The organism is Streptomyces sp. NPDC048142, assembly GCF_043202835.1.
Taxonomy (GTDB): domain Bacteria; phylum Actinomycetota; class Actinomycetes; order Streptomycetales; family Streptomycetaceae; genus Streptomyces.
The window spans coordinates 229,039-273,172 of record NZ_JBIDBC010000007.1; the positions used below are offsets into that span (position 1 = coordinate 229,039).

41 protein-coding genes, 2 pseudogenes and 1 riboswitch are annotated in these 44,134 nt (G+C 71.6%); of the genes and pseudogenes, 24 read left to right on the forward strand and 19 right to left on the reverse strand.

Features of this window, described 5'->3' with window-relative positions; genetic code table 11:
- Positions 1–336 precede the first annotated feature (336 nt).
- The 6 genes from ACGF2Y_RS12535 to ACGF2Y_RS12560 all read left to right on the forward strand — a co-directional run bounded on the left by ACGF2Y_RS12535 (position 337) and on the right by ACGF2Y_RS12560 (position 7,155).
- Positions 337–1,305 carry an alpha/beta hydrolase gene (locus ACGF2Y_RS12535; protein ID WP_392945688.1) on the forward strand — a complete coding sequence of 323 codons (969 nt, stop codon included), beginning with the start codon at positions 337–339 and terminating at the stop codon, positions 1,303–1,305.
- The gene (locus ACGF2Y_RS12540; protein ID WP_392945689.1) at positions 1,298–2,470 is read left to right on the forward strand and encodes an acyltransferase; all 1,173 of its coding nucleotides are present in this window, start codon (positions 1,298–1,300) and stop codon (positions 2,468–2,470) included. Before ACGF2Y_RS12535 ends, ACGF2Y_RS12540 begins: the two co-directional genes overlap by 8 nt.
- Positions 2,471–2,498: 28 nt before the next feature.
- Positions 2,499–3,869 (forward strand): sensor histidine kinase, encoded by a 1,371-nt coding sequence (locus tag ACGF2Y_RS12545; RefSeq protein WP_392945770.1) that lies wholly within the window; start codon positions 2,499–2,501, stop codon positions 3,867–3,869.
- Positions 3,866–4,540, forward strand: a complete 675-nt coding sequence (locus ACGF2Y_RS12550; RefSeq protein WP_392945691.1) for a response regulator — start codon at positions 3,866–3,868, stop codon at positions 4,538–4,540. Before ACGF2Y_RS12545 ends, ACGF2Y_RS12550 begins: the two co-directional genes overlap by 4 nt.
- A 318-nt stretch (positions 4,541–4,858) precedes the next feature.
- Positions 4,859–5,980: a DUF1266 domain-containing protein gene (locus ACGF2Y_RS12555; protein ID WP_392945772.1), complete on the forward strand. Its 1,122-nt coding sequence runs from the start codon at positions 4,859–4,861 to the stop codon at positions 5,978–5,980.
- Positions 5,977–7,155, forward strand: a complete 1,179-nt coding sequence (locus ACGF2Y_RS12560) for a DUF1266 domain-containing protein (protein ID WP_392945693.1) — start codon at positions 5,977–5,979, stop codon at positions 7,153–7,155. Before ACGF2Y_RS12555 ends, ACGF2Y_RS12560 begins: the two co-directional genes overlap by 4 nt.
- Before the next feature lie 15 nt (positions 7,156–7,170).
- Here the strand turns inward: ACGF2Y_RS12560 and ACGF2Y_RS12565 are convergent, their stop codons facing one another.
- The 5 genes from ACGF2Y_RS12565 to ACGF2Y_RS12585 form a co-directional block, all read right to left on the reverse strand.
- Positions 7,171–8,052, reverse strand: a complete 882-nt coding sequence (locus tag ACGF2Y_RS12565) for an SDR family oxidoreductase (RefSeq protein ID WP_392945695.1) — start codon at positions 8,050–8,052, stop codon at positions 7,171–7,173.
- Positions 8,049–8,429: a DUF952 domain-containing protein gene (locus ACGF2Y_RS12570; protein ID WP_392945697.1), complete on the reverse strand. Its 381-nt coding sequence runs from the start codon at positions 8,427–8,429 to the stop codon at positions 8,049–8,051. The genes ACGF2Y_RS12565 and ACGF2Y_RS12570 overlap by 4 nt, the downstream gene beginning before the upstream one ends.
- Positions 8,430–8,462: 33 nt before the next feature.
- On the reverse strand, positions 8,463–9,962 hold the full coding sequence (locus tag ACGF2Y_RS12575) for a choice-of-anchor A family protein (RefSeq protein WP_392945699.1): 1,500 nt from the start codon (positions 9,960–9,962) through the stop codon (positions 8,463–8,465).
- 115 nt (positions 9,963–10,077) lie between these two features.
- The gene (locus ACGF2Y_RS12580; protein WP_392945701.1) at positions 10,078–11,076 is read right to left on the reverse strand and encodes an NAD-dependent epimerase/dehydratase family protein; all 999 of its coding nucleotides are present in this window, start codon (positions 11,074–11,076) and stop codon (positions 10,078–10,080) included.
- 93 nt (positions 11,077–11,169) lie between these two features.
- The gene (locus ACGF2Y_RS12585) at positions 11,170–12,123 is read right to left on the reverse strand and encodes a LysR family transcriptional regulator (RefSeq protein ID WP_392945703.1); all 954 of its coding nucleotides are present in this window, start codon (positions 12,121–12,123) and stop codon (positions 11,170–11,172) included.
- Between the two features lie 259 nt (positions 12,124–12,382).
- Here ACGF2Y_RS12585 and snpA point away from each other — a divergent pair, with 259 nt between their 5' ends.
- Positions 12,383–13,036: a snapalysin gene (snpA, locus tag ACGF2Y_RS12590; protein ID WP_392945705.1), complete on the forward strand. Its 654-nt coding sequence runs from the start codon at positions 12,383–12,385 to the stop codon at positions 13,034–13,036.
- 164 nt (positions 13,037–13,200) lie between these two features.
- Here snpA and ACGF2Y_RS12595 read toward each other — a convergent pair whose 3' ends face one another.
- The 4 genes from ACGF2Y_RS12595 to ACGF2Y_RS12610 all read right to left on the reverse strand — a co-directional run bounded on the left by ACGF2Y_RS12595 (position 13,201) and on the right by ACGF2Y_RS12610 (position 17,152).
- Positions 13,201–13,869: a DUF6304 family protein gene (locus ACGF2Y_RS12595; RefSeq protein ID WP_392945707.1), complete on the reverse strand. Its 669-nt coding sequence runs from the start codon at positions 13,867–13,869 to the stop codon at positions 13,201–13,203.
- Complete coding sequence (locus ACGF2Y_RS12600; protein ID WP_392945709.1) at positions 13,866–14,522, reverse strand: GNAT family N-acetyltransferase; 657 nt, start codon at positions 14,520–14,522, stop codon at positions 13,866–13,868. Before ACGF2Y_RS12600 ends, ACGF2Y_RS12595 begins: the two co-directional genes overlap by 4 nt.
- A gap of 89 nt (positions 14,523–14,611) precedes the next feature.
- On the reverse strand, positions 14,612–15,655 hold the full coding sequence (locus ACGF2Y_RS12605) for a family 2 encapsulin nanocompartment cargo protein polyprenyl transferase (protein WP_392945711.1): 1,044 nt from the start codon (positions 15,653–15,655) through the stop codon (positions 14,612–14,614).
- A 90-nt stretch (positions 15,656–15,745) separates the two neighbouring features.
- Positions 15,746–17,152, reverse strand: a complete 1,407-nt coding sequence (locus ACGF2Y_RS12610; RefSeq protein WP_392945713.1) for a family 2B encapsulin nanocompartment shell protein — start codon at positions 17,150–17,152, stop codon at positions 15,746–15,748.
- A gap of 414 nt (positions 17,153–17,566) precedes the next feature.
- Here ACGF2Y_RS12610 and ACGF2Y_RS12615 point away from each other — a divergent pair, with 414 nt between their 5' ends.
- Positions 17,567–18,490, forward strand: coding sequence for a 1-aminocyclopropane-1-carboxylate deaminase/D-cysteine desulfhydrase (locus ACGF2Y_RS12615; protein WP_392945715.1), 924 nt, complete (start codon positions 17,567–17,569; stop codon positions 18,488–18,490).
- Here the strand turns inward: ACGF2Y_RS12615 and ACGF2Y_RS12620 are convergent.
- Positions 18,472–18,666 (reverse strand): hypothetical protein, encoded by a 195-nt coding sequence (locus ACGF2Y_RS12620; RefSeq protein ID WP_392945717.1) that lies wholly within the window; start codon positions 18,664–18,666, stop codon positions 18,472–18,474. The two genes, ACGF2Y_RS12615 and ACGF2Y_RS12620, sit on opposite strands and share 19 nt — an antisense overlap.
- A gap of 242 nt (positions 18,667–18,908) precedes the next feature.
- On the opposite strand from ACGF2Y_RS12620, the gene ACGF2Y_RS12625 reads away from it, so the two are divergent.
- The 3 genes from ACGF2Y_RS12625 (at position 18,909) to ACGF2Y_RS12635 (ending at position 20,720) form a co-directional block, all read left to right on the forward strand.
- On the forward strand, positions 18,909–19,091 hold the full coding sequence (locus tag ACGF2Y_RS12625) for a UBP-type zinc finger domain-containing protein (protein WP_392945719.1): 183 nt from the start codon (positions 18,909–18,911) through the stop codon (positions 19,089–19,091).
- 265 nt (positions 19,092–19,356) lie between these two features.
- Positions 19,357–19,770, forward strand: a complete 414-nt coding sequence (locus ACGF2Y_RS12630; RefSeq protein WP_003966375.1) for an anti-sigma regulatory factor — start codon at positions 19,357–19,359, stop codon at positions 19,768–19,770.
- 23 nt (positions 19,771–19,793) lie between these two features.
- Positions 19,794–20,720 carry an RNA polymerase sigma factor SigF gene (locus ACGF2Y_RS12635; protein ID WP_392945720.1) on the forward strand — a complete coding sequence of 309 codons (927 nt, stop codon included), beginning with the start codon at positions 19,794–19,796 and terminating at the stop codon, positions 20,718–20,720.
- A 221-nt stretch (positions 20,721–20,941) separates the two neighbouring features.
- Here the strand turns inward: ACGF2Y_RS12635 and ACGF2Y_RS12640 are convergent, their stop codons facing one another.
- A complete protein-coding gene (locus ACGF2Y_RS12640; protein ID WP_392945722.1) occupies positions 20,942–21,391 on the reverse strand; it encodes a hypothetical protein in 450 nt (149 codons plus the stop codon).
- A gap of 164 nt (positions 21,392–21,555) precedes the next feature.
- On the opposite strand from ACGF2Y_RS12640, the gene ACGF2Y_RS12645 reads away from it, so the two are divergent.
- Both ACGF2Y_RS12645 and ACGF2Y_RS12650 read left to right on the forward strand, forming a co-directional pair.
- Positions 21,556–22,524, forward strand: a complete 969-nt coding sequence (locus ACGF2Y_RS12645; RefSeq protein WP_392945724.1) for a diacylglycerol/lipid kinase family protein — start codon at positions 21,556–21,558, stop codon at positions 22,522–22,524.
- A 319-nt stretch (positions 22,525–22,843) separates the two neighbouring features.
- Positions 22,844–23,101, forward strand: coding sequence for a WhiB family transcriptional regulator (locus tag ACGF2Y_RS12650; protein ID WP_003953983.1), 258 nt, complete (start codon positions 22,844–22,846; stop codon positions 23,099–23,101).
- A 181-nt stretch (positions 23,102–23,282) separates the two neighbouring features.
- Here ACGF2Y_RS12650 and ACGF2Y_RS12655 read toward each other — a convergent pair whose 3' ends face one another.
- Both ACGF2Y_RS12655 and ACGF2Y_RS12660 read right to left on the reverse strand, forming a co-directional pair.
- Positions 23,283–24,749, reverse strand: a complete 1,467-nt coding sequence (locus tag ACGF2Y_RS12655; protein WP_392945774.1) for a sensor histidine kinase — start codon at positions 24,747–24,749, stop codon at positions 23,283–23,285.
- A 444-nt stretch (positions 24,750–25,193) separates the two neighbouring features.
- Positions 25,194–26,276 (reverse strand): SIS domain-containing protein, encoded by a 1,083-nt coding sequence (locus ACGF2Y_RS12660; protein WP_392945726.1) that lies wholly within the window; start codon positions 26,274–26,276, stop codon positions 25,194–25,196.
- A 234-nt stretch (positions 26,277–26,510) separates the two neighbouring features.
- Between ACGF2Y_RS12660 and nagB the strand changes: the two genes are divergently transcribed.
- Entirely contained in the window at positions 26,511–27,296 is a 786-nt protein-coding gene (gene nagB, locus ACGF2Y_RS12665) for a glucosamine-6-phosphate deaminase (RefSeq protein ID WP_392945728.1), read from the forward strand.
- A 209-nt stretch (positions 27,297–27,505) separates the two neighbouring features.
- On the opposite strand, the gene ACGF2Y_RS12670 is transcribed toward nagB, so the two are convergent.
- The 4 genes from ACGF2Y_RS12670 to ACGF2Y_RS12685 all read right to left on the reverse strand — a co-directional run bounded on the left by ACGF2Y_RS12670 (position 27,506) and on the right by ACGF2Y_RS12685 (position 32,321).
- Positions 27,506–29,035 carry a glycoside hydrolase family 3 protein gene (locus ACGF2Y_RS12670; RefSeq protein ID WP_392945730.1) on the reverse strand — a complete coding sequence of 510 codons (1,530 nt, stop codon included), beginning with the start codon at positions 29,033–29,035 and terminating at the stop codon, positions 27,506–27,508.
- 9 nt (positions 29,036–29,044) lie between these two features.
- Positions 29,045–29,905 (reverse strand): carbohydrate ABC transporter permease, encoded by an 861-nt coding sequence (locus tag ACGF2Y_RS12675; RefSeq protein ID WP_392945732.1) that lies wholly within the window; start codon positions 29,903–29,905, stop codon positions 29,045–29,047.
- Positions 29,902–30,909 (reverse strand): carbohydrate ABC transporter permease, encoded by a 1,008-nt coding sequence (locus tag ACGF2Y_RS12680; RefSeq protein ID WP_392945733.1) that lies wholly within the window; start codon positions 30,907–30,909, stop codon positions 29,902–29,904. The genes ACGF2Y_RS12675 and ACGF2Y_RS12680 overlap by 4 nt, the downstream gene beginning before the upstream one ends.
- Positions 30,910–31,022: 113 nt before the next feature.
- Positions 31,023–32,321, reverse strand: coding sequence for a sugar ABC transporter substrate-binding protein (locus tag ACGF2Y_RS12685; protein ID WP_392945735.1), 1,299 nt, complete (start codon positions 32,319–32,321; stop codon positions 31,023–31,025).
- 279 nt (positions 32,322–32,600) lie between these two features.
- Between ACGF2Y_RS12685 and ACGF2Y_RS12690 the strand changes: the two genes are divergently transcribed.
- The 8 genes and pseudogenes from ACGF2Y_RS12690 (at position 32,601) to ACGF2Y_RS12725 (ending at position 40,922) form a co-directional block, all read left to right on the forward strand.
- Complete coding sequence (locus ACGF2Y_RS12690) at positions 32,601–33,365, forward strand: GntR family transcriptional regulator (RefSeq protein ID WP_392945776.1); 765 nt, start codon at positions 32,601–32,603, stop codon at positions 33,363–33,365.
- 305 nt (positions 33,366–33,670) lie between these two features.
- Positions 33,671–33,925 (forward strand): DUF3311 domain-containing protein, encoded by a 255-nt coding sequence (locus ACGF2Y_RS12695; RefSeq protein ID WP_392945737.1) that lies wholly within the window; start codon positions 33,671–33,673, stop codon positions 33,923–33,925.
- Positions 33,922–35,565, forward strand: coding sequence for a monocarboxylate uptake permease MctP (mctP, locus tag ACGF2Y_RS12700; protein ID WP_392945739.1), 1,644 nt, complete (start codon positions 33,922–33,924; stop codon positions 35,563–35,565). The genes ACGF2Y_RS12695 and mctP overlap by 4 nt, the downstream gene beginning before the upstream one ends.
- Before the next feature lie 147 nt (positions 35,566–35,712).
- Entirely contained in the window at positions 35,713–36,420 is a 708-nt protein-coding gene (locus tag ACGF2Y_RS12705; RefSeq protein ID WP_392945741.1) for a hypothetical protein, read from the forward strand.
- Positions 36,420–36,539, forward strand: a pseudogene (locus tag ACGF2Y_RS12710) (GNAT family N-acetyltransferase); the annotation flags it as partial. The gene ACGF2Y_RS12705 and the pseudogene ACGF2Y_RS12710, both read left to right, overlap by 1 nt.
- 239 nt (positions 36,540–36,778) lie before the next feature.
- Positions 36,779–37,168, forward strand: a pseudogene (locus ACGF2Y_RS12715) (GNAT family N-acetyltransferase); the annotation flags it as partial.
- 52 nt (positions 37,169–37,220) lie between these two features.
- Positions 37,221–37,356: riboswitch (cobalamin riboswitch) on the forward strand.
- 135 nt (positions 37,357–37,491) lie between these two features.
- Positions 37,492–39,906 (forward strand): ribonucleoside-diphosphate reductase subunit alpha, encoded by a 2,415-nt coding sequence (locus ACGF2Y_RS12720; protein ID WP_392945743.1) that lies wholly within the window; start codon positions 37,492–37,494, stop codon positions 39,904–39,906.
- Positions 39,906–40,922, forward strand: a complete 1,017-nt coding sequence (locus ACGF2Y_RS12725; protein WP_392945745.1) for a ribonucleotide-diphosphate reductase subunit beta — start codon at positions 39,906–39,908, stop codon at positions 40,920–40,922. The genes ACGF2Y_RS12720 and ACGF2Y_RS12725 overlap by 1 nt, the downstream gene beginning before the upstream one ends.
- Before the next feature lie 161 nt (positions 40,923–41,083).
- On the opposite strand, the gene ACGF2Y_RS12730 is transcribed toward ACGF2Y_RS12725, so the two are convergent.
- Positions 41,084–41,962, reverse strand: a complete 879-nt coding sequence (locus ACGF2Y_RS12730; RefSeq protein WP_392945749.1) for a class I SAM-dependent methyltransferase — start codon at positions 41,960–41,962, stop codon at positions 41,084–41,086.
- A gap of 141 nt (positions 41,963–42,103) precedes the next feature.
- Between ACGF2Y_RS12730 and ACGF2Y_RS12735 the strand changes: the two genes are divergently transcribed.
- Positions 42,104–42,718, forward strand: coding sequence for a TetR/AcrR family transcriptional regulator (locus ACGF2Y_RS12735; protein ID WP_392945751.1), 615 nt, complete (start codon positions 42,104–42,106; stop codon positions 42,716–42,718).
- A 59-nt stretch (positions 42,719–42,777) separates the two neighbouring features.
- Here ACGF2Y_RS12735 and ACGF2Y_RS12740 read toward each other — a convergent pair whose 3' ends face one another.
- Positions 42,778–42,987 (reverse strand): hypothetical protein, encoded by a 210-nt coding sequence (locus ACGF2Y_RS12740; RefSeq protein ID WP_392945753.1) that lies wholly within the window; start codon positions 42,985–42,987, stop codon positions 42,778–42,780.
- Positions 42,988–43,068: 81 nt separating this feature from the next.
- Here ACGF2Y_RS12740 and ACGF2Y_RS12745 point away from each other — a divergent pair, with 81 nt between their 5' ends.
- Entirely contained in the window at positions 43,069–44,049 is a 981-nt protein-coding gene (locus ACGF2Y_RS12745; protein ID WP_392945755.1) for a GlxA family transcriptional regulator, read from the forward strand.
- Positions 44,050–44,134: the final 85 nt, after the last annotated feature.

Genomic DNA, 44,134 nt, shown 5'->3' on the forward strand with positions numbered 1-44,134 from the left:
ACGGGCGAGCCGCCCTTGACGGCGAGGATGCAGGACACCGAGGCGCCGCTTCCGCCGCCTCCTCCTGCGCCGCTGAGCGGCCCGCCGCCGTTGCCGACGCCACACCACGCCGAGCACACCGAGCACACCGGCCGAAGCCGACGGCCCTGCCCCGCGTCGCCGGGAGCCGGCCGCCCCGCCCCGCGTCGCGTCGCCGGAGTCAGCCGCCTGTCCTCCGCGTCATACCTGAGAGCCACCCCGCAGGTGCCCCCTCCAGCGGGACGCCGACTACCGTCCCCCGTCCATAACTTCTGTACCGGAAGCACCCGATGCCCCGGTACGGAAGGACCTCGCCCCATGCCCGACCGCCCGCGCAGACCCCGCCTGCGCCGCGCCCTGCTGGCCGCCCTCGTCACCTTCGCGGTGGCCGTGCCGGTGTCCGGAGCAGCCCGGCCCGCCGCCGTGCCCGCCCCCGCGCCGACCGCTCACGGGCCGCTGCGGGACGCGAGCCCGGCGGCGCTGGAGGAGCGGTACGCGGTGAGCCGGCGGGACATCCGGGCGGCCGGGCGCATGGCGGCGGGGCACGGGGACCTCAAGCGGGCGGCCTCCCTGCGGGCGATGGCCGCGCCGGGGCGGCAGTTCCTCGCCTTCGACGGGCGCGACGGCGGCCGGAGCACGGAGGTCGTCGGGGAGCTGGCCACGGCCCGGCGGATCGCGGTGCTGGTGCCCGGGGCGGGCGTCGGCCTGGACGCGTACTGGCGGCTGCGCCGTGATGCCAGGGCACTGCACCGGGAGTTGGGCGAGGCCGCGGCCGTCGTCGCCTGGCTCGGCTACCGCTCGCCCGCCACCGTCAGCCCGGCCGCCCTGACCACCGGGCGGGCCGACGCGGCCGCCCCGGGGCTGCGCGCGCTCGCGGACGGGCTGCGCGCGGTACGGCCCGCCGTCCGGATCAGCCTGCTCTGCCACTCCTACGGCTCGGTGATCTGCGCCCGGTCCGCGCCGGGGACCGCCGCCGACGCCCTCGTTCTCTACGGCAGCCCCGGGGTCGGCGCCCCGAATGCCGCCTCGCTGCGCACCGGCGCGCGGGTGTGGGCGGGCCGGAGCGACGGGGACTGGATCGCCCGGGTGCCCCATGTGCGGGTGCGGGTGCCGTTCGTCGCGACGGTCGGCTTCGGGGGCGATCCGGTGGCGGACGGCTTCGGGGCCGAGGTGTTCGACGCGGGCGACGGCGGCCACAGCGACTATCTGCGGCCCGGTTCGCGTTCCTTGACGAACCTGGCCCGGATCGCGGCGGGCGCCGAACCGCTGGGGGCCTCCCGTGACTAGTCTCGTCGCACGGATCGAGGCCGCCACCCCGCCCGGCCGCGACCGGGCGGTCGACGCCCTGCGGGCCCTGGCGATCCTCGGCGTCGTGGGCGGGCACTGGCTGGTGACCGCGCTGGTCACCGACAGCGGCACGGTACGCGGGGCGAGCCCACTGACGTACCTGCCCCAACTGACTCCGGTCTCCTGGGTGTTCCAGACCCTCGCGGTGTTCTTCCTGGTGGGCGGGCAGATGGCGGCCGGGAGTTGGGCCTCGGCCCGCAAGCGGGGCGTGCCGTACGGGCAGTGGGTGGGCGGCCGGCTGGCGCGGCTGTTCCGGCCGGTGGCGGCGGTGCTCGTGGTGTGGACGCTCGCGGCGGCCGCGATGCTGGTGGCCGGAGTGGGCGAGCCGACGGTCCGCGCGCTGGCCAAGCTGGTCTGGTCCCCGCTGTGGTTCCTGCTGGTCTTCGCCGCGCTGACCGCACTGACCCCGCTGGTCGCCCGGCTGCATCCGCTGTGGCCGCTCGTGGTGGTGCTGCACGTCGACCTCGTACGCCTGGGGATCGGCGGTCCGCGGGAACTGGGGTGGATCAACGTGGTCGCGGGCTGGCTGGTGCCCTACTGCCTGGGGGCGCTGGTGGCCCGGGGCGGGGTGCGCGGCCGGACGGGCCGCTGGGCGCTGCTGCTCGGTGGGGCAGCGGCGGCCGTCGCGCTCGTGCTGTGGGCCGGGTATCCGGCCGCCATGGTCGGCGTTCCGGGCGGCCGGATCTCCAACCTGGACCCGCCGAGCCTGGCCGCCGTGGCGTTCGGACTGGCGCAGTGCGGGGCGGCGCTGCTGCTGCTCGGGCCCCTGCGCCGGGCGCTGCGCAGGCCTGCGGTCTGGGCGGTGGTGGCGGTGGTGAACCTGTCGGCGATGACCCTCTTCCTGTGGCATCAGACCGCGATGATCGTCGTGACGGCGAGCGCGCTGCTGGTCACCGGTGGCCCGCTGCCGGGGCTGCACACCGTGCCCGACGGTCCCGGCTGGGTGCTCGCCCGGTTGCTCTGGCTGCCGGTGTTCGCGCTGGCCCTGCTGGTGTGCCGGTCCGCGTTCCGGGGTTACGAGCAGGGCGGGCGGCGCGGCTCCGGGGGCTCCGTCGTCGTACGGGAGTCCGCCCCCGGAGGGAAGCGGAAGGTGCGTCGTGCTTAGTCTGAGGGCGAGTGGAGCCGAGGGGGCGGTGGGGGCGGTGACGTCATCGAGGGCGGTGCGCCTGCGGGCTGCGGTGCGCCGGGCGCCGCGCGCCCTGTACGAGGAGTTGTGGGCTGCGCCCGCCGACCGGGTGCCGCGCATGGGAGAGCCCGGATCGCCGGTGTGGCGGCCGGTGTTCCTGGTGCTTCTGGTGATCATCGCGATCGGCTTCACGGTGGTCCGTACCGTCGAACTCACCCCGCACGGAGCCGCGGTCAGCGGCTTGGCGGTGCTGGTGGCCGTCGCACAGTCCGCGGCGCTGGTGGCCGGAATGATCCGTCCGGTGGGTGCCTGGTGGGCGGCGACGGCGCTGGCGATCGTGGCGGTGCTGGTCACCGTGGCCGCCGCTCCCCCGGACCACCTGTACCCGTGGCTCAAGGGTCTCCCCGTGAGTCCCGAGGCCCTGTATCCCGCCCCCTTCGCAGGAGCGGCGCTGCAGGGCGGCGCCCTGTTCCTGCTGGCGCTGCGGGTCCGGCCCCGCCGGGCGGTGGCGGCGCTGGGTCTCTCGCTGGCGGCGGCGCTGTTCGTCGCCCTGCGCACGCCGCCGCTGCCGCATGTGACCCCGGCCGCGGCCGCGCTCGTGTTCACCACCGCCCTGGTCCTCGGCGCCGCGCTCCGCAGCCTGCGCCTGGCCCGTAAGGACCTCGTCGTCCAGGCCGGGCTGACCGCCGAGGAGCGGGCCCGGCGCACCCTGCTGGAGGAGCGCAACCGGATCGCCCGGGAACTGCACGACGTGGTCGCCCATCACATGTCGGTGATCTCCATCCAGGCACAGGTCGCCCCGCACCTGGTCGAGCACCCCACCGATGAGCTGCGGGAGAATCTCATCGGCATCCGCCAGAACGCCCTCGAAGCCCTCGCCGAGCTGCGCCGGGTGCTGGGCGTCCTGCGCTCGGAGGACGCGCCCGCGCAGAGTGCGCGGCACGCCCCGCAGCCCGGTCTCGACCGGCTCGACGAGCTGGTCGCCACCGTGCGCTCCGCCGGTCTCGCCGTCACCGTCGCCACCACCGGCGAACCCCGCCCGCTGTCGCCGGGCGTCGAGCTGTCGGCGTACCGCATCGTGCAGGAGGCGCTGAGCAACGTGATGCGGCACGCGCCCGGTACGAGCGCCGAGGTGACGGTCGGCCACCGGTCCGCCGGGGTGACCGTCCGGGTCGTCAACACCCCGCCGGACCGCCCGCCCTCCCCCTCCCCCTCCCCCGGCGCCCGCCACGGCCTCCTCGGGATGCGCGAGCGCACCACGACGCTCGGCGGTGAACTCGCCACCGGCCCCACCCCCGACGGCGGCTGGGAGGTCACCGCGATCCTGCCCGCCACCGTCCCCGCCCCCACGACCGCCGCCACCGAGGACGCCCCATGACACCGCCCATCCGCGCCGTGATCGCCGACGACCAGATGATGGTCCGCCAGGGCTTCACGGTCCTGCTGAACGCCGAGCCGGACATCGAGGTCGTCGGGCAGGCCGTCAACGGGCTCGACGCGGTCGCCAAGGTCGCCGAACTCGCCCCGGACGTCGTCCTGATGGACATCCGGATGCCGGAGCTGGGCGGCATCGAGGCGACCCGGCGGATCACCTCCCCCGAGGGCTCGAAGGTCAAGGTGCTCGTACTGACCACCTTCGATCTCGACGAGTACGTCTACGAGGCGCTGCGCGCGGGTGCGTCCGGCTTTCTGCTGAAGGACGCATCCGCCGACGAACTCGCCCACGCCGTAAGGGTGGTGGCGGCGGGCGACGCGCTGCTCTCGCCGAACATCACCAAGCGGCTCATCGCGGAGTTCTCCCGGACGGCCGGGGCTCCGCGCCCGCCGCTCAAGGAGCGGATCGGCGATCTGACGGAGCGCGAGACGGAGGTGCTGACACTGATCGCGGGAGGCCTGTCGAACGCGGAGATCTCCCGGCAGCTCATCGTGGCGGAGCAGACGACGAAGACCCATGTGAGCCGGATCCTGGTCAAGTTGGGCGTCCGCGACCGGACCCAGGCGGCGGTGTTCGCGTACGAGTCGGGGCTGGTGCGCCCGGCGGGGATCTGACCACGCCGGGAGCCATCCCCGGAGGTCCATCCCCGGGACCCGTCCCTCGGGGGCCCATCCTCGGGACCCCAGGACCCGGCCCCAGGACCCCGGGACCTCCCCGGCGGGCCGCCGAACCCCGTTCCGTAGGATCTCACCGTGACAACGGGGAACGGGGCAGAAACAGAGAGCGGCCGAGCGGTGGCCGCCGCGCACGAAGCGCACGGAGCGTACGGAGGGCACGGGCCGGATCCGTCGCCGTACGCGCGAACAGCGCCACACCCACCGGCGTATCCGCCACGCCCACCGGCGTACCCGCCGCCCTCGCCGCCCACGGAGATCGAGCACGCGCTGTCCGCAGCCGTCGCGGGTGGAGACGCCGACGCGGTCGTGGAGTTGCTCGCGCGGACCCGGCTGTACGTGCTCGTCGCCCGGCTGCACGCGGACATCCCCGGCTGGACGGCCCCCCTGCCCGCGATCCGCGACGAGGTCTCCGGGCGGACCTGCGTCCCGGTCCTGACCCAGGGGATGCTCCCGCCCTGGCACCCGGAATGGGTCTTCCGCGAGGTGAGCATCGGCGGGCTGGCCCGGATCTGGCCGTACGACGTGCGCCGGCTCGCGGTGAACCACGGCACCCCGTACGCGGCGACGGTCGACGCCCGGCCCAAGCGTCTGAAGGCCTGGCTGAAGGCCGACGAGCGCTCCGGCGGGGCCCAGCGGGGTGTCCTGCTCACGGACAGCGGCGGGCCGCTGCACGGGCCGCTCGCCCACGGGCTGGCGCTCGGCACGCATCTCGCCGTCACCAACGGCCTGATCTGGAACCGGCTCGGCACCGCCTACGAGAGCTACGCGGCCGACCGGGCCCGGCTGCGCAGTCCGTGGGGCATCCCGCACCGCGCCGAGTACCGCGACCGCCTCGCGTCGCTGATGAAGAACCAGCTGGTCGGGCGCGTCCACGAAGCCGTCCTGCGCACCCGGCACACCCTGGCGAACCGGCTGGGGCACACTCCGACACGCGAGGAGTGGTCCGAGGCGGTGGCCCGTACCTTCGCCGCGCGCGACGCCGACGACCGGGCGGCGGCCAACCGGGCTCTGCATGACATCACCCGGTACGAGGAGAAGTTCCGGGCCGACGGCGCACTCGCCCCGGACGGCCGCGTCGACACCCTGGCCGCCTTCGACCTCGGCCGGGCGGTCAACGTCGTACGGCTCGCGCTCGGCGCCCGGTACAGCGACCCGCACGAGGCCGAGCAGGACGTCCTGCGGCTCGGCGAACTCGCCCGGGGGGCCTACTCCTCATGGGCGGACTTCTCCCTCGGCTACCTCATGGCCCGGCTGGTCCACCGGGCCGAGGACGACGGCCCGGAGGCGGCGGAGCCCACGTACCGGCAGTCGCTCACCGAGCACCGCATCCTGATCCAGGATCCCACCAGCCCCTACCGGAACATCGCGTGGTCATGAACCCGATCCACCCGAACCACCCCCCGGCTCCCCCGGCTCCCTGGGTCCCGCCGTCCGAGACCGAGCAGCTCCTCCACGAGGCGGCACTGCGCGGCGACACACGGGCCCAACTGGCGGCGCTGGCGGGGGCCGAGCTGTACATCCCGGCCCCGCGTGCCGAGGCGGACGCGAAGCCGGACACCATCACCTGGCGCGCGCACCACGACCCGGCCGGCTTCGTCTGCCGGCCGGTGCTCACCCGGGGGATGCTGCCCGCATGGCATCCGGACTGGGTCTTCCACGGGGTCTCGCTGCGGTGGGCCGCCGAGTTCGGCTGGTCCGACCCGAACGTGTTCCTCGGGGTCAACGTGGGGACGCCCGGCCAGTTGCTGCTGCCCACCGCCCCGACGGACCTGGCGCTGTGGCAGCGCGCGTACGCGGAGAACGACCGTCTCCCGGAGAACCGGCTGCTCGCGCTGCGCCATGGTGCGCTGCGCGGGCCGCTGGCGTACGGGCTGGCCTGCGGGGCGCATCTGGCGATCGGGAACGCGGTGCCGTGGAACGAGGTCGGCACGGTCTACCGCGAGTACACCACCGAGCGTGATCTGCTCCGTACGTCCTGGGGCATCACCGGCCACGCGGAGTGGCGCAAGCAGCTGGACACCCTGCTGGAAGCCCGTAACAGCCCGCCGGAACCGGACTTCGTGCTGCGCACCCGCGACCAGCTGGCGTCCGCGCTGGGCGAGTCGCCCTCGGCCGACCTGTGGCGCGAGACCGCGGCGGGCCACGCCCAGGACCTGGGGGCGTCCCCCGGCTCGGTGAAGGGCATCGAGGAGCTGGTGCGCCGGATCATGCGCTACGAGGCCCGGTTCCGGGCGGACGGGCTGCTGCCGCCGGACGGCCGGGTGCACACGACGGTCGCGTACGACTACGGGCGGGCGGTGAACCTGGCGCGCTGGGGGCTGTCGGCGCGCTACTGCGCCCCCGCCGACGCGGAGCAGGCGATCGTCTACGCCGGGGCCCTGAGCAAGTCGGCCCACCGCTCCTGGGAGGAGTTCTCGGCGGGCTACTCGCTGGGGCGGGTGCTGCGGTTCGACGAGGAGGAGTACGGGCCGTTCTACGAGAACAACGTCCTCGCCCACCGTCTGCTGGCGGAGAGCGAGGGCAGCCCGTGGCGTCACATCCCGTGGCGGTGAGGCGGGGCCTCCCGGTCAGCCGCCGGGCAGCAGGTGACGGTAGCTGTCCGGGTTCTCCACCAGGAACTGGGCGAAGCTCTTCGCCGGGTGCCCGGTGAGCGTGGGCACCGCGTCGGAGACGGCGGCCAGTTCACCGCTCGCGATGGCCTCGTACGAGGTGACCCAGCCGGCCACCTCCCAGTCCTCGGCCCCGTAGCCGGCCCGGGAGGCGTAGGCCTCCTCGCGGGTCTCCGGGACGTAGACGACGGGGCGCCCGGTGGCACGGCTCAGCTCCTCGGCCGCCTCGGCGAGGGTGAACGCCTCGGGTCCGGTGAGGTCGTAGACCCGGTCGTCGTGGTCCGTGCCCTCGTCCAGCAGCACGGCCGCCGCCGCGTCGGCGATGTCCTCGTGGGCGACGGCCGCCACCCGTCCGTCGCCGCCCGGCCCGCGCAGCACGCCGTCGGTCCCGGTCATCGCGGGCAGCCCCGACAGATACCAGTTGTCGCGCAGGAAGGTGTGGCGCACCTCCGCCGTACGGATGTGGGCCTCGGTGTCCCAGTGGTCGCGGGCGAAGGTGAACGTGGCGTCGGGCGCGGCCCCCTGGAAGGACACATACACGATCCGCTCCACGCCCACCGCCACGGCGACGTCCACCGCCGTGGTGTGCTCGCGCACCCGGTAGGGGCTTTCGTGGGCGGAGACCAGGAACAGGGTGTGGGCCCCGTCGAGGGCCCGGCGCATGGCCTCCCCGTCGCCGTAGCGGGCGGCGGGCGCGTGGTCGGCGCCGGGCAGGTCGGGCAGCCGGGCGGGGTCACGGCCGAGGAGCCGTACGGGTACGCCGGTCCGGGCGAGCCGCCGGGCGACCCGGCCGCCGACCGCTCCGGTCGCTCCGGTCACCGCGATGAGGGGGCCGATCACTGGGGTTCGTCTTCCTCTCGTTGTTCTCTCCGTGCCAGGGGTTCTCCGTGCCAGGGCCGCACCTCCACGACCGCGCTCACCGGGAGCGGTCCGTACAGGTGCGGGAACTCCTCGCCGCCGGGCTTCATCGCCTCGTACCGGACGGGAGCGGCGAGACGGTCGGGGTCGACGACCAGGACCACGAGGTCCGGGCCGTCGTCCCCGTCACCGTCCCCGTACAGCATCCGGGCCACACCGGGGAGCTGGTGGGGCAGCGAGAAGTGGATGAAGCCCTCCTCCTGGAGAGTGCGGCCGCGGGTGGACATCTCGTACGTCCCTGTCCCACGGGCCGCCTCCCACAGAGGTGCTTCGGCGAGGTGCAGCAGCGGTTCGGTCATCGGCCCACGCTAGCGGGCGCTGCCCCGCGCCTGCTAGAAGGTGCGGCGACGAGCCCTGCGCGTGGCCACGAGGACCGTGCCGCCGGCGGCCACCAGCGCTGCCGCGATGGATCCGATGATCCATTCGCCGCCCTGGGAGCCGGTGTCGGGCAGCTCACCCGGGTGGCTCGGCGAGTGCGTGGGGTGCGGCGTGTGGCCGGTGGGGGTGGGGGTGGGGTCGGTCGGGGTGGGGGTGGGATCCGTGGGGGTCGGCGTCGGGTCCGTGGGGGTCGGCGTCGGGTCCGTGGGGGTCGGCGTCGGGTCCGTGGGGGTCGGAGTGGGATCCGTGGGGGTCGGAGTGGGATCCGTGGGGGTCGGCGTCGGGTCCGTCGGGGTCGGCGTCGGGTCCGTCGGAGTCGGCGTCGGCGTGGGATCCGTCGGCGTGGGGGTCGGCGTGGGATCCGTCGGCGTGGGGGTCGGCGTCGGGTCGGGCGTACAGGTCGGCAGGTCGCCGTCGAAGGGGTACGCGTGGATCTCCTGGCCGCCCGATGCGCCCGCCGAGGTGTGGGTGAGCGAACCCGCCGTGTAGAAGCGGCCGTTGGTGCCGCTCATGCTGAGCACGGTGGTGCTCGTCGGCCGGCCGACCAGGACGCTGCCCTCGAACTGGGCCGGACCGGTCAGCGACAGGTCGGTGGCGTCCGGGAAGTTCCACAGCAGGTTCTCGCGGAGGCCCTCGTTGGGGAAGGAGCCCATGAACGTGGCGACGCTGCGGGTGCCGCCGTAGACGTTGACGAGGACGGTCGCGCCCTCGGGGATGCCGTTGAACACGAACCCCGTGTTGCCGCCCGCCTCCGACTCCAGGTCCGCGTCCACGTCGAAGATCTGGATCGCGGACGTACCGTCACCGGTGAACGTCATGACGTCACCGGTCTTCTGCCATGTGCCCGTCGCCTCCCGGTGGTCGCCGCCGTCGTACGCGTAGCAGTGGCTGGCCTCGGTGAGCTGCGGGCGCAGCTCGGTGAACGGGGCGGCCGCGTCCGCGTCGAAGCGCGGGGCGGTGGTGGGGTTCACCGTGCCCGTGAGCTCACCCGCGTACGCGACGCGGCCGGAGTGCGTGCCCTCCTCCGCGAGGAGACGCTCGCCGTCGGCGATCGTGACGTCCCCGCCCGCCGTCAGATAGTCGGAGCCGTCCGGCGGCGGCACCCGCGAACCGACGCCCGCGATACCGACGTTGTAGACCTGTGAGACCCCGTCCCGCTTGTCCATGTCGAACCGGCCGAGGGTGACGACCTTCCCCTCCGCCTCGGCCGCCGCCTCCCGGACCAGGAAGTCGCCGCCGACGTAGACGTTGATATTGCTGTCGAAGTTGGTGACCGGGCCGTTGTTGGGATCGTTCCAGCTGGGCGGGCAGGAGCTGCCGAGGCAGGGCCCCAGTCCGCCCGGCAGCGGATCGGCACCTGCGGCCGGGGCCAGCACGCCCACCATCGCCGCGGCCGTGGCCACTGTCACTGCTGCCCGGATTGCGTTGCCGCGCCTGCGCGCCTTCTGTTCCATGCCGCGCAATATGCATGGTTATCACTTCGTCAGTTTGTATGACACGCCGCCCTTGTTCCGTTACGTAGGCCTATCGGAGGTTTCTTGACCGCGACACGCACACAGAAGGGGTGTGTCAGAGAGCCAGCAGCTTCGCCTCCAGCCGGGGGTCGAGGCCGACGGGCGGGCGGTCCGGGCGCCGGGGCGCCGAGCCTCCCCGGGCACACAGCCAGGTCCAGGTGTCCGCGACGGTCTCCCCGACCGGGCGGCAGCGCAGCCCGGCGGCGTACGCCTTGGTGTGATCCCCCCGGTGGAGCGTGTCGTACAGCTCGCCCGGCGGCAGCCAGACCGGCAGGTCGCTCCAGGGTTCGGCCCCGGCGGCCGCCAGGACCTCCGGATCGGTCCAGCGCAGCTCGGCGTCGGACCCCGTGGCCGCCACACAGGCCGCCAGCAGCTCGCCCATGGTCGCGTGGCCGGGACGGCTGACGGTGTTGTACGCGCCGTGCAGCCCGCCCGCCGCCGCGTCCAGGATCCACTCCGCCAGGTCCCGGGCGTCGATGTACTGGAGTTCCACGTCGGGCCGGCCGGGAGCGATCACCGGTCCGCCCCGGGCGATGCGCGACAGCCACCAGGGCAGCCGGCCGATGTTCTCCCCGGGGCCGATGATCAGCCCGGCCCGCGCCAGCAGGGCCCGGTCCCCGAAGGCGTCGAGAGCGGCCAGCTCACCGCCGCGCTTGGCCCGGTCGTAGGGCACGTCCCCGCCGTCGTCGGGCGAGGCGCCGGTCACCAGCGGGCCGTCCTCGTCGAGCCCGGCGGCGGCCGGGTAGGCGTACACCGAGCGGCTGGAGACGTACGTCCAGTGCCCGGCCCGGCCGGACAGCAGGCGGGCGGCGTCCCGGACGGCGGACGGCGCACCGCTCCAGGTGTCGACGACCAGGTCCCAGTCCTGCCCGCTCTCCGTCAGTGCCGCGAGTCCGGCCGCGCCCGCGGTCCGGTCCCCTCTCAGCGCGCTGACGCCGGGCGGGGGCAGGTGACGGCCGCGGTGGAACACCGTGACGTCCCAGCCCCGCTCCAGCGCCGCGTCGGTGACGGCCCGTCCGACGAACTCCGTACCGCCCAGCATCAGAAGCCTCATGGGATCACCCTGCCCAACGGAAGGGGGCAGGGGAACACCAGCACGCTGTCAGCGGAACGGGGAACTTCCCGGCGCGGGCGGAACGGCGAAGGGTCAGGGCGTGCGGGCCAGCGGGGAGCCGTGGCGCAGCAGCCACTCGTGGTAGCCGCTCGCCCGTCGCGCCGCGTCCCGGTAGGCGTCCTCCAGCTGCGCGTACACCACCTCGATGTCCGTGCCGGGCCGGGAGACCAGCAGCAGCCGTACGGCGAGCGGGTCGCCCAGCAGCGGGCGGATCACCATGTCGTCGCGCGGGCCCGACGTCGGCTGGCAGGGGGCGACGGCCTCGCCGAGCACGACGAGGGAGGCGGCGGTGAGGTAGTCGCCGTGCAGGACCGGCGGGTCCAGCCCGGCGGCGCAGAGCACGCGGCGCACCCCGTCCCACTCGCCGTCCACCGTCGGGTCGACCATCCACGGGTCGCCCGCCAGGTCCCCGAGCTCCACCACGCGGCGGCGGGCGGCCGGGTGGTCCCGGGAGAGCGAGATGAACTGCGGTTCCCGGTCCACGAGTACGCGCTGCTCCAGGCCCTCCGGCAGGGCGAGCGGGCAGCCCTCCACCTCGTGCACGAAGGCGACGTCCAGGCGGCCCGCCTCGACCGAACGCAGGAGTGCGTGGGCGGAGACGTCGACCCGCAGGGAGATGCCGGTGCCGGGCAGGGCGACCCGCAGCCGGCGCAGCCAGCCGCCGATGACCCGGCTCGCGGTGGAGCCGATGCGCAGCCGGGAGCCCCGGGGCCGGGCGGCATCGGCCTCCGCCAGCGCCTCGGCGACCAGGTCACTCATGCCGTCGACGAGGGGGCGGGCGCGGTTCAGGACGGCCAGCCCCAGGGAGGTCGGACGGCAGCCGGTGCGTTCACGGCAGAACAGTTCGGCGCCGAGAACGTTCTCGATCCGCCGGAGCTGAGTGGTCAGCGAGGGCTGACTCACGCCCAGGCGACGGGCCGCCTGATGCAGGCTGCCCGCGTCGGCGATGGCGCACAGCACCCTGAGGTGCCTCACCTCCAGCTCCATGCAGCGGAGAATATGACCGCGGCCCGCCGCACACCAGACGTCGCAACCCCACCAAAAGACTTCATTTCACCGGGTGTTGGGCGGCAGGACGCGTGCGAGCCGCCACCGCGGTGAGCGGGGATAGGGCGGCCCTATCCCCGTTTGACATCATTCCCGGCGGCCATCGGCTCCGCCACACTCTCCTCGTACCGCCCCCACGCCTGGCCCCTTACCGGGGCAACCCCACGGTGTGGGTTCACCGGACAAGCAGGAGCCCCCCATGAGACACCTCAGGACCGCCCTCGCCTCCGCCATCGCCGGGCTCGGCCTCGTCGCGACGCTCGGCGCCGCACCCGGCGCCGCCGCCGCACCGGCCCCCACCGCACCCTCCGCTTCCACCTCTGACACCGTCGCCGCGTACACGGGGTCGAGCGAGAACGCCGCAGCCAACCGGGCCTTCTACGACGCCGTCATGAAGTCCGTCGCCGAGAAGCGGGCCGCCGACCCGGGCGCGCAGGCGGTCACCGTCACCTACAGCGCGTCCAACGCTCCGAGCTTCCGCAGCCAGATAGCCAGCAGTACCCGGATCTGGAACAGCTCGGTCTCCAACGTCCGCCTCCAGGAAGGCTCCAACGCCGACTTCCGGTACTACGAGGGCAATGACTCCCGGGGCTCGTACGCGAGCACCGACGGGCACGGCCGCGGCTACATCTTCCTGGACTACCGGCAGAACCAGCGGTACGACTCGACCCGCGTCACCACGCACGAGACCGGGCACGTCCTCGGCCTCCCGGACAACTACTCCGGTCCGTGCAGCCAGCTGATGTCCGGCGGCGGCCCCGGCCCCTCCTGCACCAATGCCATCCCGGACGCCAACGAGCGGTACCGGGTGAACTCCCTGTGGCGGTACGGGTTCGCCGCCGCGACCTCCTGACACCGGCTCCACGCCCGGTAGCTCCCCCCGGCTCCCTCAGGAAAGTCCGGCCGGTCCCGGATCCCCGGGACCGGCCGGCCACCTCGCCGTCGACGAACGTGATCCGCTCCCGGGCGGCCGGGGACAGTTCAGGGCCAGGCGGTCCCGGGTCGGCCGGTCCCGGGTCAGGCGAGTTCCAGGGGGAAGGCTCCCCGGTGGCCGGTGCCCGCACCGTCGGCCGGGCGCACCTCGAACTCGCGGCAGCTCCACACCTCCTGGACGAACCCGGACCGCCGGTCCCACAGGTCCAGGACATCGTCCTCGCCGGCCGAGTCCCGGTAGGCGTCCTTGGCCCCCCGGAAGCAGGCCAGCCCCCCGGAGAGGCCCCGGCCGGGAGCCGGGAAGTAGTCGGAGAAGGCGCAGGCGATACAGGTCTGGATCCGGACGCCGTCCGGGAGGATCCGCTGCACGGCGGCCAGGGCCATGGCGAAGTCACGCTCGGCGCGGGCCGATTCGTACACCGCGCCGTCCAGGTGGAGGGCGAGGTGGAGATCCGGGTCGACCCGGCGCAGGGAGAGCAGGCAGCTGAGCGTGGCATGGCGGAGCGTGCCCGCGACGAGGACGGGCAACGGCAGGTCCCACTCCAGTACGCAGTCGGTGAGCGCACCGTCGGCGAGGGCGAACATCCCGCTCTCCGGCGGTATGCCGGCGACCGGCCCCAGGTCGTCGAAGCTCTCGCCCTCGAAGTCGACGCCCCTGATCCGGATCCGGAGCTGCTGTCCGTCCGTGGTGAGAACGACGGCGTCGGAACCCTTGTTGTCCCGGTACCAGCCGGCCCACGACTCATCTGTCATGAGCAGGGACTGTAGCCCCTGTCCCGGGCGGCTTCCGTACCAGCCTCCGCAGCGGTTCGACCCACCTGGGGTTCGCGCCACATGGGGTACATCGCGGGGCCGTCCGGCAGGTCGACGGTGAGGCCGAGGAAACGGAAACCGAGCCGCTCGTACAGCGCCCGGCTCCGCTCGCTGCTCGCCTCCAGATAGGCCGGTGTCCCCTCCCGGTCGCAGCGCTCCAGCTCCGCTCCGATCAGCTCAGCGCCGATCCCCTCCCCCTGACGGTCGGGGGACACGCCGATCATCAGCAGGTAGGCGTGCGCACGGTCGTGCGGGTGAACGGCTCCGGTGAGCCTGCCCACCAGTTCGCAGCGCTCGTTGCCGGGGTCGGCGGTCCGCCGCATCAGGGCGGGCGTGGGGTCCTCCTCCTCGGGCGCCCCGGCGGGCACCGGCAGCCACAGGGCCACCGCGGCACCGCCCTCGGCGATGTCGATACGGCCCTCGGCGAGGGCGACGTCGACGAAGACGCCGAGGAACGCGCCGTGCACCGCACGCCGGTGTGTCTCGTCGGGGAACACCCAGCCGCTGACCGGGTCGTGATGGAACGCCTCCTCCATGACCGAGACGACCAGCTCCCGGTCGCGCTCCTGTGCCCGCTCAATCCGTATGCCCATGACCGGCTGCCGCCCTTCCGCTCCGCTTCCCCTCAACCAACCTCCGGAATACTAGAGTTGAGCAGGCGGCGCCGGTCACGCGAGGTGGGTCAGCTGGTCCGGCGGGTGACGAATTCGGCCAGGGCCAGCAGATCCCCCGCCGCGCTCGGGTCGGGAACCGCCCGGGAGAGGTGGTGGACCGCGCGGGACATCCGGTCGGCCGCGCAGACCTGGGCCCAGTCCCGCCCGCCGGACCGGTCCACCGCGTCGGCCGCCCGGTTCACCTCGCCGGAGGTGGTCATGGGCCCCCGGTAGAGCACGGCGAGCTCGGCCGCGGCCGGGGTGCCCGAGGTGAGGGCGGCGACCACGGGCAGCGACTTCTTGTGGGCGGCCAGGTCGGCCCCGACGGGCTTGCCGGTGCGGTCCGGGTCGCCCCAGATGCCGATCAGGTCGTCGATGAGCTGGAACGAGAGCCCCGCCTCCCGTCCGAACCCGTCCATCGCCCGGACCGCCCGGTCCTCCGCCCCGGCGTAGAGGGCCCCGAGCGCACAGGCGCAGCCGAGCAGCGCACCGGTCTTGGCGGTCGCCATGGCGAGGCATTCGTCGAGCGTGACCTCGTCGGGGCCGCGCTCCTCGAAAGCGCAGTCCGCCTGCTGGCCCGCGCACAGCTCGATGACGCAGGAGGAGAGCCGGGCGGCGGCGCGTGCGGCGGCCGGGTGCGCGTCCTCGGCCAGCAGCCGCTGGGCGAGGGCGAGCATGGCGTCGCCGGTGATGATGGCGTCCGGGATGCCGAAGACCGCCCAGGCGGTGGGCCGGTGCCTGCGGGTGGTGTCCTCGTCGATGACGTCGTCGTGGAGCAGGGTGAAGTTGTGGGCGAGCTCGACGGCGACGGCGGCCCGGACGGCGTGTTCCGGATCGCCGCCCAGCGCGCGGGCGGCGGCCAGCACGAGGGCCGGCCTGATGGCCTTCCCGGCCTGCCCGGCGGCGGGGGTTCCGTCCGCGTTCTCCCAGCCGAAGTGGTACATGGCGATCCGGCGTATGCCGCCGGGCAGCGACTCCACGGCCGATCGCAGATGCGGGTCGACGACGGCACGGGTGCGCTCCAGGAGCGCCGCGGCCTCGTGCCCTTCCGTCGCTGCGTCCGTACTGGTCATGGTCACGGTCACTCCCTGGGGCGAGGCTATGGTGCGGGACCCGGGGGTCCGGGCGGCTGCGGCCGCCCGGACCCCCGGGGTGACTCGGGGTCAGCGCCAGCGGCTGACCTCGACGTTCTCCAGCACTCCGAGGGCGTCCGGTACCAGGATGGCGGCGGAGTAGTACGCCGTCACGAGGTAGGAGATGATCGCCTGCTCGTCGATCCCCATGAAGCGGACCGAGAGGCTCGGCTCGATCTCGTCGGGGATGCCGGTCTGCTGGAGGCCGATGACGCCCTGTTCGGCCTCGCCGGTCCTCATGCAGATGATGGACGTGGTGCGGGCGTCGGTGACGGGGATCTTGTTGGACGGGAAGATCGGCACCCCGCGCCAGGCGGGCACGTGGTGGCCGCCGATGTCGACGCTCTCCGGGACGAGTCCGCGCCGGTTGCACTCGCGGCCGAAGGCGGCGATGGCCTTCGGGTGGGCGAGGAAGAGCTTCGATCCGCGGCGGCGCGAGAGCAGTTCGTCCATGTCGTCCGGGCTGGGCGCCCCGTCGTGCGGCTGGAGCCGCTGCCCGTAGTCGCAGTTGTTGAGCAGCCCGAACTCCCGGTTGTTGATGAGCTCGTGCTCCTGGCGCTCGCGCAGCGCCTCGACCGTGAGCCGCAACTGCTGCTCGGTCTGGTTCATCGGCTGGTTGTAGAGATCGGCGACCCTGCTGTGCACCTTCAGCACCGTCTGCGCGACGCTCAGTTCGTACTCGCGCGGCGCCGCGTCGTAGTCGACGAAGGTGTGCGGGACGAGCGCCTCCCCCACATGGCCGGCGGAGAGGTCGATCGCCGCCTCGCCGTAGTGGTTGGTGCGCTGCTGCGGGATGGAGAGCAGACCGGCGAGGTGGCCGTGCAGCGATTCGGCGCGCTCGGCGAGGTTGTACACGTCGGCGCGGCTCAGGGTGAGGAGCGTGCACGGGGTGAGCGTGCGGGCGGTGTACTCCCAGACGGCGTCGCCGTCGATCAGGCTCTGGTCGCCGAAGTACGCGCCGTCGGCGAGGACTCCGAGCTCCGTCTCGTCGCCGTAGGGTCCGGCGCCGATCTTCCCGACCTTGCCGTGCGCCAGCAGGAACACCCGGTCCGCCGTGTCCCCCGAGGCGGCGAGCACCTCCCCCGCGGGCACGTCCCGCTGCTCGCACCTGCGGGCGAGCTCGGTGAGCACCTCCTCGTCACCGAATTCCCGCAGAGCGGGCAGCTCCCCCAGCTCCGCGGGGATCACGGCCACCCGGTCCCCGGTCTGGACGAAGGTCACCCGGCCGTCGCCGACCGAATAGCTGAGCCGACGGTTCACCCGGTACGTACCGCCCTGTACCTGCACCCACGGCAGCATCTTCAGCAGCCACCGCGAGGTGATCTCCTGCATCTGCGGCGCGGATTTGGTGGTCGTCGCGAGGTTCCGCGCAGCTGCCGTCCCCAGACTCTGCTGCGGCGGCGCCTGCGTGTCGCGAACCTCTTCACCAACGGACATCTGACGTCCTCTCAATCATGGGCTGACCTGCGTGCAAAAGCCTTTCAGCAGGAAGGCCCGGTCGCCATTACACAAAAGAGTGCGACTAATCCGCCCTCGGATGGGGCACGTTGATCGCCGCCGCCGGACAATCCACCTCATTCGGATCTCTCATGCCACCTGTCCACGGTGGAGTCACGCGGCTGACGAGATTTCGCCGACGTGGCGCTCCGCGTCGACCGGCTCGCCGGCGCGGGAGCCGGAGGGTCCGGAGGAGGTCGCGGAGCGCGAGGGCGACACCCCCTCCGGTCGCTCCGCTCCGCCTGCCGGCGGCGGGGGTCCGGCCGGCCGACGTCCACCACGGGGTGTTCGGCCCGGCTCTCCGGCAGGCCGCTTCCTGAAGAAGCAGCCGCCCAGGAGGGCGACAATGGACGGGTGAACAGCCCGCCCCGCCTCGAATCCCTCCTGCGGCCCACAGTGCCGTCCCCCTTGCGGGAGGTGCGGGACGAGCGCTTCGCGCGGCACGGGGTGACCCTGCTCCTCAAGCGGGACGACCTGATCCACCCCGACCTGCCGGGCAACAAGTGGCGCAAGCTCGTCCTCAATCTGGAGGCCGCCGCCGGGCGCACCGTGCTCACCTTCGGCGGCGCGTACTCCAACCACCTCCGGGCCACCGCGGCGGCCGGGCGGCTGCTGGGGTTTCCCACCATCGGCGTCGTCCGCGGCGACGAGCTGGCGCACCGGCCGCTCAACCCGTCGCTCGCCCGGTGCGCGGCCGACGGCATGCGGCTGCACTTCGTGGACCGTACGACGTACCGGGCGAAGGCCTCCCCCGAGGTCCTGGAGGGGCTGCTGAGCCTGTTCGGGGACGTGGAGGTCATCCCGGAGGGCGGCAGCAACGCGCTGGCCGCACAGAGCTGTACGGCGCTAGGGCGCGAGCTCGCCGGGGAGAGCGATGTGGCGGCCGTGGCCTGCGGGACCGGCGGCACCCTGGCGGGGCTCGCCGCCGGCCTGGACCCCGGGCAGCGGGCCCTGGGCGTCCCGGTGCTGCGCGGCGGCTTCCTCGGACCGGCGGTGGAACGGCTCCAGCGCGAGGCGTTCGGCGGTCCGGCCGGGAGCTGGTCGCTGGAGGAGCGCTTCACCTTCGGCGGCTACGCCCGCTCCACCCCGGAGCTGGATGCCTTCGCCACGGACTTCGAGGACCGGCACGGGCTGCCTGTGGAACGCGTCTACGTCGCCAAGCTGCTGTTCGCGCTGACCGCGCTGGCCGAGGAGGGGGCGTTCGGGGCGGGCGCCCGGGTGGCCGCCGTGATCACCGGCACCCCCTGGGGGCCACCCCTTCAGGAGCCGTCCGGGTAGGAGCTGTCCAGGGCCGCCGTGTGGAGCGACGGCGGAAGCCGCAGCGGGGGCACGAAGTGCGCGTCCAGGTGGTACGTCGGAACACCCGGCAGACGGCCGGCCACGAGCCCCACGGCGACCAGGACGAGCAGGGGCGGGCACCGGAGTACGGCGGGCCGCGCCGCCGACCGCCGCACCGGCCGCGATCAGGGCCATCAGTGGCAGCGCGTCCATCCCACCGTGCTCGGTCGATCCGTCGTAGCCTGCCCATCCTGACGCTCTCCCCATCTGAAGGAGGGAGATTCCTACGGCTCGCGCCGAACGAAGCCAGCGCCCGGCCATCCTGCGACACCGTCGCCGTGGACGGAGGCGCCCCTTCGGACAGCGCCCTGGACCAGACGATGTCCGGCGGCTCACCCATCTGCCACGCCCCGAGCCCGTGCCGCCCGGCGAGACCCGTCCGGAGCGCCTGGAGGCGGGCAGCCACCCCGTGCAGCTGCGGCTCCGCCCGACCTGCGGGCACGTCGGCTGCCGCGATGCGTCACCGCTGCGGCATGCCACCGGACACGTCCGGGCGACCGGTCACCCCGTGATGCGGAGCTTCGAAGCGGGCGAGAGCTGACGCTGGTGCTTCGAGTACGGTTCGATCGTCCGAGGCCTGGGTACGTCAATGCGGCGCTGGTTCTTCGTAATTGGACGCCGCAGACCCCTAGCCACTGTGCGTACTCATGGACTTACCATGAGTGACGGTCGGGGTATGGGGTCCGTACGACACGGCATCATGGATCCGATACCGTCGCCGAGCCGAAGAACCGTCGACGGACCGCATGGCTCCGGGCCACCCTTCCCGGAACCTCGAAAGAGTTTGTGCCACCTTGGAGGTGAGGGTGTCCCAGATCGCAGGCGAGCCCGGGAATCAGGACTTCGTAGAGGTCCGACTGCCCGCTGCGGGTGCCTACCTGTCGGTGCTGCGAACGGCCACGGCCGGTCTCGCAGCGCGTTTGGACTTCACTCTCGACGAGATCGAGGATCTTCGCATCGCGGTCGACGAGGCCTGCGCGATCCTGCTTCAGCAGGCCGTGCCGGGTTCCGTCCTCAGCTGCGTCTTCCGTCTCGTCGACGACTCCCTCGAAGTGACGGTGTCGGCCCCCACCACGGACGGCCGGGCGCCCGAGCGCGACACCTTCGCCTGGACGGTGCTCTCCGCACTGGCCGGCAAGGTCGACTCCACGGTCGCCGACGACCGTACGGTCAGCATCAGCCTCTACAAACAGCGCGGCGCGGGCCCCGGGCCGGCGTGAGCGACGGGAACGGGGACGGTCCTGTGCGGGACGAGACGATCCGATCCGGGGTGGTGCGCCCAGCAGGCATCCCGGAACAACAGGCCCGGCCGCATCCGGCGGACGGAGCGGACGGGCCCAAGAGCATCGACGTCGCGGTGGAGCAGTCGCAGGCAGAGCGGGCGGGCCAGATGAGCGAGCACGGGCACCACGATCCACACGACCGCAGCGGGGCCCGAGCCCTGTTCTTCGAGCTGCGGGAGCTGCCCGACGGTTCGCCGGAGAAGGCCGAGCTGCGCAATCGGCTGGTGCGCATGCATCTGCCGCTGGTGGAGCATCTGGCCCGCCGCTTCCGCAATCGCGGCGAGCCGCTGGACGACCTGACCCAGGTCGCCACGATCGGGCTGATCAAGTCCGTGGACCGGTTCGACCCGGACCGGGGGGTGGAGTTCTCGACGTACGCCACTCCCACGGTGGTCGGCGAGATCAAGCGCCACTTCCGGGACAAGGGCTGGGCGGTGCGGGTGCCGCGCCGCCTCCAGGAACTGCGGCTGTCGCTGACCACGGCCACCGCGGAGCTCTCCCAGCAGCACGGCCGCTCGCCCACGGTGCACGAGCTGGCCGAGCGGCTCGGCATCTCCGAGGAGGAGGTGCTGGAGGGTCTGGAGTCGGCCAACGCGTACAGCACGCTCTCGCTGGACGTGCCGGACACGGACGACGAGTCGCCCGCGGTCGCGGACACCCTGGGCTCGGAGGACGAGGCGCTGGAGGGCGTGGAGTACCGGGAGTCGCTCAAGCCGCTCCTGGAGGACCTGCCGCCGCGCGAGAAGCGCATCCTGCTCCTGCGCTTCTTCGGGAACATGACCCAGTCGCAGATCGCCCAGGAGGTCGGCATCTCGCAGATGCACGTATCGCGGCTGCTGGCCCGCACCCTGGCGCAACTGCGCGAACGGCTGCTCGTCGAGGAGTAGGGGCGGGTCCGCCGGCTCAGAGCCTGTCGGGTGACCTTCGACCGGAAAGGGGACGCGGCATGGCGCGTGCGATTCCAAGGCGCCGGAATGTCCTCGGATGGGGCCTCCCCTGCTCGAACGAAGCTGAGAGCTTGGGGAAGGAGCTACTTGGACAGTTCGGCAACGCCGGAAGTGTGCGTGCCAGGGCGTGGCCGCCCGGTCAGAGGTCACCCGACAGGCTCTCAGGCCCCGGGCGTCGCCCCGGCGCCCCGGCGGATACCCAGGACCTGGGTGGTCGCCGGGCTCAGGACGAGCACGAGGCCGGTGACGGCGACCACCGCCAGGACGATCCCGGTGGGGATCAGCGCGCCCTGCGAGCGCAGCAGCGTCCACGCCACCGGCAGCGCCATGATCTGCGTGATCAGCGCCGGCCCCCGGCTCCAGCCGCGCAGCAGGAACAGTCCGCGGGCGGCGGCCAGCGGGATCACGCCGAGCGCGACCAGCGTGATCCCGACCATCTCCGCCTGCTGCGTGCTCTCCAGGTTCCCGAGCACTCCCATGACCAGCAGGCAGATGCCGCCGACGGCGAGCGCCACGCCTTCGAGGGCGTTGACCCCGGCGAGGACGGTGATCCTGGTCGGGCGCTCCGCTGCGGAGGGCGGCGGGCCGGACGGTGTCGCTTGAGTGCTCACGCCTTTCAGGTTGGCATCCCCGGGGTCCGGAAGTGAAGCCGGGGTGCGGAGGAGCCTCCCCGTTCGGGCGTACGACAGCGGGCCCGGTCACGCTCCGTGACCGGATCCGAGCGCGGTGAACCGGGACTACAGCGCCGAACCGCCCGGTAGGTAGGCTGACCTCCATGCGCGCACTCCTCGTGGTCAACCCAGCTGCCACCACCACCAGTGCCCGCACCCGTGACGTGCTCATCCACGCGCTGGCCAGCGAGATGAAGCTGGAGGCGGTGACCACCGAGTACCGGGGGCACGCGCGGGACCTGGGACGGCGGGCGGCGGACAGCGACGACATCGATCTGGTGGTCGCCCTCGGCGGCGACGGCACGGTGAACGAGGTCGTGAACGGGCTGCTGCACCGGGGCCCGGACGTGGACAGCCTCCCGAAGCTCGCCGTGGTCCCCGGCGGGTCCACCAACGTCTTCGCGCGCGCCCTGGGGCTGCCGAACGACGCGGTGGAGGCGACCGGCGCGATCCTGGACGCCCTGGAGAACCGGACCGAACGCACGGTCGGTCTCGGTCTCGCGGCCGGCACCCCGGGCACCGAGGACGAGTCCGTCCCCGAACGCTGGTTCACTTTCTGCGCCGGTCTCGGGTTCGACGCCGGAGTCATCGGCCGGGTCGAACAGAAGCGCGAACACGGGAAGCGCTCGACGCACGCCCTGTACGTACGCCAGGTGGTGCGGCAGTTCCTGAACGAGGCCCACCGCAGACACGGGCAGATCACGCTCGACGTACCCGGCCAGGACCCGGTCACCGACCTCGCGCTCTCCATAATCTGCAACACCGCACCCTGGACCTACCTGGGCAATCGCCCGATGTACGCCTCCCCGAAGGCCTCCTTCGACACGGCGCTGGACGTCCTCGGGCTGAAGCGTCTGTCCACCCCGGCGGTGGCCCGTTACGGCACCCAGCTGCTCACTTCGAGCCCCGACAAGGGGCCGCGCGGCAGGCATGCCGTCTCACGGCATGACCTCACGGACTTCACCTTGCATTCAAAGGTCCCACTGCCCTTCCAGATGGACGGCGACCACCTGGGACTGCGTACGAGCGTGACGTTCACAGGCGTACGCCGTGCACTGCGTGTGATTGTGTGAGTGGAAGGGCCTAAAGTCCTTTAACTCGAACGTTTGGACTGGCCCCCACCCCTAAGAAGTGCGGCTGTGACCTAGTCGACACCGAGGAATCAAAAAAAACTTTCCAGAAGGGGTTGTATCCGCCGCCGAGGTTTGCGAATCTCTACATGGCGATCGGGACGGCCCGCAACACCGGCCTCCACTGAGAGCCAGAACCCCTCCTCACCATCACAGACCACACCCAGTTCACCTGGGGGTCGGCCCGTCACCTGCGGGGGGATTCGTGAAAGCGTTCACATTCACAAGCACCAGCGTGTAATACCAAGGAGAGGTAGCAGCCATGGACTGGCGTCACAACGCCGTTTGTCGTGAGGAAGACCCCGAGCTGTTCTTCCCCATCGGCAACACCGGTCCTGCGCTGCTGCAGATCGAGGAAGCCAAGGCCGTCTGCCGCCGCTGCCCCGTCATGGAGCAGTGCCTGCAGTGGGCGCTCGAGTCCGGCCAGGACTCCGGCGTCTGGGGCGGACTCAGCGAGGACGAACGCCGCGCGATGAAGCGCCGCGCCGCTCGCAACCGGGCGCGCAACGCAAGCGCCTGAGCGAGAACCGCACCAAGCCTCAGCCCGGCGGCGCGTACGGAGCGTACGCACAGCCCCGCCTTCGAGTCGCAGCGCGCAGTACCCCGAAGCGCATCGCAACGTGAGCACCACGGAGCGGGCCCGGACCGTTACCACGGTCCGGGCCCGCTCTGCTGTGTGCTCCCCGCCAGAAGCCTGTCGGCTACTTGTCGCCCCGGACCGGGAGGTCCAGCACCACCTGGGTGCCGCGTCCGGGGGCCGGGACCATGCCGAACGTGCCCCCCAACTCCCCCTCCACCAGCGTCCGTACGATCTGGAGCCCGAGGTTGCCGGCCCGCTTCGGGTCGAACCCCTCGGGCAGCCCGCGCCCGTCGTCGGTGACGGTGATCAGCAGGCGCCCCTCGGTGGGCGATCCGCCGCGCACGGCGGCGACCTCCACCGTTCCGTGGTCGGCCACGGCGAAGGCGTGCTCCAGGGCGTTCTGCAGCACCTCGGTCAGCACCATGGAGAGCGGGGTGGCGACCTCGGCGTCGAGGATGCCGAAGCGTCCGGTGCGCCGACAGGTCACCTTGCCCGGGGAGATCTCCGAGACCATCGCGATGACCCGGTCGGCGATCTCGTCGAACTCGACCCGCTCGTCCAGATTCTGGGACAGCGTCTCATGGACGATGGCGATCGAACCGACGCGCCGGACCGCCTCGTTGAGCGCCTCGCGGCCCTGCTCGGAGTCCATCCGGCGGGCCTGGAGGCGCAACAGGGCGGCCACCGTCTGGAGGTTGTTCTTCACCCGGTGGTGGATCTCCCGGATGGTGGCGTCCTTGGTGATCAACTCGCGTTCGCGGCGGCGCAGTTCGGTGACGTCCCGGAGCAGGACCAGGGAGCCGATGCGGACGCCCTTGGGCTTGAGCGGGATGGCCCGCAGCTGGATCACCCCGCCCTCGCACTCGACCTCGAACTCTCGGGGCGCGTAACCGCTGGCCACCTTGACCAGGGCCTCGTCCACCGGCCCCCGGGACGGGGCCAGTTCGGCGGTGGTGGTGCCGAGGTGGTGGCCTACCAGGTCGGAGGCGAGGCCGAGCCGGTGGTAGGCGGAGAGGCCGTTGGGGCTGGCGTACTGCACGATCCCGTCGGCGTCGAGCCGGATCAGCCCGTCGCCCACGCGCGGGGACGCGTCCATGTCGACCTGCTGGCCGGGAAAGGGGAAGGACCCGGCGGCGATCATCTGGGCCAGGTCGGAGGCGGACTGGAGGTAGGTGAGCTCCAGCCGGGAGGGGGTGCGCACGGTGAGCAGGTTGGTGTTGCGGGCGATGACGCCGAGCACCCGGCCCTCACGGCGTACGGGGATGGACTCGACCCGTACGGGCACCTCCTCGCGCCACTCCGGGTCGCCCTCGCGCACGATCCGGCCCTCGTCCAGGGCCGCGTCCAGCAGCGGGCGGCGGCCACGCGGCACCAGGTGGCCGACCATGTCGTCCTGGTAGGAGGTGGGCCCGGTGTTGGGGCGCATCTGGGCGACGGAGACGTACCGCGTGCCGTCACGGGTCGGGACCCACAGCACGAGGTCGGCGAAGGACAGGTCGGAGAGCAGCTGCCACTCCGAGACCAGCAGATGCAGCCATTCGAGGTCGGTGTCGCTCAGAGCGGTGTGCTGGCGGACGAGGTCGTTCATGGAGGGCACGTGTGGAGCGTACCTGGGGTTACCGGACGTGTTCGAACCGAACGGCCCGCCGGGCCGTGCCATAGGACAACGTGATGGACAGGCCCGGCACCCGGCCGGAGAATGTCGTGCACATGGATGGACACGGGTAATTGGTCTAGTCCACAATGAATGCATCGCGACCTCCGCTCTCCCCGCACAGGAGAGCGGAACGAGGCTCCGGCACTCTCTGCCCTGACTGTGCCGGTGCCTCCAGTGGCCGGAGGCACCGCACACCGCCGGCCAGGCAGGGCCTGCCTTTTGGAACAGGCCGGATCAGCGTGCCGAGGCGCGCGAGCCCGGCCGGTTCCGGAAGGCAGGCCCGCAGCTCCGGGCTGCGGTGCCGGGTGGGCTGAGGGTCCCACTCCGGCGCCGTGGCCCGCGGGTGTTCTCGGGGCCGCGCCCGATGGGGCTCGTTCAGCGGGTCTCGGTGACCTTGGCCAGGGCCCGGGGGGCGTCGGGGTCCTGCCCCCGGGCGATCGTCACCTCGTACGCCAGCATCTGCAGCGGCAGGATCTCCAGAATCGGCTGCAACTCCTCCGGGACGCCCGCCGTGGGCAGCGAGAAGCCGGCCGATGCCGCCTCCACCTGGGCCTTGGGGCCGACCACGAAGAGGTCCGCGCCGCGTCCGCGCAGCCGGTCCAGCACCGGCTGGAGGGCCTCGCCGCCCCGGCCGTCGGTGACCACGGCGATCACCGGGGAGATGTTGTCGACCATCGCCAGGGGCCCGTGCAGCAGATCCGCGCCGGAGTAGGAGAGGGCGGGGATGTAGCTGGTCTCCATCAGCTTCAGGGCCGCCTCCTTGGCCGTCGGGTAGCCGTAGCCACGCGAGGTGATCACCATGCGTTCGGCGAAGCGGTAGCGGGAGGCCAGTGCCTTGACCTCGGCCCGGCGGCGCAGGATCACGCCCGCGAGGCCGGGCAGTACCGCGGCGGCCGTCGTGCCGTCACCGCCGCCCAGGCCCGCCACGAAGAGGTAGAGGCAGAGCAGCGAGGCGGTGTACGTCTTGGTGGCCGGGAGCGCCTTCTCCGGGCCCGCCAGGATGTCGATGTGGTATTCGGAGACGGCCGCCAGCGCGGAGTCCGGGTTGTTGGTGACGGCGAGCGTGACGGCCCCGGCCTCCCGGGCGGCCCTCGTGGAGGCCACCAGGTCCGGCGAGCCGCCCGACTGGCTGACGGTGATCACCAGGACGTCCCGCAGGTCGGGCTTGGCTCCGTAGGCCGTCGTGGTGGACATCGAGGCCAGTCCGCAGGGCAGTCCGAGGCGGATCTCCAGCAGGTACTTCGCGTACAGCGCCGCGTTGTCCGACGTACCCCGGGCGGTGAGCAGCACGAACCGGGGCTTCCGGGCGGCGATCTCGGCGGCGACCTCGTGGATGCGGGGCGCGCCCTGATCGAGGATGCGGCGCAGCATCGCGGGCTGCTCGGCCATCTCGCCGGACATGATGCGGCCGGGCTCGTCGCCCTGGCCGCTCAGGTCGGCCGGAGGGGTGGCGGACATGTGGGGGCCTCCCTGGGCTGTCGCCGCCGGCATACGGGACGGCGCGTTTCGGGCACCCCCAGTCGACCAGGCAATGCCGTGACCCGCCAGCGGACCGGGGCGTGCGGGGCCGGGCGGGCGGGCGGGAACGCGGCCGACGGGCGGACTGTTCACCGTACGGCTGCTCGATTCTGCTAAGTTGGGGCCTGATTGGTCTATACCACCGGCTCCTCTAGTCAGATCGGCAGGCACAGCGTGGAAGTTGTCATCGTCCCGGACGCCACGGCAGGCGGCGAACTGATCGCGGAGGCCATCGCCGCGCTGATCGGCCGCAAGCCCGACGCCCTGCTCGGCGTTGCCACCGGCTCGACCCCGCTGCCCATCTACCGCGCACTCGCGGCGAAGGTCGCCTCCGGCGCGGTCGACGCCTCGCGTGCCCGCATCTGCCAGCTCGACGAGTACGTCGGGCTGCCTGCGGGCCACCCGGAGTCGTACCGCTCCGTGGTGCTGCGCGAGGTCGTCGAGCCGCTCGGGCTCTCCGAGGCCTCCTTCATGGGCCCCGACGGCTCGGCCGAGGACGTCCAGGCGGCCTGCGAGGCCTACGACCGGGCGCTGGCCGAGGCCGGCGGCGTCGACCTCCAGCTCCTGGGCATCGGCACCGACGGGCACATCGGCTTCAACGAGCCGTGCTCCTCGCTCGCCTCGCGCACCCGGATCAAGACGCTGACGCAGCAGACCCGGGTGGACAACGCGCGCTTCTTCGACGACGACATCGAGCAGGTGCCGCACCACGTGATCACGCAGGGCATCGGGACGATCCTGGATTCCCGCCACCCGATCCTGCTGGCCACCGGTGAGGGCAAGGCGGAGGCCATCGCCCAGACGGTGGAGGGGCCGGTCGCCTCGATCGTGCCGGCCTCGGCGCTCCAGCTGCATCCGCACGCGACGGTGGTCGTGGACGAGGCGGCGGCGTCGAAGCTGAAGCTCGGGGACTACTTCCGTGCCACGTATGCGGCGAAGCCGGGGTGGCAGGGGCTCTAGGTCCCGCCCCGCACGGCTGAGGGCCGGGACGCCTTGACGGTGTCCCGGCCCTTCGCCGTGGTGCCGCCCGTCCGGCGAGAGGCTTTGTCCTCAATCGCCGGACGGGCTTGAACTGGTCGGCCCAGGGCTTGTGCTGCCGGCCCCGGACGGGCTGGGAACTGGCTCCCGCCCAGGGCTTCAGCTGCCGGCCCCGGCCGGGCTTGGATGCGTCAGGCCTTCGCGCCCGTCATCGCTTCCGCCGCGGCCAGGCCGCAGACGCGGGCCGCTCCGTGGGTGGCTATGTACAGCGAACCCCTGGGGTCGGACTGGGGCAGGCCCATCTCGACCACGATCGTGTCCGGGCGGGCCGCCAGCAGTGCGTCGAGCGCCTCGCTCATCCAGGCGTGCCGGTGCTCGTCGCGGACCACGGCGACGATGCGCCGCTCCCCCGCCGCCGCCAGGACCGCGGGCGCCGGATCGGCGCTCTCCTCGCCGAAGGTGTCCGTCCCGGTGCCGGGCAGGATCCTGTCCAGCTCGGCGGCGACGCCCCACGGGGTCTCGTCGCCGACCGCGATGTTCGCCTCCGCGCTGAAGGAGGCGACGTACGCCGGCTCGGTCAGCCGGTCGCCCGTGCCGGTCACCCGGACCGCGCGGCGGGCGGCCACCAGGCCGATGTCGGAGCTGATTCCGGCGCCGGGCGCGGTCCCCTCCTGCACTGCCGCGCCCGGCTCCCGGACATCCCCCCGGGCCCTCTGCGTCCAGGACGCGAGGGCTCGTACACGGGCGGCCGCGTCGGCGAGCCGCTCCTCGGTCAGTTCCCCGCCGCGCACGGCCGCGACGAGGGCGTCGCGCAGCCGCAGCACCGTCTCCTCGTCGGCCAGGCCGCCGCCCACACAGATGGCGTCGGCGCCCGCCGCGAGGGCGAGGACGGACCCGCGCTCGATGCCGTACGTACCGGCGATGGCGTCCATCTCCACGGCGTCGGTGACGATCAGGCCGTCGTAGCCCAGCTCCTGGCGCAGCAGACCGGTGAGGATCTGCGGGCTCACGGTCGCCGGGCGGTCCGGGTCGAGTGCGGGAAGCAGGATATGCGCGCTCATCACCGATTTGGAACCCGCGGCGATGGCCGCCCGGAAGGGCACCAGCTCACGGGCGTGCAGGGTGTCGAGGTCCACGTCGATGCGGGGCATCGCCAGGTGCGAGTCGACCGCGGTGTCGCCGTGCCCGGGGAAGTGCTTGGTGCAGGCGGCGACGCCGGCGGCCTGGAGGCCCTCGATGTACGCGGCGGTGTGCCGGGCCGCCAGCCGGGTGTCGGCGCCGAAGGAGCGCACGCCGATGACCGGGTTGCCCGGGTTGGAGTTGACGTCGGCGGACGGCGCCCAGTTGAGGTTGACGCCGCACTCGGCGAGCCGGCGGCCGAGTTCCTGGGCGACGGCCCGGGTGAGGTGGACGTCGTCCACCGAGCCGAGGGCGAAGTTGCCGGGGAAGGAGGAGCCGTGCGTGACCTCCAGGCGGGTCACGTCGCCGCCCTCCTCGTCGATGGCGACGAGGACGTCGTCCCGCTCGGAGCGCAGCCGCTCGGTGAGGGCGGTGAGCTGTTCGGGCGAGGTGATGTTGCGGCCGAACAGGCCGACGGAGGCGAGGCCTTCACCGACGCGGCGCAGCAGCCAGTCCGGTGGGGTGGTGCCGGTGAACCCGGGCTGGAGCACGGCGAGCGCGTCGCGTGTCACGGTGTCCGTGGTGGAAACGAGGGTGGTCATGGGCCCGCACTATCCCTTCACAGCGCCGGAAGTGAGGCCTGCGGCCATCTTCTTCTGGATGATCATGAAGAACACGACGACGGGGATCGCGATCATGGTCGACGCCGCCATGAGGGCGCCGTAGTCCGTGCCGCGCTCGGTCGTGAACGTCATCAGCCATACGTTCAGCGTGTACTTGGAGTTGTCGTTGATCAGGATGTAGGCGAAGAGGTACTCGTTCCACGCGTTCACCAGGGCGAAGATCGACGCGGCGGCGAGCCCGGGGGCGAGCAGCGGGAAGATCACCCGGCGGAAGGCCTGGAAGCGGGTGCAGCCGTCCACCATCGCGGACTCCTCCAGCTCCACCGGGATGTTCACGACGAAGCCGCGGATCATGATGGTGGCGAAGGGCAGCGTGGAGACCAGGTAGACGACGATCAGGCCCCAGTACTCGTCGACCCCGCCCATGGCGTTGAGCTGGGCGTAGATCGGGATGAGCATCGCCGTCGGCGGCAGCATCTGGACCAGGATCATGATCAGGACCAGGGCCTTGCGGCCGAAGAACCGGAACCGGCCGATCGCCAGGGCCGCCAGTGTCGCGATGATCATGCCGCCGACCACCGCGGTGACCGCGACGATCAGGCTGGACTGGATGGCGGTGGTGAAGTTCGGCTGCTCGGTGGCCCGGACGAAGTTGTCGAAGGTGATCGACGTGGGCCACAGCGTCTGGTCGTAGCTGCGGATCTCCCGGTTGGGCCGCAGGGCGCTGATGACCAGCCAGTAGACCGGGAAGACCATGACCAGGGCGACGCCGAGGCCGATGAGGTCGAAGTGCAGCCGGCTCTTCTTGCGGTCGGGCCGCAGCACCTGTGTGTGGGTCGAGCTGCTCATTCGACCTCTCCCGTCTTCATGAGCTGGCGCAGGTAGTACACGGCCACGCCGGACAGCAGCAACACCGTGATCAGGGCGATCGCGGTGCCCTGGCTGAAGGAGGTGGACTCGAACGCCTTGGAGTAGGAGTAGAGGCCGAGGGTCTCGTACTCCGGCTCGGGCTTGTTGCCGCGCAGCAGCCAGATCTGGCCGAAGACGTTGAAGTCCCAGATCACCGAGAGGGTGGCGACCATGGTGAAGACCGGCTTGATGACCGGCCAGGTGACGAACTTGTAGATGCCGTAGGCGCTGGCGCCGTCGAGGGCGGCGGCCTCCTCCAGTTCCTGGGGGACCTGGGTGAGGGCGGCGTACAGGGTGACGACGACGAACGGGATGGCGCCCCAGACGACCAGCAGGGTGATGATGCCGAAGCCCTGGACGGGGTCGAGATACCAGTTGTGCCCGAGCCAGTCCTCGCCGACGACCTTGGCGATCAGGGTGTTGATCAGGCCGTAGTCGGAGTCGGCCATGAACCGGAAGATCGAGGCGGCCACCATCAGCGGCATCGACCAGGCGGCGATGAGGCAGGCGGTGAGCACGAGCCGGACCCAGGTGGAGAGCTTGCGCATGAGCAGGGCGACCAGCAGCCCGATCCCCATGGTCAGCGTCACGCAGACGACCATGAAGACGACCGTACGAAAGGTGACCCACCAGAACTCGGGGTCGCCGAGGATGTTGGTGAACTGCTCGAAGCCGACCCATGGCGCCGGCTCGCCGGTCCACAGCTCACGGCGGCCCATGTCCTGGAAGGACATGACGACCGTCTTGCCGAGCGGGTAGAGGTAGACGGCGGCGATCGCCACGATCGCCGGGAGGATCAGGAAGTAGGGGAGCAGCTCGCCCTTCTTCCGCCTCCTCTTCTGTACCCGGGGCGCATGGTCGTCGGGTGACGGCTTCCCGGTCGCCTGCGGGTCGGGTGGTACGGGGACCGGCGGCCCGGCGGCCTTGGTATCAGCGGCAGACACGTGGCTGACCTTCCATCGCGGGTCCGGGGCGGGCCCCGGAATTCACGGCGTTCACGGTGGGAAAGGAGCGGGGGCCCGGCGCTGCCGCCGGGCCCCGCCTGGCGATCGGAAGGTCAGGCTTCCTTGTTGATCAGCGCGTTGATCTTCTCGTCGGCCGTCTTGGTGGCGTCGGCGACGGAGGAGCCCTTGACGATGTCCAGAAGCATGTTCTGGAGGATCTCCTCCTTCTCGATGGAGGCCCAGCCCGGCGCGATCGGCGTGAACCAGGCGTCCGGCACCGCGTTGGCGATGGCGGCGGTCTCAGGCTTGGCCTTCAGCGGCTCAAGCTGCTTCTCGTTGTTGGGGAGGATGTTCTTCGACGCGAGGACCTCCATGGACTTCGCGTTGGTGAAGAGGGAGATCCACTCCTGGCCGAGGTCCTGGACCTTGGACTTGGAGATGGTCGCGAGGTCCGAGCCGCCGATGAAGGACGGGAGGGCCTTGCCCTCGGGGCCGGGCATACCGGCCGTGGCGATCTTGCCCTCGAGCTTCGGGTTGCCGTTCTCGCCCGTGGTGACGCTGCCGGCCTCCCAGGCCTGGCCGTAGATGACCGCGGCCTTCTCGTTGGCCATGACGTTGGCGTGGTCCTGCTCGTCCTTCGTCACGTCGGCCTTGTTGTACTTCTTGACCAGGTCGACGAAGTGCTGGATGCCCTTCTGGGCCTCCGGGGCGGAGAGCGAGGCCTTCCACTCCTTGCCGCCCTCGTCGTACTCGGCTATCTGGCCACCGTAGGCGGCGACGTAGGACATCGCGGCGTACCAGTAGCGGCCCGGGTAGTAGAGCGAGGAGGCGCGCTTGTCCTTCTTCTCCAGCTCCGCGGAGACCTTGTCCATCGCGGCGAGGAACTCGTCCTCGGTCTGCGGGAGGACGTCGCTGCCGGTGCCGGCCTTCAGCATGTCCTTGTTGTACACGGCCAGCCGGGCGCTCGCGTAGTAAGGAACGCAGTAGGTCTTGCCCTCGAAGGAGCACGTGTCCTTCAGACCCTTGATCCAGGTGTCCGAGTTCTCGTACTTCTTGGGGTCGATTTCCCCGAGCGCGCCATTGAGGATGTACTGCATGGTCTCGGTATTGCCGAGTTCCACGACATCCGGGAATTTGTCGCCGCCGAGGGAGGTGTCCAGCTTCTTGACCTTGTCGGCCCACTGCTGGTACTGAACCTTGACGGTGACACCCGGGTACTTCTTGTTGAACTCGGCGTTGACGTCCTCGACCAGCTCGGGCCAGGTGGACTGGGCCTCGCCCATGAGCCAGACGGTCAGGTCTTCCTTGCGGTCCTTCGGGTCCGCGGACGACTTCTTGTCGTCGGAACCGCACGCCGCGACCGAAACCAACATGCCCGCGACACCGATAGCCGCGATGAGCTTGCGCTTCACGTCAAACCCTCCTCATGGATGCTGCAACCCCACCCACCGCGAAGTCATTCGACGAGTTCTGCTGGGGCTGGACCTGGCCTTTAATGGTTTAGACCAGTACCGGGAGCTTGGCCTAGACCTTTAGGGGTGTCAAGGGTGTATAAGAAGTGCACTCGCGTCCGTTATAGGACCGACACCTAAGGGAGGGCGACGACCCGTGACCGGACCGTGCCACCATGTGAGCCGCGACAGACGGAGGAGCCGGTGACGGCAGCAACGCAGCAGTCGGAAAGGCGGGCCATGGGCGCCGACGGGGGCAGTACGGGGAGCGAGACCGGTGCCGGTACGCGCACGGCGCGCGTACCGAAGTACTACCGGCTCAAGCGGCATCTCCTCGACATGACGGACACCCTGCCGCCCGGCACCCCGGTGCCGCCCGAGCGCACCCTGGCGGCCGAGTTCGACACCTCGCGCACCACCGTGCGCCAGGCGCTCCAGGAGCTGGTCGTCGAGGGCCGGCTGGAACGCATCCAGGGCAAGGGAACCTTCGTCGCCAAGCCGAAGGTCTCCCAGGCGCTCCAGCTCACCTCGTACACCGAGGACATGCGTGCCCAGGGACTGGAACCGACGTCCCAGCTGCTGGACATCGGCTATGTCACGGCGGACGACACGCTCGCCGGTCTGCTGGACATCTCGACGGGCGGCCGGGTGCTGCGCATCGAGCGTCTGCGGCTCGCCAGCGGGGAGCCGATGGCGATCGAGACCACACACCTTTCGGCCAAACGCTTCCCGGCGCTGCGCCGTTCGCTGGTCAAGTACACCTCGCTCTACACCGCGCTCGCCGAGGTGTACGACGTCCGCCTCGCCGAGGCGGAGGAGACCATCGAGACCTCGCTGGCCACCCCGCGCGAGGCGGGGCTGCTGGGCACCGACGTGGGTCTGCCGATGCTCATGCTGTCCCGCCATTCGATCGATGGCCAGGGCGAACCGGTGGAGTGGGTGCGCTCGGTCTACCGGGGCGACCGCTACAAGTTCGTGGCCCGTCTGAAGCGTCCGACGGACTGATCGCCGGACGGTCGAGCACGGTACGCACCGGAGGAACGCGGTACGCACAGGGCGGTGGCCCGGGGACGACCTCCCCGGGCCACCGCCCTTTTCCGGTCACGCGGGGTGCGTCGGCGCGGTTCGGCCGCCGGGCCGTCGCACATCGCGTGAACCGACGTGAACCGAAACGCCTCCGCGTCCGTGCCCCCGTGCGAAACATCACCGTTTCCGGACCGCAATACGGACAGGGGGTGACGCTGGGCGGACCCGTCCCTTAGATTTCCTGCCCATTGCACCGGTGATCAGCGAGGGGACGGAGTCACCACATGGCCGAAGACACAGCGGCGAAACCACCTGCGGTCACACCCGGAAGAGTGGTCATCGGGATCTGTCTGGTCGCACCGTTCGTCGCGATGCTCTGGGTGAGTTCGTACGCCCGGATCGAGCCGAAGTTCATCGGCATCCCGTTCTTCTACTGGTACCAGATGCTCTGGGTGGTCATCTCCACCGCGCTGACGATGATCGCGTACAAGCTGTGGCAGCGTGACCAGCGCGCCCGCAAGGGGGGTGCGTCCGCATGAACGACGGCGTGAACGGCGTCGCACTCGCCGTCTTCATCTTCTTCTTCCTGGCCGTCACGGTCATGGGCTTCATGGCCGCGCGCTGGCGCAGGGCCGACAACGAGGCGACCCTGGACGAATGGGGCCTGGGCGGCCGGTCGTTCGGCACCTGGGTGACCTGGTTCCTGCTCGGCGGCGACCTCTACACCGCGTACACCTTCGTCGCCGTTCCGGCGGCGATCTACGCGGCGGGCGCGGCCGGGTTCTTCGCCGTTCCGTACACGATCCTGGTGTATCCGCTGATCTTCACCTTCCTGCCCCGGCTGTGGTCGGTTTCGCACAAGCACGGGTACGTCACCACCTCGGACTTCGTCCGCGGCCGGTTCGGCTCGAAGGGGCTGTCGCTGGCGGTCGCCGTCACGGGCATCCTCGCCACCATGCCGTACATCGCGCTGCAACTCGTCGGCATCCAGGCGGTGCTGGACGTGATGGGCGTCGGCGGCGGCGAGACCACGCACTGGTTCATCAGGGACCTGCCGATCCTCATCGCCTTCGCGGTGCTGGCCGCGTACACCTACTCCTCGGGGCTGCGGGCGCCGGCGCTGATCGCGTTCGTCAAGGACGGGCTGATCTACCTGGTCATCGCGGTCGCCATCATCTACATCCCGATCAAGCTCGGCGGCTTCGGCGAGATCTTCACCAAGGCGAGCGAGGCGTTCGCCGAGGAGAACCCGGCCACCGGACAGCCGCGCGGTTCGCTGATCCCGGGCGAGATGGGGCAGTGGGGTTACGCCACTCTGGCGCTGGGCTCGGCGCTGGCGCTGTTCATGTATCCGCACTCCATCACGGCGACGCTGTCCAGCCGCAGCCGTGAGGTGATCCGGCGCAACACCACGATCCTGCCGCTGTACTCGCTGATGCTGGGTCTGCTGGCGCTCCTCGGCTTCATGGCCATCGCCGCCGGGGTCAACGTGGACAACGGCCAGTTGGCCATTCCGCAGCTGTTCGAGAACATGTTCCCGGCCTGGTTCGCCGGGGTGGCGTTCGCCGCCATCGGCATCGGCGCGCTGGTGCCCGCCGCGATCATGTCGATCGCCGCGGCGAACCTCTTCACCCGGAACATCTACAAGGACTTCCTCAGACCGGACGCGACGCCCGCCCAGGAGACGAAGGTCTCCAAGCTGGTGTCGCTGCTGGTGAAGGTCGGGGCGCTGGCGTTCGTCCTGACGATGGACAAGACGGTCGCGATCAACTTCCAGCTCCTCGGCGGCATCTGGATCCTCCAGACGATGCCCGCCCTGGTCGGCGGTCTGTTCACCCGGTGGTTCCACCGCTGGGCGCTCATAGCGGGCTGGGCGGTCGGCATGCTGTACGGGACGATCGCCGCGTACGGCGTGGCGAGCCCGACGCAGAAGCACTTCGGCGGGTCCTCCAAGGAGATCCCGGGCATCGGGGAGATCGGCTACATCGGGCTGACGGCGTTCGTGCTGAACCTGGTGATCGTCATCGTCCTCACGTTCGTCCTGAACGCGCTGAAGGCCCCGGTGGGGATCGACGAGACCTCGCCGTCCGACTACACGGCGGACGCCGGCGACGCGAGCGACGCGGGCACGAAGGAGAAGCTCCCGCCGGCCACGGCGGGCGCGCCGGGCGGTCACTGACCCGCCGGACACCCACGACAGGTCCTGGCCCCCGGGTCGCCGCCCCTCCCCCAGCGGAGCGGGCGGCGGCCCGGGAGCTTTTCCGGTGCGCGGCCGCCTCTCGTCATTCCGATGCACAGAGCCCTCACCGTACGAAAGGATGTGCCCATGGCATCCCACTCCCGGCGGCCCCGGATCCGGCCCGTACTCCTGACCATGACGCTGGCCTCGGCCCTGGCGGCGGCGACGGGCTGCGGCACCGTGCCGGCCCCCTCCTCGGAGGCGGCGGGGCCAAGCGCCACGGCCGCGCCGGCGCCCGACCGGGCGGAGCTGGAGGCGCGGGCACGGGCCGTACAGACCGTCGCGGAGCATGTCTGGGTGACCGAGGCGGCGGGCTACACCCTGGCGCGCCAGTCGGTCGGGGTGATCGGTGACGACGGATTCGGCAGCGTCTACACCACGCCCGGGGGCGGACAGATCCAGCTGTCGGTGGAACGCCGCCCGCACACCGAGACCGACTGCGGGGACGACCCCGCGCCCACCGGCGCTCCCGAGCCCCTGGTGACGTGCGAGCGGGACGGCGAGCAGTGGTACCGGGCCACAGAGTCGGGGCACGCGTACACCCAGGAGCAGGAGGGACTGGTGGTGTCGGTGCGCGGGAAGCTCGCGGAGGTGGACCGGGCGACGCTGCGGGTCGCGGCGCGGGCCGCCCACCGCGCCGACGACCACGAGCTGGACCGGGTCCTGCCGCCGGCCGACGAGGCTCCCGGACAGCGGCCGCCCGGAGAGGGCCCCGGGCAACAGCCGGTCGAGCGCGGCGACCTGCCGCCGGTGGGCGACGGCGCCCCCAACAACGATGTGGGAACGAGCGGCTGATGGATCTGACGATCAGAGCGGCGATCCCCGCCGAACACTGCGTCCTCGGCGAGATCATCGCCGAGGCGTATCTCGGCGACGACCTGCTGGACGGCCCGCAGGACCCGTATCTGCTCAAGACCCTCCGGCGATTGGGGGGTGGGAGAAGGAGCGGGGCTGGGTGCGTGCAGCTGCAAGGCGGAGGATTGAGTCAACGCGGATGGGGCCTCCCCTGCTCGAGCGAAGCCGAGAGCTTGGGGAAGTTGGTGATTGACGACAACGCCGGAGGGGGCCCCTCCCTGCTCGAGCGAAGCCGAGAGCTTGGGGGAGGGCGTGCCCAGCCCCGTGACGCCGCCCCCCAATCGCCGGAGGGTCTACGCTACGGGCGGTGGCACAGCGGGCGGCCGAGGCCGAGGTCCTCGTCGCGCTCGACGTGGACGGGGCGGTGCTCGGGGGTGTGACGTATGCCGCTCCCGGCACTCCGTGGCGTGACATCGCCGGCCCGGACGAGGCCGAGTTCCGGATGCTGGCCGTGGCCCGCGCGGGGCGCGGACGGGGTGTCGGAGAGGCCCTCGTGCGGGCGTGTGTCGAGCGGGCCCGGTCCGCCGAGGGCGTGCGGGCGCTGGTGCTGTCGACGCAGCCGGCCATGCTCGCAGCCCATAGGATCTACCGTCGGCTCGGCTTTCTGCGGACCCCCGAACGGGACTGGGAACCGGTGCCGGGACTGCGGCTCATGACCTTCCGGCTGGAGCTGCGGGCAGCCCTCTGAGGGGCGCATTGAATCGTCGCGACACAACATGTGGGGGCCGCAGCATCTGGCGGCCCCCACATGTATGCTCGACCTCGCTGTCGTCGCAGGGGAATCCGGTGCGAATCCGGAACTGTCCCGCAACGGTGTGATCAGTGTGCTTTTGCACACCTGAAGTCCGAAGACCTGTCGACAGCGCGTCCGGCTCGACCGAACCGGATGCCAGACGTCCGGGCCTCGCGGATGGGCCGGTGGACGCCGTCAGCTGTGCTGCCCTGCCCCGGGTTTCGCGCTGCCCGGCTTCCCCGCCTTCCGCCGGCCCCTGCCGAGCGAGGGAAAGCCCAGTGACCATCGCGCCCGCCGATCCGGTTTCAGCCACCGAATCCGCAGTGTCCACCACGTCCGGAGACGCCTCGAACGACGGACCCGGGACCGCCCTGCTGCGGACCCTGACCGACCTCACCGTCGATCTGCCCGACACCGACCCCGGACGGGTCGCCGCTGCCGCGTTGCGCGGGCGCAACGCCCGCTCCGACGAGGCCGAGCTGCGCTCGCTGGCCACCGAGGCCGCCGCGGGGCTGATCTCCGAGGACCCGGCGTACTCCCGGCTCGCCGCCCGGCTGCTGACCCGCACGATCGCGGACGAGGCCGCGGAGCAGGGCGCGACGTCCTTCTCCGCCTCGGTCGCCGTCGGGCACCGCGAGGGCCTGATCGCCGACCGCACCGCCGCGTTCGTGGAGCTCCACGCGGCCGCGCTCGACCAGCTCGTCGGGCAGGCCATGGCGGACGGCGCCGACGACCGCTTCGGCTACTTCGGTCTGCGGACGCTGCACAGCCGTTACCTCCTGCGCCACCCGCTCACCCGGCAGGTCATCGAGACCCCGCAGCACTTCATGCTGCGCGTGGCCGCCGGTCTGGCCGAGGACGACTCGGTGCGGGCGCTGGACGAGGTCGCCGCGCTGTACGGGCTGATGAGCCGACTGGACTACCTCCCCTCCTCCCCCACGCTCTTCAACTCCGGCACCCGGCACCCGCAGATGTCCTCCTGCTATCTGCTGGACTCGCCGAAGGACGAGCTGGACTCGATCTACGACCGCTACCACCAGGTGGCGCGGCTCTCCAAGCACGCGGGCGGCATCGGTCTGTCGTACTCCCGCATCCGCGCCCGGGGTTCGCTGATCCGGGGCACCAACGGGCACTCCAACGGCATCGTGCCGTTCCTCAAGACGCTGGACGCCTCGGTCGCGGCGGTGAACCAGGGCGGCCGGCGCAAGGGCGCGGCGGCGGTCTACCTGGAGACCTGGCACGCGGACATCGAGGAGTTCCTGGAGCTGCGCGACAACACCGGTGAGGACCAGCGTCGTACGCACAACCTGAACCTGGCGCACTGGATCCCGGACGAGTTCATGCGCCGGGTCGACGCGGACACCGACTGGTCGCTGTTCTCCCCGGCCGATGTGCCCGAGCTGGTCGACCTGTGGGGCGACGCGTTCGACGCGGCCTACCGGGCGGCCGAGGCCAAGGGGCTGGCCCGCAGGACGATTCCGGCGCGTGAGCTGTACGGCCGGATGATGCGGACGCTCGCGCAGACCGGCCAGGGCTGGATGACGTTCAAGGACGCCTCCAACCGGACCGCGAACCAGACCGCCGAGCCGGGCCGGGTCGTCCACTCCTCGAACCTGTGCACCGAGATCCTCGAAGTCACCGACGACGGTGAGACGGCCGTCTGCAACCTGGGTTCGGTCAACCTGGGCGCGTTCGTGGCGGACGGCTCGATCGACTGGGAGCGGCTGGACGCCACCGTGCGGACCGCGGTGACCTTCCTGGACCGGGTCGTCGACATCAACTTCTACCCGACCGAGCAGGCCGGGCGCTCCAACTCCCGCTGGCGGCCGGTCGGCCTGGGCGCGATGGGCCTCCAGGACGTCTTCTTCCAGCTGCGTCTGCCCTTCGACTCGCCCGAGGCCCGCGCGCTCTCCACGAAGATCTCCGAGCGCATCATGCTGGCCGCGTACGAGGCGTCCTGCGACCTCGCGGAGCGGTCGGGCCCGCTGCCCGCCTGGTCCGAGACCCGGGCGGCGCGTGGTGTGCTGCACCCCGACCACTACGACACCGAGCTGAACTGGCCGGAGCGCTGGGACGCGCTGCGCGCCCGGGTCGCGAAGACCGGGATGCGCAACTCGCTGCTGCTGGCCATCGCGCCGACCGCCACGATCGCCTCGATCGCCGGGGTGTACGAGTGCATCGAGCCGCAGGTTTCCAACCTGTTCAAGCGCGAGACGCTCAGCGGTGAGTTCCTCCAGGTCAACGCCTACCTGGTGGACGAGCTGAAGAAGCTCGGCGTGTGGGACGCCCGCACCCGTGAGGCGCTGCGCGAGGCGAGCGGCTCGGTGCAGGGCTTCGCCTGGATCCCCGACGACGTGCGGGCGCTGTACCGCACCGCGTGGGAGATCCCGCAGCGCGGTCTGATCGACATGGCGGCGGCCCGTACGCCGTTCCTCGACCAGAGCCAGTCGCTCAACCTGTTCCTGGAGACGCCGACGATCGGCAAGCTCTCCTCGATGTACGCGTACGCCTGGAAGCAGGGGCTGAAGACGACGTACTACCTGCGTTCGCGCCCGGCGACCCGGATCGCCCGCGCCGCGTCCGGTCAGACGGCGGCCGCCGCCCCCATTCCCGTACAGCAGGCTTCGGCTCCCGACGCGGACGCCCTCGCCTGCTCCCTCGAAAACCCCGAGTCCTGCGAGGCCTGCCAGTAATGACCGCCGACGACAACAAGAACCTGCTCGACCCGGGCTTCGAGCTGACCCTGCGTCCCATGCGCTACCCGGACTTCTACGAGCGCTACCGGGACGCGATCAAGAACACCTGGACCGTGGAGGAGGTCGACCTCCACTCGGACGTCTCCGACCTCGCCAAGCTGTCGCCGGGCGAGCAGCACATGATCGGCCGGCTGGTGGCGTTCTTCGCGACCGGTGACTCGATCGTCTCCAACAACCTCGTGCTGACGCTGTACAAGCACATCAACTCCCCCGAGGCGCGGCTGTACCTGTCGCGGCAGCTCTTCGAGGAGGCCGTGCACGTCCAGTTCTATCTGACGCTGCTGGACACCTATCTGCCCGACCCGGACGACCGGTCCGCCGCGTTCGACGCGGTCGAGGAGATCCCCTCGATCCGCGAGAAGGCGCAGTTCTGCTTCAAGTGGATGGACTCGGTCGAGAAGATCGACCGGCTGGAGACGAAGGCGGACCGCCGCCGCTTCCTGCTGAACCTGATCTGCTTCGCGGCCTGCATCGAGGGGCTGTTCTTCTACGGCGCGTTCGCGTACGTGTACTGGTTCCGCTCGCGGGGTCTGCTGCACGGTCTCGCCACGGGCACCAACTGGGTGTTCCGTGACGAGACGATGCACATGAACTTCGCGTTCGAGGTCGTGGACACCGTCCGCAAGGAGGAGCCGGAGCTCTTCGACGACGCGCTGGAGCAGCAGGTCACCGACATGCTGAAGGAAGCGGTCGAGGCGGAGCTGCAGTTCGGCCGTGACCTGTGCGGCGAGGGCCTGCCGGGCATGAACACCGAGTCGATGCGCCAGTACCTGGAGTGCGTCGCCGACCAGCGGCTCGCCCGCCTCGGCTTCCCGACGGTGTACGGCTCGGAGAACCCGTTCTCCTTCATGGAGCTCCAGGGCGTCCAGGAGCTGACGAACTTCTTCGAGCGCCGCCCGTCCGCCTATCAGGTGGCGGTGGAGGGCTCGGTCGGCTTCGACGACGACTTCTAGACCCTGCTGTCGCGGCTGTACGTTCCAGAAGCGCCGCTCCACCGTGCTGAGCACGGTGGAGCGGCGCTTCGCCGGTACGTGGGCTCACGGCGGCCGGCGCCGGCGGCCATGGCCACCGCCGGGTTCCCCTTCTTACCGGACTGCCTGGGCCCGCCGGTCACTCACCCGACATCCGGGCAAGGTCCCGTGAGGCCGGCCGGGCGGTCCGCCGTGACCAGCCAGGAGGTGCTGATGAGCCGGACCGTGCCGTCCGCCGTCTCATGGGCGCGCAGGTGTTCCGTCAGGGTGCGGCGGGCCTGGGCTCGTACGGTCTCGTCGGCCTGCTCCATCAGGTGGCGGCCGGGGCCGGTGTCCAGCAGGAACGCCGACGCGTCCGCAGCTCCGTGGCCCCATGTCCCGTACGTCTGCGCCCGGGTGATGCCGATGCCGGTGAATCCGGCCCCGGAGAGCAGTGCGCGGATGTGGTCCGGTACGGCCAGGGAGAACATGCCGGGCCGGCCGGGCTGCCCGAAGTCGCCCACGGGCAGGAGGTCGCGCAGTGACGCCATCGCCGTGACCCAGCCGTTGAGCGCGGCGTCGGCCGGGGTGATGAACGCCAGGCGTCCGCCGGGGCGCAGTGCCCGGCGGACGTTGCCGAAGGCCTCCACCGGGTCGGAGAAGAACATCACCCCGTAGCGGCTGACCGCCGCGTCGAACGAGCCCTCCTCGAAGGGGTGCACCTGGGTGTCGCCCTGCACGAAGGAGGCGTTCGTGACGCCCTCCCGCTCCGCGCGGGTTCGCGCCTCGGCGAGCATCGGGCCGGAGAGATCGAGGCCGAGCGCGTGCCCTCGGGGCGCTCTGAGCGCGGCAAGGCGCGTGGTCTGCCCGGAGCCGCAGCCGAGGTCGAGCGTCCGGTGGTCCCCGGCGATCCCGGCGGCATCGAGCAGCGGCTCGTTGAATCCCTCGTTCACCGCGTTCCAGCGGTCCTGATTGCGGGCCCAGTGGGAGCCTTCCGGGCCGTTCCATGCCTGTGCCTGCTCAGTGTTGACAACGTCCGGCATCAGCGCCTCCTGTGGCGGTCACCAAGAATGGGCATTCGCCCAAATAGTATGGGCATGTGCCCAAACTGGCAACCGCCGTTACCATCCACGGTGGCGCCCCCTTCCGAGGGCAGCGGCACCGGATCCGGAGGAGAGGCCCTTATGTCACCGCGCGGAGTGGCGACGCCGAACGTGCGCGAGCGGCTGTTCGCGGCGGCCGAGCGCGTCGTGGAGCGGGACGGGCCCGGCGCGCTCACCAGCCGGGCCGTCACCACCGAGGCGGGATGCGCCAAGGGGCTTCTGCATACGCACTTCGCGGGGCTCGACGCGTTCGTGGCCGAGCTCTGTCTCGACCGGTTCGCACGGACGGCGGCGCGGGCGCGGGCGCTGTCGCGGCTCGCCGGGCAGGACACGGTGGCGCGGAACCTCGACACGGTCGTCCTCGCGCTGTTCGACGCCGCCGGTCCGGCCCTCTCGGGGCTGGCCATGAGCCGGGCCGCCGCCACCCAGCAGATCCGCGAGGCCCTGAAGGGCGGGGCGCCCGGCTTCAACGCGATGGAGGAGGCCATCACCGCCTATCTGGCGGCCGAGCAGCGGCTCGGCCGGGTGGCGGAGACCGTCGACCCGAGCACCGCCGCCCTCGCCATCGTCGGCACCGCCCACCACCTCCTGATGACCGGCCGGCCAGGCGCGGACGACCCGCGGCCCACCATGACCCGCCTGGTGACCCTGCTGGTGGAGGGCCCGGGACTGCCCGGCCGGCCACCGGCGGCCTGAGCCGGCCACCGGCAGGGCCACGGCGTCGTGGCCCCGGCCATGATCCGCCGGACACGCCCCTATGCCTTCGCCCAACTCCGCGCGGGGAGGCGCCGCGTGGCCCGGCCGGGGCGCGCGGCGCTCTCCGCTTCCGTGGGCGGCGCCTGTCCCCGCCCGGCATCGCGGAGCTGGCGGGTGATGCGGCGCTCGCGGGCGGCGCCGAAGGCCACGGGCGCGAGGACGAGGGCGAAAAGCGCTGCTACGGCCAGGTAGGTCAGGAAGGTGTTCATGCCTCCACTCTGGACCGCCCGAACAAGAATCATCAGCGGCAGGACTGCCATGAGGCATCAAATAACTGCCACACTTACTCCATGCTGACCAATGTCGCCGCCCTCCTCCTCGACGAGGTCCACCCCTTCGAACTCGGCGTGCTGAGCGAGGTGTTCGGCCTGGACCGCAGCGACGACGGCCTGCCGGTCCACGACTTCGCCGTCGTCTCCGCCGAGGGCCCGGTGCTCCGGACCCACGCGGGCTTCACGATCAGCACGCCCCACGGCCTGGAGCGGCTGGAGGAGGCCGACCTCATCGCCGTACCGGCGGGCAGCAACTTCATGCGGCGGGAGTATCCCGCGGAGGTCCTCGACGCGCTGCGCCGGGCGGTGGAGCGCGGCTCGCGGGTGCTGAGCGTCTGCTCGGGGGCGTACGTCCTGGGCGCGGCAGGACTGCTGGACGGCCGCCGCTGCACCACGCACTGGCGGCACACGGCGGAGCTGGCCCGCCGCTACCCGAAGGCGATCGTGGAACCGGACGTGCTGTACGTGGACGAGGGCCCGGTGATCAGTTCGGCGGGCACCGCCGCCGGGATCGACGCGTGTCTGCACCTGATCCGGCAGGAGTACGGCCAGGAGGCGGCGAACACGATCGCCCGGCGCATGGTGGTGCCGCCGCACCGGGACGGCGGGCAGGCGCAGTACATCAACCGCCCGCTGCCCCGGAGCGCGTGCGACACGGTGGGCTCCACACTGGCGTGGATGGAGGGCCACCTGGACCAGGAGATGTCGGTGGAGCGGCTGGCGGCGCTGGCGCACATGTCGCCGCGCACCTTCGCCCGCCGCTTCCAGCAGGAGACCGGGACGACGCCGTACCGCTGGCTGCTGCGGCAGCGGGTGCTGCTGGCCCAGCATCTGCTGGAGACCTCCGACCGGACGATCGACACGATCGCGGCGCAGGCGGGCTTCGGTACGGCGGCGACCCTGCGACACCAGTTCGTGCGGTCACTGGGCACCACGCCGAACGCCTACCGCCGCACGTTCCGGGGCCCGTCGGCCACGGCCGTGCCCGACGCTTCCTAATGTTGTTGTCAAGCGGCTGCGGTCACGGGCGGTGTGACCTCGTAGCACCGTCGGTCACGGATCAGGGCCCACAAGACGTTGACGC

What these genes read in the sequence shown, in the direction of transcription:
- ACGF2Y_RS12745 (WP_392945755.1), top strand. Translation starts at nt 43,069, where the DNA reads ATGCTGACCAATGTCGCCGCCCTCCTCCTCGACGAGGTCCACCCCTTC.
- ACGF2Y_RS12610 (WP_392945713.1), bottom strand. Translation starts at nt 17,152, where the DNA reads ATGTCCGTTGGTGAAGAGGTTCGCGACACGCAGGCGCCGCCGCAGCAG.
- ACGF2Y_RS12695 (WP_392945737.1), top strand. Translation starts at nt 33,671, where the DNA reads ATGGCCGAAGACACAGCGGCGAAACCACCTGCGGTCACACCCGGAAGA.
- ACGF2Y_RS12650 (WP_003953983.1), top strand. Translation starts at nt 22,844, where the DNA reads ATGGACTGGCGTCACAACGCCGTTTGTCGTGAGGAAGACCCCGAGCTG.
- ACGF2Y_RS12730 (WP_392945749.1), bottom strand. Translation starts at nt 41,962, where the DNA reads ATGCCGGACGTTGTCAACACTGAGCAGGCACAGGCATGGAACGGCCCG.
- ACGF2Y_RS12570 (WP_392945697.1), bottom strand. Translation starts at nt 8,429, where the DNA reads ATGACCGAACCGCTGCTGCACCTCGCCGAAGCACCTCTGTGGGAGGCG.
- ACGF2Y_RS12605 (WP_392945711.1), bottom strand. Translation starts at nt 15,655, where the DNA reads ATGACCAGTACGGACGCAGCGACGGAAGGGCACGAGGCCGCGGCGCTC.
- ACGF2Y_RS12670 (WP_392945730.1), bottom strand. Translation starts at nt 29,035, where the DNA reads ATGACCACCCTCGTTTCCACCACGGACACCGTGACACGCGACGCGCTC.
- ACGF2Y_RS12580 (WP_392945701.1), bottom strand. Translation starts at nt 11,076, where the DNA reads ATGAGGCTTCTGATGCTGGGCGGTACGGAGTTCGTCGGACGGGCCGTC.
- ACGF2Y_RS12690 (WP_392945776.1), top strand. Translation starts at nt 32,601, where the DNA reads ATGGGCGCCGACGGGGGCAGTACGGGGAGCGAGACCGGTGCCGGTACG.
- ACGF2Y_RS12585 (WP_392945703.1), bottom strand. Translation starts at nt 12,123, where the DNA reads ATGGAGCTGGAGGTGAGGCACCTCAGGGTGCTGTGCGCCATCGCCGAC.
- ACGF2Y_RS12595 (WP_392945707.1), bottom strand. Translation starts at nt 13,869, where the DNA reads ATGACAGATGAGTCGTGGGCCGGCTGGTACCGGGACAACAAGGGTTCC.
- ACGF2Y_RS12740 (WP_392945753.1), bottom strand. Translation starts at nt 42,987, where the DNA reads ATGAACACCTTCCTGACCTACCTGGCCGTAGCAGCGCTTTTCGCCCTC.
- ACGF2Y_RS12645 (WP_392945724.1), top strand. Translation starts at nt 21,556, where the DNA reads ATGCGCGCACTCCTCGTGGTCAACCCAGCTGCCACCACCACCAGTGCC.
- snpA (WP_392945705.1), top strand. Translation starts at nt 12,383, where the DNA reads ATGAGACACCTCAGGACCGCCCTCGCCTCCGCCATCGCCGGGCTCGGC.
- mctP (WP_392945739.1), top strand. Translation starts at nt 33,922, where the DNA reads ATGAACGACGGCGTGAACGGCGTCGCACTCGCCGTCTTCATCTTCTTC.
- ACGF2Y_RS12735 (WP_392945751.1), top strand. Translation starts at nt 42,104, where the DNA reads ATGTCACCGCGCGGAGTGGCGACGCCGAACGTGCGCGAGCGGCTGTTC.
- ACGF2Y_RS12675 (WP_392945732.1), bottom strand. Translation starts at nt 29,905, where the DNA reads ATGAGCAGCTCGACCCACACACAGGTGCTGCGGCCCGACCGCAAGAAG.
- ACGF2Y_RS12535 (WP_392945688.1), top strand. Translation starts at nt 337, where the DNA reads ATGCCCGACCGCCCGCGCAGACCCCGCCTGCGCCGCGCCCTGCTGGCC.
- ACGF2Y_RS12550 (WP_392945691.1), top strand. Translation starts at nt 3,866, where the DNA reads ATGACACCGCCCATCCGCGCCGTGATCGCCGACGACCAGATGATGGTC.
- ACGF2Y_RS12600 (WP_392945709.1), bottom strand. Translation starts at nt 14,522, where the DNA reads ATGGGCATACGGATTGAGCGGGCACAGGAGCGCGACCGGGAGCTGGTC.
- ACGF2Y_RS12660 (WP_392945726.1), bottom strand. Translation starts at nt 26,276, where the DNA reads ATGTCCGCCACCCCTCCGGCCGACCTGAGCGGCCAGGGCGACGAGCCC.
- ACGF2Y_RS12655 (WP_392945774.1), bottom strand. Translation starts at nt 24,749, where the DNA reads ATGAACGACCTCGTCCGCCAGCACACCGCTCTGAGCGACACCGACCTC.
- ACGF2Y_RS12725 (WP_392945745.1), top strand. Translation starts at nt 39,906, where the DNA reads ATGACCGCCGACGACAACAAGAACCTGCTCGACCCGGGCTTCGAGCTG.
- ACGF2Y_RS12575 (WP_392945699.1), bottom strand. Translation starts at nt 9,962, where the DNA reads ATGGAACAGAAGGCGCGCAGGCGCGGCAACGCAATCCGGGCAGCAGTG.
- ACGF2Y_RS12560 (WP_392945693.1), top strand. Translation starts at nt 5,977, where the DNA reads ATGAACCCGATCCACCCGAACCACCCCCCGGCTCCCCCGGCTCCCTGG.
- ACGF2Y_RS12705 (WP_392945741.1), top strand. Translation starts at nt 35,713, where the DNA reads ATGGCATCCCACTCCCGGCGGCCCCGGATCCGGCCCGTACTCCTGACC.